We start from the raw sequence: 44,573 nt of genomic DNA on the forward strand, positions 1-44,573 counted from the left end.
GGAGCGGGTTTACCCGCGAATACGGTGGTGGCGGCAACGGTGAACGGCGGGTGGAAATTGGCCAGCAGGCCCGGCCTCTTCGCGGGTAAACCCGCTCCTACGGGAGGTTCACAGCCGGCAAATCAGTAAAGATTAGGCTCCATCTCCAACTCAACCCCAAACCGCTCGAAGATATCCGCCTGAATCTTGCGCGCGAGCGCATGCATCTGCGCCCCGCTCGCCTGGCCATAGTTGACCAGCACCAGCGACTGCAAGCGATGTACGCCAGCATCACCCTCACGATGACCCTTCCAGCCCGCCTGCTCAATCAACCAGCCCGCCGCCAGTTTCACCTGGCCATCCGCTTGGGGGTAAGCCACAACCGCGGGATACTGCGCACGAATTCGCTCAACCAGATCAGCCGTTACCACCGGGTTCTTGAAGAAGCTCCCGGCATTGCCAAGCTCTGCCGGATCTGGCAGCTTCTCGCGGCGAATGCTGCAGATTGCATCACTGATCGCTTGCGCGGTCAGCTCGATCACCCCCTGCTCAGACAGGCGTTGGCGCACCGGGCCGTAATCCAGATGAGCGTGCAGGGTGCGGGTCAAGGCAAAGCGCACACGCAGGATCAACCAGCGGCCGGGGTTGCGCTTGAAAAGGCTGTCGCGATAGGCGAAAGCACATTCTGCCAAACCGAAGTCACGCAGCTCGCCCGTCTCACGGTCCAGGGCTGTCAACCCGGCGAATACGTCCTTGATCTCCACCCCGTATGCGCCCACGTTCTGCATCGGCGCAGCACCGACGGTGCCGGGGATCAGGCTGAGGTTCTCCAGCCCGCAATAGCCCTGCGCCAGCGCCCACTGCACAAACGCGTGCCACGGCTCACCGGCCTCGGCTTCGACCACGATACACTCGCCATCGTCACTGAGCACACGCCGACCGCGGCTGGCCATGTGCAGCACCAGTGCATCGATATCACGGGTCAGCAGCAGGTTGCTGCCACCCCCGATCACCAGTACCGGCAAGCCTCTTTGCTGTGCCTGGCCCAGCGCCTGACGCACCTGCTGGTCGTCCTGCACCTGGCTGAAATAGCGCGCCTTCACGTCGATGCCGAAGGTATTGTAAGGCTTGAGCGATACCTGCTCCTGCCACTGCACTGTCATAGACGCCCCTTGATTTCCAGTACCAGCGCCTGGCAAGCCGCTTCCACCAGATCCAGCACCTGCTCGAAGCCATCGGCGCCACCGTAGTAAGGGTCTGGCACTTCATCCAGTGCTGCACCGTAGCGGCGCAGGAACAGGTCGAGTTCACCCTCTGCCGTGGACGGGCGCAGGGCCCGCAGATCGCGCAGGTTGTGCTCATCCATGGCCAACACCAGGTCGTATTCGGCGAAGTGCGATGCCTTGACCTGTTGGGCGCGTTGCTGCGACAGATCATAACCACGCGCCAGCGCCGCCTTGCAGGTGCGGCTGTCTGGGGCCTTGCCGACATGCCAATCGCCGGTGCCGGCAGAAGCCACCTGCACCTTGTCGGCGAGCCCGGCGGCCTGCAATTGATAGCGCAGCACGCCTTCGGCAGTGGGCGAGCGGCAGATATTGCCCAGGCACACGAACAGGACGCGCATCAGGCCTCCAGCAAGCGCCTTACGCGCTCCAGATCCTCAGGGGTATCGACACCCACGGCAGGTGCCTCGATGGCGTCCTCGATGTGAATGCGCACGCCGTGCCACAGGGCACGCAGCTGCTCCAGCGCTTCAGCCTGCTCAAGCCAGCATGGGCCCCAGCTGACGAAGTCGTGCAGGAAGCCGACACGGTAGGCGTACATGCCAATATGGCGGCGATATGGCACCCCTACCGGCAGCACGTTGCGGGCCTTGGCAAAGGTATCGCGGGCCCAGGGCAGCGGCGCTCGGCTGAACGTCAGGGCCAGGCCGTTCTTGTCACTCACCACCTTGACCGCGTTAGGGTTGAACACGGTTTCCGGCTCATGGATCGGCTCGGCCAAGGTGGCGATGCCCGCTTCCGGATGCGCAGCCAGGTTGGCCGCCACCTGATCGATGATCACCGGCGGGATCAGCGGCTCGTCGCCCTGCACGTTGACCACGATGGCGTCAGCCGGCAAACCGAGATACGCGGCCACTTCGGCCAGACGGTCAGTGCCCGATTCATGATCGGCACGGGTCATCAGCACTTCGGCGCCGAAGGCCTGGCAGGCTTCGAGGATGCTGGTGTCGTCGGTGGCGATGACCACACGGCTGGCACCGCTCTTGCGGGCCTGCTCCCACACATGTTGCACCATCGGCTTGCCGGCAATCAGCAGCAGCGGTTTGCCTGGCAGGCGGGTGGAGCGCAGCCGGGCGGGGATTACAACCGTAAATTCAAGGCTCATTTGTCAAGACGCTCGTCGTCGGTCAGGGTGCGTGCCTCGCTTTCCAGCATGACCGGGATACCGTCGCGAATCGGGTAGGCCAGGCCAGCGCCCTTGCTGATCAGCTCGGTCTTGTCGGCGCTCAGCTTGAGCGGGCCCTTGGTGATCGGGCAGGCCAGGATATCGAGCAGTTTGGTGTCCATTGGAGGCTTCCTTTAGGCCAGGTGGCCGGAAATTGAAAACGGGCTCAGGGTTTGCGCAACAAGCGTTGCAACTGGTTGTCGAACCAGGCGCTGAAAGCCGGCGTAGGCTGCGCTTCGACGGCCAGGTACCACCAGTCGTCAGCGGCAAAGGCCCGGCATTTCACCGCGTCCTTCTCGGTCATGACCAGCGGTAGTGGCGGGCTGAAAGCCAGGCTCCGGGCACTGAACTGCGCATGGTCGGCGAAGGGATGCGGCACCGGCTGCCAGTTTAGCCCCAGCAGGGTGTTGAAGAAACGTTGCGGGTTGCCGATACCGGCCACCGCATGCAGGCGCTGGCCGGCGGGGAAATGGTCGAGCGCACGGCGCTCGCCAGTGCGCACGTTGACCAGGGCGGACGGCTGCAGACGGAAACCAAAACCATCGGTGCGGTCTTCGCTGGCGCCGTTGAACAGCACCGCGTCAGCCTCACGCAAGCGGTCGGCCGGCTCACGCAACGGCCCCGCCGGCAGGCAGCGGCCATTGCCCAGGCCGCGGGCAGCGTCGATCAGCACCAGTTCCAGGTCACGGGCCAGGCGGTAATGCTGCATACCGTCGTCGCACAGGATCAGGTCGAGGGGTTCGCTTGCCAGCAATGCCTGCACGGCACGGGAGCGATCGGGGTCGATCATCAGTGGCACGCCAGTGCGTTGCACGATCAGCAGCGGCTCGTCGCCCGCCTGATCGGCCGCCTGATCGGCCTGCACCCGCCAGGGCAGCTGTGGCGGCTTGGCACCATAACCGCGGCTGACCACACCCACCTTCAGCCCCTGCTGGCGACAGTGTTCGATCAGCCAGAGGATCATCGGCGTCTTGCCGGTGCCACCGACGGTGATGTTGCCCACCACAATGACCGGTACCGGTGCCCGGTAGCTGGCACTGTCACCCCTTAGAAAACGTGCCCGCTTGCGCGTGACCACGCGGCGATACAAGGCCTCCAGCGGACGCAGCAGCGCCAGCGCCGGATGCCCGGCATACCAGGCAGCGAGCAAACGGTCGGCGAACGCCATCAAGGCGTGCCCTGGGCCGCCTCGACGGTGGTCATGCGCAACTGGCTGAAACCGAGCTTGCCGGCAGCATCCATTGCGGTGACCACAGCCTGGTGCGGGGTCTTGCCGTCGGCGCTAATGGCCAGCGGCAGCGTGTTGTCGCCGCCCGACTCGCGCTCTATGGCCTCGCTCAGGGTGGCCAGGTCGCTTTTGGGCAGCAGGTGGTTGTTCACCGAATACACGCCTTCGGCGCTGATGGTGATTTCTACCAGCTTGCCCGGGTCGGCCGGCGCCGGCTCGGCGCTGGTGGCTTCGGGCAGCTCGACGCGAAGTTGCGTTTCGCGGGTGAAGGTAGTGGTAACCACGAAGAACAGAAGCAGGACGAACACCACGTCGATCAGCGACGCCAGGTTGATGTCGACGTTCTCCCGCTGGCGATTGCGCCGGAACTTCACGCCTTGCCTCCGGCCACTTCCACTTCACGGTCACCCTGGATCACTTCCACCAACTTGATCGCCTCCTGCTCCATGCCGATCACCAGTTCATCGATGCGGCGCAGCAGGAAGCGGTGGAAGAACACCGCCGGGATACCGACCATCAGGCCAGCCGCAGTGGTGACCAGGGCCTTGGAGATGCCACTGGCCAGCACGGCGGCGTTGGCGGTCATCTGCGAGCCCATGAAGGCGCTGAAAATGTCGATCATGCCCAGCACGGTGCCCAGCAGGCCGAGCAGAGGCGCCATGGCGGCGATGGTGCCGAGGGTGCTGATGTAGCGCTCCAGTTCATGGATGACGCGCGAGGCGGCCTCCTCGATGCACTCTTTCATGATCTCCCGACCGTGACGCGAATTGGCCAGGCCCGCCGCGAGGATTTCACCCAGTGGCGAATCGGCACGCAGGGCCTTGAGCTTGTCACTGGTCAGTTGCTTGTCCTTGATCCACATCCATACCTGGCCCAGCAGGTGCGGCGGGGTGACGCGACTGGCGCGCAAGGTCCACAGGCGTTCGACGACGATAGCCATGGCAGCGATGGAGCTCAGAATGATCGGCAGCATCATCCAACCACCGGACTTGACCAATTCCCACACAATAAACGCCCCTTCGGAAAAAGGCCGCCACTCTACCATAGGCGCGCCGAGGGCTCATCTGCCGGAGGTCAGGGAATTGGGCTGTCGGGCTAGCGGGTCGGCCCTATGAGCCGTGCAGTACCTGTGGGAGCGGGTTTACCCGCGAAGGGGCAGATCAGCCACCACCCACATCACGCCAGAATCGCCGCTGTCGGCGCACACCCTCAACCTCCCCATGCCGCCCCAGCACCAACCGCAATGCCCCCTCCACTGCCGTATCATGCATCACCACTCCATGCCGCCCATACCGCTCGACCACCTGCACGTGCGGATGCCCGAAGCTGTTGTTGCGCCCCCGCGAAATCAATACCCCGCGCGGTGCGGTAGCCCGGACGAACGCCTCGGTGGACGAACTGCGGCTGCCATGATGCGGCGCCTGCAGCCAGTCGATACGCGGCACTTCAGTGTCCGCCAGCCAGGCCCTTTCGGCAGCAGCCTCGATATCCCCTGCCAGCAGCAAGCGCTCACCCTGCGCTTCGACCAACAAGACACAGGAACGGTCATTACTGCTCTCCCCGTCCACCCAGCGCCACAGCGAAAAGCGCACGCCATCCCAATCCCATTGCTCGCCACTGACACAAGGCTGCAACGGAACATCAACCAGCGCTTCCCCACCGATTATCCGCTTGATCGGCAAACCACGCTGGATGGCTCCGGCCCCGCCCGAATGATCGGCATGCGCATGGCTGATCACCATCACGTCAAGGCCGCCCACCCCCAGCTTGCGCAAGGTTGGCAGCACCACGCGTTCCCCCAAGTCGCTTTCCCCCCTGGCCGGCCCGGCATCGTAGAGGAGGCTGTGATGCCGCGTACGCAAAAACACCGCCAGCCCCTGGCCAACATCCAGCTGCCAGACCTCGACCTGGCCAAACGGCACCGGCTCCCTGGGCACCCACAGCGCCAGCAGCATCACCCCTCCCAACCCGCGCAGCGGCACACCACGGGGCAGCAAAATCAACAGCGCACCCAGACATACCAGCAGCCAGGCCCACAACGGCAGGGCCGGCGGCACCCATGCCGGGCGCTGCTGCGCCACCAGCGCCAGCCCGCGGAACAGCACATCCAGCAGGCCACCTGCCAGCCAGAGCAACGCCTCGCCAACGCCCGCCAGCGGCAACATCAGCGTGCCCAGCAACGCCAACGGCAAGACCGCCAGGCTGACCCACGGCACCGCCACAAGGTTGGCCAGCGGCGCACTGAGGCTCACCGGCAAGCCGGTGGCCAGCAACACCGGCAGCAAGCCGACGGCGATCACCCATTGCGCACGCGTCCAGGCCTGCCAGGGCCGCCAACCACCCAACCGGGCACTGAAGCAGTAGATGAGCGTGGCCACGGCGGCGAACGACAGCCAGAACCCAGGCAGCAACGCCGCCAGTGGCTCGAAGACAAGCACAGCGACCAGTGCAACCAGCAACGGAAAAAAAACGCCAAGGTGGCGAAAGCGCAGACGCCAGAGCAGCACCACGGCTAGCATCAGGCAGGCCCGCTGCACTGGCACCCCACCGCCAGCCAGCCACCCGTAGGCCAGCGCTGCGGCCATGGCCAGGCCGCAGGCCCAGGGTAACCACGGTAGCCTTGCCGGCCATAGCCCCCAACGCGCCAGCCCGGCAACCAGGCCATAGAGCAAACCGGCGACCAGGCCGATGTGCTGGCCGGAAATCACCAGCAGGTGCACCGTGCCGGTGGCCTGCAACGTCTGCCAGTCCTCCCGGGCCAGGCCCGCACCATCGCCAAGCACCAGGGCCACCAGCGCTGCCTGTCGGCCATTGGCTTCGACCATCAGCAAGCGCTGACGCAGCGCATCGCGCCAACCACCGGCGACTGGCGCCAGCAACTGCCCCGCCTTGACCGTACCCGTAGCGCCCACCCGTCGCGCCAGCAACTGCGCTTCACGGTCGGGCCCATGCGGGTTCAGCAGCCCGTCCGGGCGCTGCAAGGTCACCGCCAGCCGCCACTGCTCGCCCGCCCGCAGCGGCGGCCCGTCGAACCAGCTCAGTTGCAAGCGCTGAGGCAGTTCGGCCCGCCGCGAGCGTGGCGCTTCCAGTTCGAAACGCACGCCTTGTGCTGTGCGGGCCGGCAAACCCGCCACCCGCCCTTCCAGCCACAAGGTGCGCCCCTCCAGGCCGGCAGCCAGACGATCATCAAGGGCCTGCTGAGCAGACCCGCACGCCCAACACAAGCCCAGCAGAAACCAACCCAGTGGCCAGACGCGGGTAAACAGGCTGCCGACAGCGCAGGCTGCCAGGGTTATCAACCATCCGACCGATGGCAATGCAGGAAGAAAGCCCAGGCACAACAGCCCGAGCGCGAGCGCAAACATCCCTGTGCGCATGAGGTAGAGCTCCAGAAGGCGAATCACCTCCTGAGGCATAGCCCAATTGCCGGCAACGCTTGCTCAACAATTGTCACAAACTCTAAACGAGTCGGAGCAGGATTAAGGGCATACTGCCAGGGTCAACGCTCCGGGAGCCTACATGCCGCGCCGACTTTTCAAACGCTACATGCCGGACCCGACCAGCATTCGGGAACACAAGTCCTTACGCTTTTTCGGCAAGTTGCTGCACGATCCCAACCTCTGGCACCTGAACCGCCATTCGGTGGCCAGAGCCATGGGTGTGGGCCTGTTCGCGGCGCTTATTCCCATCCCGATGCAAATGCTGCTGGCGGCGGCCTTGGCGATCCCGGTGCGCGGCAACCTGCCGGTCGCCGTCAGCCTGGTGTGGCTGACCAACCCGTTGACCATGCCGCCGGTGTTCTTCGTCACCTACATGACCGGGGCCTGGCTGATGCAGGTGCCGCCGCGCACCCTGCCCGACGAACTGACCTTCCAGTGGATCACCGACCAGCTGTCGACGCTGTGGCAACCCTTCCTGCTCGGCTCGGTGGTGTGCGGCGTGGTGCTGGGCATCCTTGCCTACTTCTCCACCATGTTCTACTGGCGCTGGTGGGTGGGCCGGCAGTGGCGTCGTCGCCAATGCCGGTGCAAGGCTTCAGGCCCGCATGCCGCGGCCGCTGACCAGCAAGCGAACGCAAACAACGTAGAGCACCGCAGTAGCCACCAGCATGAAGGTGATCGCCGTGCCAATGCTGATATCCGACACCCCTAGAATGCCGTAGCGGAACGAGTTGACCATGTGCAGCACCGGGTTGGCCAACGACACGGTCTGCCAGAACGGCGGCAGCAGGTTGATCGAGTAGAACACCCCGCCCAGGTAGGTCAGCGGCGTCAGCACGAAGGTCGGGATGATCGAGATGTCGTCGAAGTTGCGCGCAAACACTGCGTTGACGAACCCAAGCAGCGAAAAGATGGTGGCCGTCAGCAGCACAACCACCACGGTCACGCCCAGGTGGTGCACCTGCAGGTCGGTGAAGAACATCGACAGGATGGTCACGATCACACCCACCGCCAAACCACGCAGCACCCCACCCAGCACATAGCCGACGAGAATGGTGTGCGGCGACACCGGCGACACCATCAGTTCTTCGATCGAGCGCTGGAACTTGCTGCCGAAAAAGCTCGACACCACGTTGCCGTAGGAGTTGGTGATCACCGACATCATGATCAGCCCCGGCACGATGTACTGCATGTAGGTGAAGCCACCCATGTCGCCGATCTGCCGGCCAATCAGGTTACCGAAGATGACGAAGTACAGGACCATGGTGATCGCTGGCGGCAGCAACGTTTGCGGCCAGATGCGCAGAAAGCGCCGCACTTCGCGGTAGACGATGGTGTTCAGGGCGACCCAGTTGGTGCGCAGTTCCACACTCATACGGCCACCTTCGACAGGTTTTTTTCCACCAGGGACACGAACAGCTCCTCGAGTCGGTTGGTCTTGTTGCGCAGGCTCTGCACTTCGATGTTCTGCAGCGCCAGCTGGCCGAACAGCGCGGTGATGCCGATGTCCTTCTCCACCTGCACTTCCAGGGTATGCGGGGTCAGCAGCCGGCACGGGTAGCCCTGCAGTACCGGCGCCGCGGCCAGGTCCTGCTTGAGGTCGAGCACGAAGGTTTCGACATGCAGCTTGCCCAGCAACTGGCGCATGCTGGTGTTCTCGACGATGGTGCCATGGTCGATGATGCCGATGTTACGGCACAGCTGTTCAGCCTCTTCCAGGTAGTGGGTGGTGAGGATGATGGTGATGCCCTTCTGGTTCAGCTCGGTGAGGAAGCTCCACATCGAGCGGCGCAGCTCGATATCCACCCCGGCGGTAGGTTCGTCCAGGATCAGCAGCCGCGGTTCGTGGATCAATGCACGGGCAATCATCAGACGCCGCTTCATGCCGCCGGACAACGAACGCGACTGCACATCACGTTTGTCCCACAAGCCCAGCTGGGTCAGGTACTGCTCGGCGCGCTCCTTGGCCAGCTTGGGCGGGATGCCGTAGTACCCGGCCTGGGTGACGACGATGTCGAAGGTCTTTTCGAACTGGTTGAAGTTGAACTCTTGCGGCACCACGCCCAGGCAACGCTTGAGCGCGGAGGGCTCGCGGTCCAGGTCGTGACCGAACACGTTCACTGTGCCGCTGGTCTTGTTCACCAGGGTCGAGAGAATGCCGATGGTGGTGGATTTACCGGCACCGTTGGGGCCGAGCAAGGCGAAGAAGTCGCCTTCGGCAACATCGAGGTCGATGCCTTTGAGGGCCTGAAAGCCATTGCCGTAGGTCTTGGTCAGCTGTCGGATGGACAGGGCGGAACTCATAGCGGGTCACTTACCGAAGAAAAAGGTGCAGGACACGCCAGGTAAAGTCACTGGCGCAGTGAGTGCAGCCATGGTGCTAGGCCAGGCTGCACAAGTACAGTCACATCTATTGATAATGACTATCGAAGCGGGTTCAAGTGAGCGCGGTCATCACTGCGGCCTGGTAGGCCGGGCGTTGCTTCAGGCGTTCATACCAGGCTTGAAGGTGGTACATGGCCGGGCGCTCGATGGGCAGTTCGAACCAGGCATAGATGAAGCTACCCAGTGGGATGTCGCCCATGCCGATCTGGTCACCGGACAGGTACGGCTGATTGGCCAGGGTTTCGTCGGCAATAGCCAGTAATTGCGCGCACTGCTTGTGCGCGGCGTTGATTGCCACCCAGTCGCGCTGGTCTTCCGGCGTGCGCAGCAGGCCCCAGAACAGCGGGCGGAAGGGTGCGGCGAAGGACGATGTGGTCCAGTCCATCCACTTGTCGGCCAGGGCGCGCTGGCGTGGGTCTGCCAGATACCAGCCCTGCTCCGTGCCATACTCCGCGCACAGGTAGCGAACGATGGTGTTGGACTCCCACAAAGTCAGGTCGCCGTCTTCGAGCATCGGCACCAGGCCGTTGGGGTTGCGGGCGCGGTAGTGCGGCTCGTTGACCACGCCGAAGGCGCCGCCGGCGTCGATGGATTCGAAGTCCAGGCCCAACTCGTGGGCGATCCACAGCGCCTTGCGCACATTGCTCGAATTCTTGCGGCCCCAGATCTTCAGCATGGCAACATCCTTTTGAATGCGGAGGTGGCACAGTCTACTCCAGACCTTCACCGCCTGTACTGGCCTCTTCGCGGGCAAGCCCGCTCCCACAGGATCACCACCGTCTTCACGTCACCGGTATTCCTGCATGGGTTTTACCTGCAAATAGGCCGAGCCTGCCAGCCAATCCCCGGTCATTCACCGTCGCAGCCGCCACCACATTCATCAATCGGTGGCATCGCCACGTTCCGTTGTAGGAGCGGGTTCACCCGCGAAAGGGCCGGACCTGCCGGCCAATATCCCAGATCATTCACCATCGCATTCGCGGGCAAGCCCGCTCCTACATCGATCGGGGGGGCTTGCCACATACCGTTGTAGGAGGGAATGGAACGGTACAGGCGAACAAATGAACTGAAACTCCCACCGCCACACCCTGTCACTGTTCTGAACATGCCGTTCACAGCATTGCGTCTAAGCTGTCTGGGACGGCTCAAGCCCTTGGTTCCAAGGAGGACCGATTATGTTGCTGTTGTGGTTGGTGGTGCTGGTGATCGGCGCGGCGTACCTCACGCACCGGCGCCTGGCGCCCTTGCAGATTCTCGGCATCATGGCGGCCTATGTGCTGTTGATGGGCATTTTCAGCAGTGCCCCCGGCTGGCTGCTGGCGCTGATCTGGGTGGTGCTTGCCCTGAAGATCGCCCTGGTTGCGCTGCCGCAGTGGCGACGCAAAGTCTTTACCGCCCCGGTATTCCGCTGGTTCCAGCGCACCCTGCCGCCCATGTCGCAGACTGAGCGCGAAGCCATCGACGCCGGCACCGTGTGGTGGGACGGCGAACTGTTCAGTGGCCGCCCCGACTGGCGCACCTTGCTGGCCTACCCCGCACCGAAGCTGACTGAAGAAGAGCAGGCCTTCATCGATGGCCCTACCGAAGCGCTGTGCGCCATGGTCAGCGACTGGCAGATTGGCCAGGACCTGGACCTTCCGCCCGAAGCCTGGGCACATATCAAGCAACATGGCTTTTTCGCCCTGATCATCCCCAAGGAATACGGCGGCAAGGGCTTCTCCGCCTACGCCCACTCCCAGGTGGCGATGAAACTGGCCACCCGCAGCGGTGACCTGGCCTCCACGGTAATGGTGCCCAACTCCCTCGGCCCTGCCGAACTGCTGCTGCACTACGGCACCGACGAACAACGCAACCACTACCTGCCGCGCCTGGCCCGTGGCGAGGAAATCCCCTGTTTCGCACTCACCGGCCCACTGGCCGGCTCCGACGCTGGCGCCATGCCCGACACCGGCATCATCTGCAAAGGCCAGTGGCAAGGCGAAGAAGTGATCGGCCTGCGCCTGAACTGGGAAAAGCGCTACATCACCCTCGGCCCGGTCGCCACCCTGCTGGGCCTGGCATTCAAGGCCTACGACCCGGACCACCTGCTGGGCGATGAGGAAGCACTGGGCATCAGCCTGGCGCTGATCCCCACCGATATCCCCGGGGTGGAAATCGGTAAACGCCACCTGCCACTGGGCGCTGCGTTCATGAACGGCCCCAACAGCGGCAAGGACGTGTTCGTCCCGCTGGACTTCCTCATTGGCGGCCAAGCGATGCTTGGCAAAGGCTGGATGATGCTGATGAACTGCCTGTCGGTGGGCCGCTCCATCTCCCTGCCAGCCGTGGGCACCGGTGCCGCCAAGTACACCAGCCTGGTGACCGGCCAGTACGCCAATATCCGCGAGCAGTTCAACGTGCCACTGGCGGCCTTCGAAGGCATCCAGGAATCACTGGCACGCATCGGTGGCAACGCTTGGCTGATGGACAGTGCCCGCCTGCTGACCGCCAAGGCCGTGGACCTGGGCGAGAAACCCTCGGTGCTGTCGGCGATCCTCAAGTACCACCTGACCGAGCGTGGCCGCGAATGCATCCAGCACGCCATGGACGTGCACGGTGGCAAGGGCATTATCATGGGCCCGAACAACTACCTGGGCCGTAATTGGCAAGGGGCGCCGATCTTCATCACGGTCGAAGGCGCCAACATCCTTTCGCGCAACCTGATGATCTTCGGCCAGGGCGCCATTCGCTGCCATCCGTTCGTGCTCAAGGAAATGGCATTGGCCGGGCGTGAAGACCACGATCAGGCGCTTCAGGAATTCGATGACCTGCTGATGAAACACATCCTGTTCGCCGCCGGCAATGCGGCCAGCACTTTGGTGTTCAACCTGGGGCTGGGGCTTTTCGAGAAAGTACCGGGGGACACGCTGAGCCAAGGCTACTTCCGGGCCCTCAACCGCCAGGCCGCCGCCTTTGCCCTGCTGGCGGACCTGTCGATGATGCTGCTCGGCGGCGCGCTAAAGCGCCGGGAACGCCTGAGTGCCCGGCTGGGCGATGTACTCAGTTACCTGTACCTGTCAAGTGCCGCGCTCAAGCGCTACCACGATCTCGGTTCGCCCGAGCACATGCAGCCCCTGCTGCGCTGGGCGATGGAAGAAAGCCTGGGCCAGGCGGAGCACGCGCTGGACCGGTTGCTCGACAACTTCCCCAACCGCTTCGTCGGCTGCGCGCTACGGGTGCTGGTATTCCCCTTCGGCCGCCGGCACACCGGGCCGAGCGATGAACTGGACGCCGAGGTGGCAGCGCTGATCGGGCGCAGCAAAGGCGACCCTGCGCTGGAAGAGCTGCTTGCCGGTTGCTTCAGGCCGCAAGCCGACGGCGACCCGGTGGCAGCACTGCAACGGGCCTGCGACCTGCTGGAGGAGGCGACGCCGCTGCACAACACGCTGCATCGGGCAATCAAGGAAGGCAAGGTACAGCCAGCGCCCGGGCAGTCGGTGATCGATGCGGCAGTCGACAGTGGTGTACTTCAGCCTGATCAGGCGCAACACCTGCATGCTGCCGAGCAGGCGCGCCGTGCGGTGATCGACGTGGATGCCTTCGACAAGGCACAGCTGCTACCGGAGCAAGGCAAGGTACGCTGAGACAGGGGCCGTTTTGCGGCCCCTTCCCCAACCGGCGTATACTCCGCGCCCCGTTTCAACCACCTCGAGGACCACCCCAATGGCTAACCCCCACCTGGAATATCACCTGCAACTGCTGAACCACCTGCGCACCATATTGGTGGCCCTGGGTGAAGCCGAGCAGGTGCCGGAGGAAAGCCACGCCCTGTTCCTCGAACGCTTCGACGAACTGCTGACCCTACTGCCGCAAAACCCACTGGAAAGCCAATACCTGGGCCAGGACCTGACATGCCAGGTGATTCAGCGCTACCCGCAAATCGCCCACCTGGTGCCACGGGACCTGCTGTGGTTCTTCGGCGGCGACTGCCTGCACTACATGCCCGATGAAGAACTGTCCGTTTACCAGCAACTGGAGGAGCGCCGCTACGAGGCAGAGCAGAATGACGAACCCTTCGACTGGCATGCTGAAAAACAGCTATTGAGCCCAACCGGCCCAGCCTCCCGTCACTGATCTTTCCATGCACCCGGCGCTCTAGCCGGGTGGTTGTCGACATTTCAACACGCTGGTCGCACTCCGCCCTACATCCGCTTCGCCCCCCCGCCCGTACGCTGTCGCTCGTTTCAAGGATGCCCTGGCAACCCTGAAACGCTGCGTGCCTTCACGCAGCCAGCCAACCTATCAACGTATGGATTGAACCATGAACAAGATCTTCATGACGCTAGCCTTGGGCCTGGCAAGTACCACGGCTTTTGCCGATGAAAGAGGCCAGATCCTTTTCAAAGGGCATATCAACGGCGGCGGTACTTGCCCGATCGAGATTGTCATACCGGGCTCGGGCGCAATTGGCGCCGTTGAGCTTGGAAACTACGCGGTGAAATACTTCGACACCAACACCGTCACCCCCGACATCCCATTCGCGTTACGCGTTGATGCAGATGTAGGCACCTGCAATATTCCAAGTCCTTACAAAACCCAAGTCACATTCAACTCTCACCACGGCGATGCAGGCCCTGGAAATGCTTACTATGCCATTCGCAGCGGCGGTGGATTAGCGCAGGGCCTGGCGTTGGCCATCAAGGATGATATGTTGGGAAATGTCGCTCCGCGAACGCCATCCAAGGAGTACGACATTGCATCCACAGGCGTAACAGACCTCAAGTTCTACGCTTCGTACTTGAAGACCGGCACAGTGACCGATGGTGATGCCAACGCAGATGTGAACTTCAGTATCACGCTGCCTTGATGCCCTGCCAGGTGCCTTCGCGCACCTGGATCCCACTGTCACTCAAAATCGGTCATTTTCCATGCTCCCCGTCACCCGCACTTCGACGATGCTGGGCGGTTGCCTGCTGCTTCTGGCCAGCTTGCTGAACAGCGCCCAGGCCGCCCTTACCATCAGCAGCACGCGCATCATCTACGAAAGCAGTCAGCGCAGCGCTTCGGTGGTAGTTGCCAACCCCAGCCAGCGCCCCTTCGCCGCCCAGACCTGGGTCAATACCCAGGCCGATGACACCACCACGGCCGTACCGCTCATGACCGCCCCGGCCTTGTTCAGGCTGGCTGCAGGCAAGGACCAGTCGGTTCAGATCAGCGGCCTGCCAAACGACCTGCCCCAGGACCGCGAATCGTTGTTCTTTTTCAACCTGCAAGAAATTCCCCAGGCCATCGACGGTAAACAGAACACCCTGAACATTGCCCTGCGCACGCGGATTAAATTGTTCTACCGCCCGACGCAGGTTCAAGGTAATCCGGAGCACAGGCTCAAGGAGCTACGCCTGGTCAGAACCCTGCGCGACGGCCGCCCACACCTGACTTTGCACAACCCCACGCCCTATCACTACACCTTCAACCGGCTGGACCTGGTCAAGGGCAAGCAACAGGAAGCCCTGCCGGGTGTAGACATGGTGCCCCCCATGTCCGAGCTCAGCTACCTGCTGCCCCCCAGCCTGGAAGGCCCCGGCTTGCAGGCCATCGTAGCGGTGATCAATGACTACGGCGGCATCAGCAAACCGCTGACGCTTCCGGTGCACGACACCCCCTGACCTCCGGCCACTCCTGAAGGAACCACAATGATCCTGCAACCCCACGGGTGCAGGCGTATTCGCCTGCGCCACGTTTGCCCAATGGTTCTCTGCCTGGCGTCCGGCAAGGTGCTGGCAACACCCACACCACCGGTAGGCGCCGAGTTCGAGGCAAGCTTTCTGTACCTGTCCCCTGGGCAGCCCAGGACGAACGCCGCTCAGGCCCTGCACGCGCTGTCCGAACAGCAAGAGTTGCCGCCCGGGCGCTATCCCGTGCAAGTGCTGGTCAACCTGAGCCCCGCCGGCGTGCATGAACTTGCGTTCGAGCCGCCAGCCGGGGATGGGCAATTGCAGCCGTGCCTGCCCCCCGGCCTGATGGCCGAACTGGGGCTGCGACTGGATGCCATTTCTGACCCCACCACACTTGAAAACGCCTGCCTCGACCTGCCCAGGCTGGTGCCGGGCGCACGCGTCGACTTCGATGCCAGCCTATTGCAACTGGCTATTTCCATACCGCAAATCGCACTGCAGCGCGATATGGCAGGCCAGGTAGACCCGGCGCGCTGGGAAGATGGCATACCGGCCGCCTTCGTCAGTTACCAGGCGGCCACGCAGCAAAGCCAAAGCCGCGGACGCGGCAGCCAGAACAGCCAGGATTTGTTCCTGAACAGCGGCATCAACCTCGCCGGCTGGCGTTTGCGCAGCAACCAGTCCTGGCGCCGCGACGAGCAGGGCCGGCAAACCTGGGACCGTTCCTACACCTACGCCCAGCACGACCTGCCAGGCAGTTGGGGCAACATCACGCTGGGCGAAACCTTCACCAGCAGCGACATATTCCGCAGCGTGCCAGTCACCGGCGTGCGTCTTGCCTCCGATTTCGACATGCTGCCTGACGCGATGCGCAGTTATGCCCCCACCCTGCGCGGCGTGGCGCAATCGCGCGCCAAACTCGAAGTGTGGCAGAACGGCTACCCGATCTACTCAACGTATGTCAGCCCTGGCCCGTACGCTATCGACGACCTGAACGTGGGCGCCACGGGCGAGCTGGAGGTGGTACTGACCGAAGCCGATGGCCAGGTGCGGCGGTTCATCCAGCCCTATGCCAGCATTACCAACCTGCTTCGTCCCGGGGTCTGGCGCTACAGCACCACGCTGGGCCGCTACAACCCGGCCCAAAGCCAAGATGACCCGCTGCTGTGGCAAGGAACAATGGCCTTGGGCATGGTCTGGAATGCCACCCTGTATGGCGGCTTGATGGCCAGCCAAGGCTACACCGCCGGCGCCATCGGCATCGCACGGGACCTGGGGACAATTGGGGCGATTTCCTTCGATATCACCCATGCACGCAGCGATATCGCCCCCATGGAACATCATTCCCTGCAAGGCATGAGCTATGGCGCCAGATACAGCAAAGCCTTCAACAACGGCACACACTTGCGCTTTGCCGGGTATCGCTATTCCACCCAAGGCTATCGAGACTTCGACGAGTGGGTCAGCCAGCGCAGCAGCGACCGATTGTTCCTGGGCAGCCGGCGTAGCCGAATAGAGGGCTCGATCAACCAGCGTGTGGGCGAGCGCAGCACACTCAGCCTTACGCTTTCGCAGCAGGATTACTGGCAACGCAGCGATAGCCAGCGTCAGTTCCAACTCAATTTCAACACCTCGCACAACGGCGTCAGCTACAACCTCTACGGGTCGCAATCACTGACGCAAAACAGTTCGGGCAGTGACCGTCAGTTTGGCCTGAGCGTATCCCTGCCGCTGGAGTTCGGCCGCAGCAGCAGTTTAAGCCTTGACTTGCAAAGCTCTGCCCACGGTACTTCGCAGCGGGCAGCGTTGAACGGCCAAGTGGACCGCGTAAGCTACAATGCCACAGTCGCATCCAGCGAACAGCGGCAACAAAGCGCCGGCCTTTCCGTGGCCTACCAGGCACCTCAGGCAACCCTCGGCGCCGGCCTCTCGGTATCGGATGACTACAGCAGCCTGTCGCTGAATATGAGTGGCGCGGCATTGCTGCACGCTGATGGTTTGGAATTCGGGCCCTACCTGGGCGAAACCATTGGTCTGCTGCATGTCCCCGATACCGCTGACGTGGGGTTACAGAGCCACGGCGCCGTGCGCACCAACACCAAAGGTTATGCCCTGGTTCCCCATTTGCGTCCCTACCGGCTGAACCAGCTCGTGCTCGACACCGACCGGCTGAACCCGGAGGTCGAGATCAGCAACGGCATCGCCAATGCCATACCTCGCCGCGGCGCAGTCATCAAAACCCAGTTCCAGGCCCGTCGCGCCAACCGTGTGGTGCTGACCCTTGCCACCAAAGACCAGCAGCCTTTGCCCTTTGGCAGCCAGCTCCACGACGCCAATGAAAACGTGTTGGGCATGATCGGCCCGGCAGGCCGCGTGATGGTGTCTGTTGCCGACGGCCTGCAGCGCCTCGAAGCGCGCTGGGGCGAAGCGTCCGAAAACCGCTGCAGCTTCGCGCTGGACCCGCAGACCATTGCTCAACAGCAAGGCTATCGCGTGCTATCGCTGACATGTGAATGACTTCACCCGCGCCTTTCTCGCCATGCAACTCGTGCCCAGAACGGCCGCTCAACACCAGGAACTGCGAATGAAACGCCTCATGCCTTGGGCGCTGCCCATAGCGCTGCTCAGCAGCTATCAAGCCCACGCCGCCGACCGCTGCAATTGGACCGTCGGCAGCCAGCCAATGACCATAACGCGCATACTCAGCGGCGTGATGCATGTCCCTGCGAACGCCGAGCCAGGCAGCGCCATCGGCACACCCAACCTGTCCTCGTATACCCAGTCCATGCCACGCTCGGAACTGCTCTGCTTCAACGATGGCGACGTACTCTGGCGTTTCGACATGAACGCCAGGGATGTATTTCCCGACCCGCTCCCCCCCGTTGAAGGTGAGCCCTCCGATGGCTATATCCTGAAAACCAACATCGACGGGGTCGGCGCGCGCATCCGGCTACGGGCACCTTTCAACGGCGCAGTCCCCACTTTCTTCATGCCAGAGGGTGGCCCACACAACCCTTTCATCCCGATGCGGTCGACCATGCAGGCCAACAACCAGCTTGGGGGCTTCAAGCTCAGCGGTATCACGAGCGAGGTCACCCTGGTCAAAACGGGGGATATTGCCCCCGGCCAGCATACGATAGACACCGAACTGTTCACCGGGCATTTCGATGCCACAGGCTTGGGCCTGGTACTGCGCTATCGGTTACAGGCCCAGGTGTTGCAAACCCAATGCGCCCTCATCGGCGACCCGATAAGCGACACCCCCGTAGAGCTGCAGACATGGGACAAATCACATTTCGTCGGCAAAGGCACCACAACAGCGACCGTGCCGTTTTCAATTACCCTGAGCAACTGCAAGACAGACCCGGGGGGACTGACCATGGCAACCATCGAACTCGAACCCACCAAGGGGTCGACCCCCGTACCGGGGCTGGACGGCGTATTCACGCTCACCACTGACTCCACAGCGGAAGGGGTTGGCATCCAGGTGCTGAAAGATGACGGTACCCCCCTACCGCTGCAACGGGAAGAGCACCTCCAACCGATCCAGGAAAACACCACCGTGCTGAATTTTGGCGCACGCTTCTACCAGACTGACGAGGCCAGCGCAGTCGTTGCCGGCGACGCGTTCGGCGCTTTGAACTTCACCCTTCGCTACCGTTGAACCGAGCGGACAAAAAGGCGCCCAACGTCCATTAAGGACTTGGGCGCCGGATTGATCCAGGTTCAGGTTGCAGTATCAAGCCTCACTCTCGGTCGAACTCAGAATATTCTGCGGGTCATAACCGTACAGGCACTCCCCTTTTTCAGGGTCTGTCACCTTGATCAGACGGTTGAGCGCATCATATTCCAGAATACGACCAGCTTCGTCGTGTGTCAGGTTGCCATTTTCATCGTAAAAAAGCTCTGTATGAGTGGGCTCAAGATCGTCGACTCTGTTTTCAATGCCTGAAAGCTGAGCAGGATCCGCAGGGTTTGTGAAATGGTAGATCGCCAGATTACGCCCACCGCCGTCATATTGCGTCACAACCTGACGAATGTTATCCACCGCGTCAAAGCCAAACACCTGGCGGGCTATCTTCTTGCCATGAGGGTCAATTGGGCACAGGTCGCCCTCGCAGGTATAATCGACCAGCCGACCGCGCAAATCATACCTGTACGTTTCTTTACGCAGCACGGTGGGCGGTGTCGCAGGGCCTTCTGCAAGAACGCGTTCAATGATGCGGTCAAATTCGTCATATTCCTGGGTAAGTACTTGCTCGGGCCCTTGGCTGAAGGTGAACGTTCGCGAACGCTCGCGCTCCAGGTCATCATATTCCAACGTCGTTTTAAGCGTATTGACCGGGTCGCTTGATGCATCAGTGGTTGCATAGCTCGCTGTACGCCCCAGGTCGTCGTATGCGAATTGGCTCGACAGGTCTCCCAGTGTGGTGGTATCAAGCCGACCCACATTGTCGTATTCATTGATCTGGGTCTGGCTCAGCACATCCCGGTACGATTCCATTCGCCCCCTGTAGCTATAGCCATACTCCATTTCGTATTCACCACGCGTTTCAACGCGTACTTCACCCGTGCTGTAGTACGTGCGCGAAATCGATTGCCCTTGGGCCTCGACACAGCTTTCCAGGCGTGCGTTCTGCTTGTCGAACACATAATTGGCTTCTTTGCCCCCCAGTTTTCGTAGCACAGGTTCTTCTGTCAGGTAGGGACGATAATCGTATTCGATAACACCCAATGGCGTGCTTACCTTGTTGGGTTTGAGCTCACCCGTCTTGTATTCATATTCCTGTAAACGGCCACCGGTTTTCGACCAATCCATCAGGTCCAGGCCGTTGAAGTGTTGCTCACCCAGCAGCTCAAGGTCATTCACCCGAATGGTGATGGGTAAATCCTTGTCGGTGTGTGCCGCAAAGGTTCTGTAAACAACCTCATCCTTACGTAGTTCATGAGCCAGCAGGCGATCGAAACCATCGTAGGTGAATTTTTCTCTCTGCTTTTGCTCCGCGTTACCCAGCCCTGACTCTTCCTGATGTTTGCGACCCAATCCATCGTATTGGGTCAGCGTCTCGCTCTTGAGTACGGTTTCCTGTTCATCAGTCGGCTTCTCCTTCACCCACCGTCGAACCTGCACAGGCAACTCAAAGCGGTTCAGCTGGGTTTCAGTGACCCCGGTCTTGGCGCCGTTTTCCAGTTCGTTCCCCTCAGCGTCCAGCACCTTCTGCCGCCACTCGCGTTTGATCGGGCCGGTTTCTCCATCGCCGATCGGGTTGGTTTGCGCGAACTCGCCTACGCCATCAGGGCCGACGACACATAGTTGCTCACCCCAGGCATCGTACTTGTAGCCGCTTTTCAAAGGCAGGTCACGGCCCTTGAGCCAGTCAATTTCAGTCTCTTCCAGCAACCTGCCCCATGCGTCGAACCGGGCCGTGTAGATGGGTTTGGTACCCCCTTTGGGCAGACCATTGTCCGGGTCTTCCCGTTCTTCCCTGATCGTGCGATGGGCACCATCGAAATAGGCCACAGTCATCACACCCTTCACATCGTATTGTGTCTGGGTGGCCTGAACGCCCTCGTCGTTGCTCAGTTGATATTCGTAGCGTTTAAACGCCTCTTCTTCCTTGCCCGGGCTGACAATCTCCCGCTCGACGCGCAGCAGTGCGTCCCATACGGTCATGATTTCCGTATTGGTTTCATCACGGCTGAGCACCGTTTCTCCCGATGCCAGGGAGCGCTGCACTCTGATTTCCTTGTTGGTGCCGTCGTAGCCAGTCAGTAGCTGCTTGTCCTGCAGCACTTTCATGGTGCCCTTGACCAAGGGGCCCCGACCCTCGGCAGCATCCCAGCTGAGTGTTTCGAAGGTGTAAGTATGCGCCATCAGGGTGTCGAGCGTGTCCGGTTCGTTCGGTTCACCCTTTTTCGGGTTCGGGTAGCGCGTTTGCTGGCTCTTGAGGCGACCATGTTGCAATGGTTTATCAGCCTCATTGCCCGTTTCATCCTTAGCCTGCTCAAAAGCATGGTGTGTAGCTTTTGTTTCATTGCCACTGGTATAGGTTTCGACCTGCACTTCCAGCCAGTTCTGTTGCTGGGTATGCGGTTGGGCACTGGTCAGCGTTGGCAACTGCTGATAGGTGTAATGCGTGGTGCGAACCGCAGCACTGCCGGGATAGCCGGCTGCCGGCTTCTGGATTTTTTCCTTCAGGTAGGTAACGAAGCCTTCTGCATGGCCTGGGAAGCCCGGCTCTTCTGCCTCATACCAAGTGTAAGTCTCTTCAATACCAGTGACGGCCCTATGCGTCTTCAGGTTGCCGTGATCGTCGTAGGTGCTGGCTTCCGCCAACGTGAACCTGGCGGACGGGTCGTCCTTCAACCACCAGGACGTATCGATGCTGTGGACCAATTGACAATACTTTGGCTGCTCCTTGAACAGGGCGCCAGGCTTGAGGTTATACCCCGTCTGGACTTCCTTGATCTGGTTGCCGATAACTTCGGTTTCGTCGGCATTCAGCGCCTCACCTACATAGGTCGTTTCCCTGGTAAGCAGGTGGAACTTGTTGAACTCGCGGACGGTGCTGCGTACGGGCTTTTCATCAACCCAGAGTGTCTCTGTGGTGGCATAGTCATAGTCGATAACCTGGCGGAACAGATTGTCCAGGCCATCGTTTACCCAGGTCAGCGGTGCATTGCCACCCAGGAAGTTGTAACCGTTGCTGGAATAGGTATAACGCGTGTCGATCGAAGGTTGCTCATGGCCTGGGTGCTGCACATGCCGTGTAACCCTTGGCAGGGGGTCCAGGCCCGAACCGATCGGGAACTGGTGGCCGCCATCACCATAGGTGAGTTCATCCTTACCGTCCGAAGGGGTGTAGACCGTGCTGATGCAATAGATATCTCTGATGCGGCTATACGTAAAGCCCCACCTCGGCGGTTTTTCGATGCGCAGCCCGGCGCGGTCCACCGGGTTGTCGATGGGCAGTTCGATGCGGTCCACCCGGTTGCCGGTACCCAACACCAGGGTATAGGTGGCGATACCCGTGTCTGTCGGCATCGTCAACTGCACATTGTCATTGCGAACGACTTCCAACAAGGTGACATCGCGCATGTCGGTAATCTTGGTCAACATCGGAAAACCGTTATGGGTGCCGTATTCCAGGTTCAGCCAATGGCCCTGGCGACTGAAGATGCGGGTCGGCACTGCCCTGACGTACGGGCTCGAACCTTTTCGCTCGAGCACTTCCACCACGCCGGAGCGGTGCACCACCCGCCAGCGGTCTTCAGCGTCCTCATAAAGGTGGAACGTGTCGATCTTTTTCTCCGACATCGTCAACTGGTTGGTAGCGCCGGCACGGCCGTCGGCTTTGAACGTTTCGCCATTGGCCAGGGAAATGATCCGGCGGTTCTGGGCAGGGTCGAATTCGGTGGTGCGCAGGTTCCAGCCTGTACCAAAACCACTGTCGGCAAGGCTGAGCGGGCTATAGCGCAACGTCACGTCAAACTCGGGCCCCGACTGGTCGTTGCCCGAAATGCTGCGAAGCTTGGCGGTGAAAGTGTACAAGCCCGTGCGTGAATCGACGCCGCCCGTCAAGTGGCTCATGAAGTTGAAGGCGTTGGAATGCACCGAACGTTCATCGGACATCATCGTTCTCCTTGGAGTAGCTCGGGATTAGAGGTCGATATACACGCAAGAGAGTTTACCGCCCACTTGCTGACCAGCTTCATATTCTTTTTTATCAAGAAGAATACCGCTTGTAATAATAGACTTTTCTGGGGCTGGCGCTAAATCTGCAATCTTTCGCCAGGCGGTCGTTGTCGGCTGTATATATGTTCTAATTTTGAACCACCACGACTTTTTGGGGCAATGTTCCTCGGAGTACAGTGTAATCAATGTACCCGACGGGGCGTTCTCAACTCGATACCAATACATATCGTCGTTTTTACAACCATTTTTCGGAAAATTATATTCAATTCCACCCGGTTCGATTTCGATTGAGCAGGTGTTTCCAGAATCAACCTCATCCTTACCACCCGCAAAATACACTTGTGCCGTGCTTTTCGCCTCAGAAGGATTGTCAAGTGCATAAACACCTGTCACCACTGACAACAAAACCGAGAGCATACCAACGCGCCACGCAGACTGGCAGAGTTTCATGATTACACTCCTTTCAATATATTTAACAGGCCGCCCGCGCAGCAGGCGGCCCATCCGCTCAAACTGGCGTGAACAAAGTATGGTCGATGTAGTTTCGATGACCGAGCGTAGTGGGGCCTCTGTAGGCGAAGCGCCGATAATGGGCATTACCCTGTCGATCCCGTAGCAAAACCACCAGGGATCTCGAAAGTTGATCACGCGTAGCGTTTTCTCCCCCGACGTAGTCGAAATCCATCACCCGATGATTAGTGATTACCAAGGTACCCTGTTCAAAAACATCGTCAAATACTGTTTTTTTCAGTTCCTCTCGGTTGGCCATGAGCTTTGACAAGTTCTCATCAAAGTCGATAGGGACGCTATTAGCCTCCCCTGAATTCCATTTAGCGGCGTCCTTGGCTTCGCTGTCCCGGAAGATAGAACCGGTAAAACTGAACATTACCTCGTTTTTGTTTTCGGACTCCCAACGAATCATGGAAGTGCTGATATGGGGGTCCGATGCGTTCCGCGCCAGAAACTCGATGGTTTCGAAGCTGCTGTTAATCAACTTGAGTATCCAGTAATCCTGCGTTACCAAATTATAATCGAACGCCGGGTCACCGGGTTCGTTCGGGAGACCCGTACTACCTTCTACACGCACGCGCGTCCAGGAATAGTTTTGTTCCCCGAAGACAGGAGGTGATTTGGGCGTTATTTCAATCGTGGCCCCCACGCTGCCGCTGTTATCATCGGATTGATAGGGCCCCCCCGCGTCGGCTAAGAACATACTGTAGAAGGTGGTCGCCTGCCCTGCCCGCGCCTTGGTATGAAGGTAGAGATCCTGCCGGGTTATCGCTTCTTCGTTTCTGGCAGGAAGCGCCTCGGCCAATTGCGAATACACCAAATCAAAACGGTTAGCCACACGACGGATACCCCAAACTCTCTTGTCGGCTGCATCCAAGCCGCCACTGGGGTTGTTGTGATCAGGCAGCGAAGCCACTTCCTGTTTATCTTGCTTGATGGTCAAGCCGATGGTGGCGCGTTCGTCTGCAGTCAATTTATAGTACTGGCCATCCACAGGCTCGGTTTCGATAACTACCTGCAGCCGTAAAGACTGGAACCCGTTCCTCAGCAGTTCGCCCTTGGCACCTTGCTCGGTCCCTCCCGGTACGGTGATGGTATAGCTCTTCAACCTGATCCAGGTGCCCTCTTCCACCAATTGCGCTTCGCCAAATTCGAGCAAGCTGTAGCCTGACGCCAGCACCACGCCATTCTCCACCAACTCGCAGGTCACGACACTGGCGCCCTGTTCTTCACCTGAAGGGGCGATATAGTTACCTTCGCCATCCAGGGTACCCGGGCCGATCAGTTTCCAGCGCCGACGTGCGTCTGGCAGTAATTCCGGGTCTCGCTCTATCAGCGGCACGACCTCACCTGGCTTCAGGCCGGTTGCACGTACAGGGTCGATGACCATCGATTGCAAACCATTGAGCATGACCAGTGTCGACATACGCTGCTGGCTGCCTGTGGCTTGCACTTGCTGGACAGTCAGCTGGCGCCGGCTGGCCGCCTTTTCGGCGGTATAGGAATTTCGGTGGCCGTGGGTCTGCGCAAGCTGACCGCGCGGATCTCCGAGCAGCGACCACTCGATATTGCCCCCCGGCATGGCCGCGCTCAGTGCAATCGGCGTGCGCGCGGCAAACACACCCACCCGCGGCGCGATCTGAACCTGCTCGAACTGCACGATCAGTTGGGTGGTCACGCGATGCGTTTCTTTACCATCGTCAGAATCAAGCTCGGCTGTAATAAAGATTGTCAGGCTGTGATGGCCAATATCCTCAAGCCCAACAGCCTGGTAAAGACCATCAGGGCCGATTTCACCATCGCCCACCGCCAAATGGCTCTGGCGGCTGCGGGCATACCATTGGCTGGCTTGCACCTCCTCCCCTGCCTGATCGCGCAGGGTAAACTTGACTGATCCGCCCGCAGGCACGGTAGTGGTGGGCGAGTCGATGGTATATAACGGGGGTACAGCGACAATGCTGCCAAACACTGCGAGGTCGTGCGGGGTATGCCGTTCGCGCTCCTCGAACTTGTGCAACGTCCCGAACAGTATCGATGCCAGAACATCCAGATTGTCGTCACTCACATGGCCTAGCAGGGCTTTGTCCACAACGATGGTCGCCGAATAAAGCTCGCTTCCGTCTTCGTCCAGGTCATCGGGAATCAGGTAGGGAAACGACTTTGGTATCTGGCCTGGCTGCGTATTTGCCCGCAACTGAATGAAGGTGAGTACCGCACCGTCGCCATAATTGTCCGCCCCCAAGACTTTGGCGCCTGGCGCCGGCTGGGTCAGGATAGTGAAGTTGACGGGCGACAAAGCCGAGTAGCCTGAGAAGTCAATCATGCCCAATTCGAACTGGCCTTGGTGCGCGGGTAACCGTTTGAACCAATCCAGCATGGCGGCAGTGATCAGGCCATTGAGGTGCTCGTCTTCACCCCCCAGGTTGCAGCTGAAACTGGACGCCTCCGCCAGGTCCAGCGTGACCCTCCCGCGCCGGTCGATCTCGCCGGTCACCAGCTTGAGGTCGACGTTCATCATCAGCGAATAACCCATGGACGCATCGATGATGAAGCGCGTCTGCAGGTTTTCTGCCAATGGCGATTGACGCCTGTAGACCCCGGCCAGGATAGGGAAGGTCAGCTGTGCTGTGGAGTTCTCCAGCGACGCATTGGCAAATGAAAGCAGCGGCGGGCCAAATTCGATCCCGCGCAACACGCTTTGTGTGCGGATATGGTCTTCATGGTCGACGTCTGCATTGAACAGCGGAACGAAACTCAACGCACTAAAACGCTGTTTGTATTGCTCGAGCAGCACCTCGTTAAGGCGCGCGCGGCTGAACGCCGCAACGGCCCCCCAACCTTCGGTAATGGGACGCTTGTCCATCCGCTGCAACACATAGGAAATGGGGTTTGACATGTCATTCTCCTGTCAGTGAACGCGAGTGGGTCATACCGAGCGCGTCTTCGATGCCAGCATCTGTTGGCACAAGGCAGTAAAGCGGTCGGGCTGCGAGGGCATGATCAGGTGCCCTTCAAAGCGCCCGTACCCCTCTGATTCATGGGAGGCAATCACCACAATGCCGGGGGATTGCGGCCCACTCTGCGCGGGCACGTACAGGCCGGTGTCAGGGTCGATTTGCCCCGTCCCCACTGCCAGGCGCCACTGTGCGGCCACCGGGTCTTTGTTCGAACCTACGTAAGCCTCAAATTGCATGCTGCCATCGCGCTTTGGTGCAGTGGCCAACTTCACCCTGAGCATGGGCTGCCGCAGGGTAACCAGCACATGTACGGCCTGCTTGCCGGCGGGCTCTTCGAGCTCCACCTCAAACGATTCCACCCAATAGGTTTGTTCTTCGTTCGAATCGGCTGCCTTGGCCATGTAGCGGCAACGACGCCCCTGGTCTTCTTCCAACTTCTCGCCGCTGTACTCAGGGTCAGGATTGACCATCGTCCATTTCAGCGGTTTGGTTTCGAGGGACGCTTCGTCCAGCACCCCTGCATTCAAAAGGCGCTGTGTGCCGGCTTGCATCACGGTGATGAATGGGTTGACCGTCAGTGGCTGGCGCAGCACCGTAACGACGGCAACGCTTCTCTGGCCCGCCTCGTTGGAGGCGATCACCAGCACTTGCCCCGAGCGCCTCTGCAAGGTGTGCGCAGGAGGTGCCCGGAATTTGCCATCGACGAAGCTGCCAGGGTCGGAAGGCCCGCCAGGGAGGGTTTCCAATGTCCAGGTCAGCGCCTCGTTGTGCGGGTTATCCACTATGAATTCATGGAAGCCGCCCGCGAGCACATTCACATCGTCATCGCGAATGCGAAACGCAGCATCGTGGCTCAGCGAACCCGAAGCCAACAGCGCACCGGGAAACGCCAGGTCGGCAGGGTTGAACTTTATGGTATGGCCACCCCCGATTGTCAGCGCTTCCATCCACTGCTCCGGGGCTGCAGGGTTGAGTTTTTTTGCAATCGCCAGCAGGATTGCCCGCTTCACCGCGTAGGCCGCAAAGTCCCCTGCCTGCAAGCGCAGTTCCTCGTATTCATCACCCTCGGGAAGGCCGCGCCGGGCATGGGCTTCCAGTGCTTCCGGCCAGGGGGAGAAAAACTGCCCTTCCAGCAAGCCCTGATCGTTTTCAATGTTGGGTAGCAAATAAAAACGGTGTCGCAGCGACAGGGCAAAATCCGCATTGAACTCCGAAGGTACCTCTTCACCCTTGGCTAGGCAGCTGAAGTCAATCGTGGCCTCGCCATGCCACTGCAAGGTGATCAGGTCCAGCTCGAAAGTGGCTGTAACCCCACCTGCCGCGCCTATCTGGAAGGGCTTGGCGGCAAAGATATATCCTTGGGACTCATAATTCGTAGGCGGTATCTGCAAGATGCCCGCTTCAGCAACCACCTCGACAAGCCGCCCGTCTTCACTGCGGTAGCTGAAACGCCCCCCGTCCAACAGCTGGGTGAAACCAGCGAGGAAGGCATTACGGTGTAGCACACGTGCACTGAGCAACTGCACCGCATCTTCTGGCTCAGGCGGGTCTGGCAGCAGACGTGGGAAATCGCCATTGATATTGGGCAAGTCCCCCGCACTGCCATACTGCGAAGACGCAAACACGACCAAGGTGTCGCCCTTGTCCTGGGCATCCGCCTGTGTGGCAAGCTGGGCAACCCTCAATTCAAGCTCCGGTTGCCCCTGCAACCCCTTGACCAGCGGGTACTCAAGTTTTTCGGCTTCTACTGGCAATTGCTGACGCAACCAGTCACCCGCCAACAGTTGTTCGCTGTCGTGCTCACTCACTGCAAGGCGCATGTCTTCGCCTTTGGACACATCCAGCACCAATGCGCCATTCTTGAAATCTGCGCTGGCTTGTTGTTTAAGCTCAAGGCCTTGTAGCGCATCATGCTCGGATAGGCTGAGGACTTTATTGCCGCCTTCGGTCATGACCAGGGTTCCACCATGCAAGTTGGCCACCATTTCCAACCGGGTGCTCTCGTAACTCGCGCGATTAATGTCCACTTGTGGCCCTGACAACTGGTACCCTGCAAAGTGGTAAACGATATCGCTCATGTCGATTTCAAGCTGGCCAGATAAATCTGTAATTTCGTGTCCCTGGCTTAGATGGGTGGCATGGGTTTGCCGAAGCGCGGTATTGCCTGCGGTCAGGCACACGCCCGTAATACTGTCCCATTTCATCAGGTCCGGGTTATCGACCAACCAATCACCCAGCAATGACGGTTTGTTCATGCTCATGACGAATCTTCCTTTATACTTTGGGCAGTTGGAAAGCACCTACGCCGCGCACAGCATCCTCCAGCCTCGCCGGGGGCAAAGTTTGCACTACATACTGGTGAGAAACGCCGTAATAAACCGTATCATGCGTTGCTGATATCACAGCAAATGGATCACTGCTGGACGCATCATGGGTATAGATACCGGTATTGGGGTCGATGACACCTGAGCCGTACACTACTTTCCATTGGGCTTGAGCCGGAGTTAATTCAACGTTACCCACCTTGGCTTTCAATTGCACAGTGCCAGCCGCAACATCCACTTCACGCGTAATTTTCATTGGCAGCCCCGCATTGCCTTCGGTGATTACCAATGCGACGCGCGCGGTCTCCCCATCAGTGGAATCACTCAGCGTAATTTTATCGAGCGCGAAAGAGGCAAGCTCGTCAGGGTAGCCATCCAGGGGGGGCATCACTGCAGGGGGGGTATAAACTGCAGTCTTACCGTCGGCGGCCAACTGGCCATATTGAGGCGGCTCCCACTTCAAGTTCGTTACATCACCCAGGTAGCCGGCTCGCAAGTTGACCGTGGGGGGCGTGCTGTTGACCTGTGTCACATAGAGGAGCGGACTGATGTGCAAACCCGACCTCAAGACAGTCATCAGTGCCGAACTGCTGAAGTCGGTGTCTATGTGCCGCGCATTGACACGCAGCCGTACAAAGTCGCCATCGAAATCCGAGGCAGCCGGCGGTGTGTACAAGCCGGTATGTTCATCGATCGAACCAATCTGCCCGTTGGAAACAGAATCCAGTACAGGCTCGCACGTCCAGCGAATAAGGCCGGGGTGCGCCGGGACCGTGTTGAACTGCAAGGGCGCGCTTCCCGCCACCAGGGTATGTTGCATGGGATCGATGGCGAACGCGGTTACGGTCGGATTGACAGCGCCAAAGAAGACGAGATCACCAGGAGCGTAAAGAGACTGGCTGATAAGGGCATTGCCAAAATTAAGCTTGATGGTGTTATCGACCAATTCACGGAGGGGGCTGGTAAATTCAAAATTTGTCTCAAACGCTTCACGCAGGAGCACCTCAACACTTGGGGTTTCTACACCCTCAACCGCGCTGAATACAGCGTGCAGAAAACTGTGAATCTGAACAATCATGAACGAAAGATAAAACATCATGAGATTAACAATAATCCAGTAATCTTGATCAACTGGTGGCACCTCGGGAAATTTAATATTTCCAATCACAGGCGCCGGCGCATGAATCTCCTCCAGATTCAAAGCAACAAACTTCAAGGCAACACCTGAACTATCAAGCTCATATGAACAAATAAACTTATAGCTGAAATCATCCTGAGTGCGCCGGTAAAACTCAGAAGTATCTACCCAATCTTTATCCAACGTCCTGCCAATCATCCCTGTGTCATCATCAAGAGATATCGGCTCAATGGCCATTACACCTGTAACGTGCCACTCGATCTCTACCTCATCATCATTGATCGAAACTTTAAAAACCTTATCAAGCTTAATTACAACCTCATCCATGAAGACCTTAAAGGTCACGTTCAGTGTTCGCCCGAGCATATCTGGGTCTGTGGTGAATTTATGCTCTAGCGTCTGCGCTGCAATGCTCATCTCTCCACTTTTAGCCACAGCCCCTACTAGCCTGCCCTCTTCGTCGTGAACAACGTCAAACTCGACGCCACGCACGACCGTTTTCAGGGATTCGACCAACTGTGCCAACATGATTCGCGAGGGTTCAACCAACACCGTCGCGTCATAGGACATGTCATTGGGAAGGAGGTAGCGAAAATCATTTCCAGGGATGTTCCCTTCTTCATCCCCTTCAAAGCGCACCATGGCCAGTACCGCGCCTTCGTCATCGTCTGGGTCGCGCTTGCGTGCCTGCGTGCGCAAGGCAAACGATTTGGCGCGCAGTAACGGATCACCACCTGCTTCTATCTGGCCAAGCGTAAACACACGTTCTGGGGCCTCCAGCCCGTCAAACTTTTGCTTGAACCACTCACCCACCAGCCGTTGCTCACCGGGGTCGTCTGATACGTTAATGCTGAAGTCGGAGCTTTCTTTCAAGTCAAGTCGCACGCGCCCCTCTTCACCTACCACGCCGGGCACGTTGGCCAGTAGCAGTTTCAGGTTAAGTTCCGGCCCCAGCAGCGGACTGGTTTCGCGTATTTCCCGAACTTCCCACTCCCCGGCTGCGTTACGCAAACCCAACTGTGTTCCCGACATGACCTGTGTGGTCAAGCGCGCGGTGGAATCGTTGGCGTCCCCGCCCAGGAAGCCCAATCGCGGCCAATCCAGGGTAAATTGGTTTAGTGCAAAACGCCGGTCCGGGCCATTCTCGATACTCCCGGTCAAGGGCTTGAGGTAAGAGTCTGTTTTGAACCGACGAATGTAAACCTGCAGCAGCAGACGATTCAGCTTTTCCCTGTCCATGAAAGAAATCATGCCCCACTTCAGGCTGCGCTTTTCCTCTAGCAGCCACGCATACAATTGTTCAAAGCTATATTCAGCCATGGTTCTATCCTCACAAAAATAACAAATCAGTGACATTCACCGATCACGAGTCATCTAACCAACACTTGCCGCAAGACCTGGAATTCAAGGCACTACCTTGAACTCGGCAGTCCGGCCTTGAACAAAGCTTGTACCCTCATCGAAACTGACTTTTACGTACACATGGAAATGAGTATTCTCCTCAAGCTTCAACAGATACTCCTTGCTCAGGCTCATTCGCAACCAACCCTCATTCCATTCATCCGCAGAGACTGGCTTGTCATCGCGTATCACTTCTTCTGGCAAGGAGGGCTCGCCCGGCTTTGACTTCCCCGTAACATAAACGCGTACAATCTGGCCCTGCGCGAAGAAAAGCCAGCTATTACTGTTCAACGTAAACGTTACACTATCGATAACCTGCGACACTGGAATGTCCGAGGTCGCAAAGTCCGGGCACTGAACCGCTCGAAAAGCATCGGATGTCAGTGGTTGAATTTTCAAGCCATAGGCAGGTGAGCGTTGCTCGCCATCATCAGCATCTTTAACGGTATAAAACACTTTGACCCGCTTGCCAAAATTGGCAGGTATCACAGCACGGGGAATCTGGAACTCCCAGGGATTACCGACAGTGGGTTTATCGGTTTGGTACTTACCTGTAGTACCAAACCCCTCCCAGTACATGGTTATCTTGCCATCATTGGTTTCCGACTCCTGCGGCACTCGGATTTTTGTCCCCAACGTCAAAAGACTCGGGCTGATGAAAGCGAATGAAACCATCTCTGGATCAACTTCCTCGCCCGGCTCAGGTTCTTGCTGTGTAGCATCCGGGTTGAACGGAGGCTTAAGAACCAACGGCTTCTTCAAGACAAAATCCAAGGGTGTGGAGTCGGCTGCCCCGCCCACCCTGGCCCATTGCCAAGTCAGCTTTACCGCTTCACCGATGTGTTCTTGCAACCATTGCGCCGGCACAAGAAAACGCAAGCGCTTGCTATCCAGAATTGAACGGTCTATACGCAGCATGTGTCGGCTAACCTTCTTGCTCACAGCCGTAAGCAGCAGTTCATCACCGTGTCGAATGCCGTAATCATCCACTTCAACCGGTAAGCCGTCCCCATACTTGGCCGGGTCGAGCCAGCCGCCACTGTGCCCCGGTATTACCGGGGGGGGCAAACTTGGCGACTGCCCCGCGTTTTCCTTGATGGTGAAGCGCTGGACCGGAGACTGGCTTATTCCACCGTTTTTATAGTTGACGGTATAGCTCAGCTCGCACCACCCACCGGCTATTAAAAACTTGATTTCGTCAATTATCCAAACCAATGGCTCGTCAGAGCCCTCACCCAGCTCTTTGGTGTAATTTTCGGAATTACCAAATTCGTCTTTCCATGAAAGCACAACGTTATCACCCGCCGTCATGAAGGGATAATGGGTGGTAACAACACGGCCATCTCCCTTCAAGCGTTCAAGGTCAATTACAAGACCGTCACTGTCCATAAAGTGCGGCGGCGGCAACATCAGAGCAGGCTCAACTTGCTTGTTGATATAAAAAAACAGCCGGCCGGATGACTCTTCCAGGGCCGGGCCTGGCATGACGTTACCCCGAATATCGGTTCGCGCGTATGAATAGAACGCATAGCCCTTGTCCAGGCCTTGCAGCAGGCCATTATCTATTTCAATCAAGAAACTGCCATCAGGCTCCAGATCAGTCACAGGCAGCGGGTTTGGGTCACGGTCGTGAATTTCCCCCAGTGCACCACACCCGAAAAAGCGCGGAGCGACGAAATGCCCCAGGTCTATTCCTGGGTACTTGATGTACGTTTTCAGCGCTTCAGCCCCTAAGTCATCAAGACTCAGCGAATCACCCTTCAATAACGGAATCTCGGGGCGCGGCAGCGCCGCAGTTGAAGCCATTAAGCCCTCGGATTGCTCGCCATGCCGCTTGCGAAGTTTCATTCGCTAATCCCCACCCTATTAATTGCTTTGATCAGCACTGGTTTTAACTGCTGATCTCGATGGGGATTTTTTACACCTTGGCCCGCCTTGCCGAAACTAGCACTTTTAACAGGTGGCAACTGTTATGCCGTTTGCTAGTGTCCGTGCTTATGCATCCCGTACCTCACCCCTGGAGCGCTCTTCATCATGGCCACTGAATCCAGTATCAATTCCAATGCCTTCAATTTTTTCAATCACATGCAGAGCGGTGTTGACTCGCGAACGGGCCTTTATTCCTTTCAAATCGCCCTCTCCGCGTTTTACGGCAGTGACCTGTTGGCGCCTGAAATCGAATTGAACCTACGCTACAGCCAACTGAACACGCAGGACCGCGGCTTTGGCAGGGGCTGGAGCCTGCCCACCACCGAGTTCGACCCTGCCCAGAAACGCAGGATCATTTCCCTGGCCAATGGCGAAACGTTCAAAGCCGACGGCCGTGTTGGCGCTACCAACCAGTTGACGATGTCGGAGAAAAAGATCGACACGTTCCACCTTTATGAGGACGCTGAAGACCGCTGGCGGGTGGTGCACCGCTCCGGCATGGTGGAAGTGCTCGAGCGAAAAGGTTCAAGCACGAATGGCAGGGCGGTGCCGACCCGCATCTTCAGCCGCCAGGGGCATTGGCTGAACCTGGAATACGGCACCCATAACGGCTTCCCGATGTTGACCAAGATCACCGACATGCGCGGCGTCACGCTGCTGGAGGCCGTTCGTAACGGTGATGTGCAGCTGAGGATGCCAACTGACACGGGTAACGCCACCTATACCATGGTGTTGGGCACCAACAACCGGGTAACCCGCATCGAACTGCCCACCGACAACCAGGCGAGCTGGCGTTTTTCCTATATCAGCGTCAGGAATGTCGATTGCATCAGCACGGTGTACACCCCTGCGGGCGGTTTCGAAGAACTGAAATACGATGATTACGGCCACCAGTTCCCGATCGGTTCGGGCCTGGACCCCCTGCCAAGGGTTACACAGCATGTGCAGCACCCAGGCAATAAGCAACCCCCGATCGACACGCGTTACACCTATTCCAGCAACGGTCACAACTTCCTGGGTGGCAATGCACCACTGGAGTGGATAGACGATGGCCTGGACAACCTGTTCCGCAAGGAAATCGACTATGACTATGCCACCACAGAGACACTCTGGGTGGATGAAAGGCCCGTACGCAGCACCGTCCGAGAGTTCAACAAGTTTCACCTGAACACCCGTGAAGCTGTGTATCGGGGCACCAAGCTGAACGCCGACAACACTGAAGTCATCGGCAATTTCATTGAAGAGAAAATCACGACATATAACCTGAAGCCCGGGCGCTTCGAGGAGCAAGTGAACGCCTGTCAGTACCCGATCAAAATCGAAACCCGTTGGCGGCTGCGCGATAGCGGCCGTCAACGCGTGGAAACCATCAGGGTCGAGTACGACGATCACGGAAATGTGTTGATGCAGCAAGCAGCGACCGGCGTCGTGGAGACAAACCGTTGGTACCGGAATGGGGATGCGGGTTACCCAGGCAATGCTGAAAACTTTGTGTGCGACCTACACACCAAAACCGTGACACCGGCGGCTGGGCACGGTGGAAACGCCCAGACACTGGTCACGACGCATACGTACAAACAAATCAAAGTACTGGCCAGCAGCAGCGAAGCGACCGGGCAGGAAAGCTGGTGTGCCCTTCATAGCGAAACACTGAGCCACAACGATCGCACACTGAAAGTCACAGCCTATGACTATCACGAGCAGGAAAATGAAGAAGTGCAACTGGCAGAGCCATTGCAACATGGTCGCCTGCAAAAGCGCACCACGGGCTTCCCGAACCCCGCCTTTGGCGAGCCGGGCCAGCCTGAAATGCTGGAAAGCACTGTTGACTATGCCTACCAGTTCGAGACGCTCGATTGGGACAAGATGCACGACGAGCGCTTGCATGATTTGGCTCCAATTACCGTGCTGAAAACGGTGCATGACACCGTGGGGCATGACCAGGCCAGCATGCAGACCAGCGAAGGGCACTCACTGTTCTCTGGCGAACTGGTGCTGAGCAACGACGAGGACAGGGTAGAGAGACGCATCGTCACCGACAAACTGCACCGCAAGATCTTTGAAGTCGTGGCAGGGGGTGGCGCCAGCGAAGCCGTGCGCAGTAATGAGTATGCGCTTTGTGCCGAAGAGGGTGAGCAGGCGAGCCAGCGCTATACCTCACCTACATCCGTGATCACTGAAACGCGGTTCGATGGTTTGGGCCGCGTGCACCAGGTGCTGGCGAGCCATATAGACCCGACAAGGCCCAACGCTTTGTTCCAGGTCCAGGAACTGGTGCACGACGCCTGGGGACGCGAAATTGAAGACAGGCAGTACGACTGGCTGGAGGGCAAACCCTTCCCTGCCGACGTGCCGTACCTGGCCCAGCGATACCTGTACGACAACTGGGAAGGGCGCAGTGTGGTGATCCGCCACGACAACGTTCAGGAACACACGCTTTTCGACCCCACCGTGGAAGATGAAAACAGGAATGTGTGCAAGACCACATGGTTGCAGGTGGCGCAGCAAACGGAGAAAAGCGAGAAGGTCAGGACCTGGAGCAACGCGTTCGAGAAGGCGGTACGGATAGAACGCCTGAGCCCTGTCGATGTGATCGAGGCGGAACAGGTGATGCACTACGACGGCCTTGGCCGGTGCGTGAGCAAATTCGATGAACGCCAGTATGAGACAACATTCGAATACGACCCGTTCGGCCGCTTGAGTGCCAGCACGCGGCCAACCGAAACGCGTATCGAGCATCGTTATGCCCACCACACGGACGCCGAATGGTCGACCAGTATCACCGCCTTTTCCAACCGCGAGTCCGACCCTCCCTTCGAGGTGGGCAGCCAGTGCTATAACGGGGTGGGCAAGGTGACTTCGCGCACCATTGGCAAGCGCACCGAAGAGTTGCGGTACAAACCCGGCCAATCGAAACCAGCGGCCATGATCACCGGCGCGCGCGATACCATCAGCTACGAGTACAACCTGGCGCTCTCCCCTCTTCCTACCCATATGCGCGTGAATGCTGACGAAAAAGGCGACGAGTACATCTATGACCCGATCACAGCCAGGATGAAGGAGTCGCGCGGTGCCAACGGCAAACGGGTCTATCACTACAATGCGCATGATCAGTTGACCGGCGAAACCCTCGAAACGGCAGGCGATGTGCCGCGCACGGCCGAGTATGTCCGCACCTTCCACAACCGCCTGACATCGAGCAAAGATGCCGGGGGCATGACTGCCGTCCATGAATACGACGAGAAAGGGCTCATCACGGCGACACGCCAAGGCAACCTGCTGGCATGCTTCGGCTACAACGGCCTGGGCAGGCTGATATCCGTAACCAGCACCGACACAGTTAACAACAGCACACTGACCACATCTCTTGAGTACGACGACCATGGGCGTGAAAACAAGCGCACCCAGCAGCTAGACACAAGGCCTTTGCCTACGTTGACTCAGGTGTGGGGCAAGGACAATTTGCTCCAAAGCCGCGTATTGCACGACGGGCCCGGGCCTGATGATGATGTTGTGCTCGGGGAAGCATTCCGCTACGACCGGCTGGGGCGACTGAGCATGGTCGAATACAGCGGCCGCGAGATCCCCAAAGACGAGGCAGGCCGCACCCCCCGCCAACAGGCGTTCGATTACGACAGCATTGACAATATTCGTGTTTGCTTCACCCGCTTTGATGACGGCACCAGTGAGAGTGCGACGTATGAATACAACAAAGACGACCGTTTCCTGCTGAAATCGTTGACGCTCTCCACGAGCGGCAGTACGCCAGAAACCGTCACATTCTTCCATGATGCCAATGGTAACCTGACGGTCGACCAGCATGGCCGCGTGCTGGAGTACGACGAAGAAAGCCAGTTGTTGCAAATCAGAGGCCAAAGCCAATATCAATACGACGGTGAAGGGCAACTACTGACCAGCCAGACAGCCAGTGGCTCGCCAAGGCAACTGTGGTTCGACGAGAACCGACTGAGTCTGGCCATCCAGGACGGCAACTACACACGATTTAGCTTCCATGCCGATATACCACTGGCCCAGCAAAGCGATGCCCCCGCCAGAACATTGTTGCTGCAAACCGATTCCAGCCACAGTGTCATCGCCGAATGCGAAGCTGGCGCGGTTCGCGACATACGCTACAGCGCCTATGGTCAGCGGCACGTCACGGTGCCTGTCCACAGTAACTTGGGCTTCAACGGTGAGGCACTGGATGAAGGCAGTGACTGGTACCTGCTGGGGCGGGGCATGCGTGCCTATAATCCGGGGCTTAGGCGCTTCAACAGCCCCGATCCGCGCAGCGTGTTCGACACCGGTGAACTGAACCCCTACACCTACTGCCTGAACAACCCGATTGCCCTGCGCGACCCCAGCGGCTTGACTGCCACGGGCGACGGTGGCAGACCGCGGCGCCCTGACGAAGATGACCCTAACTGGCTGGGGCGCAGGAAGCCTGGTGGCGGCACATTGAACTGGATCATGTTGGGCCTTGGGGTAGCGCTTACCGTTGCAGCAGTATTTACCGCAGGTGCGTCACTGGCTGCGGTAGGGGCACTCGGCCCTGCCGCGGAAGCCGGGATGAGCGCTGCGACCATGGCCGTCAGAGCAGGTACCGCCGGTTTCGTGCAAAGATTATTGGTCAAGGTTGCAGCTACCACCATTAAAGGAACGCTCACGAACACCCTCTTTGCAGGGCTGTCCCTTGGCGGTACCGCAGCGCAGGCAGTTTCAGTCATCAACAACGATGAGGCGGCGGGAACGGCGGCAATGATTCTGGGTATAACAGCTGCCTCTGTAGCAGTTGGCAAAGTAGCATTCTCTGTGGGCAAGTTGGCTTTCTCTGGCAGCAAAGCGGTTAGTACAACGCCAACGGGTGCAGTGTCGGAAGTAGTTAACAATGCGGAGGACATTAGTGGTGCAGCTGCTGGCAGCGGCGAAGGGCCAAGTTTTTTATTAAGGAGTTTCATGGGAAGAAACTTTGGCTACGATCGCTTTATTTTTAGTGGTCTCTTTTGACTGAGCAATACAATCCACTCGTACTTGTTTAAAGCTGAAACAGCTCATTGTCAAACCACTGGCAGATACCACCTAAAAGCCCGCTCAACAAGTGCCTGCAGCCCGCCCCTGGGCTGCAGCATATAAACTGAGCCGGCTTTTTATTTACTTATTATCGACCCACCTAGCATTTTTACCAGTATCCACAACTTCCACTCCACGCTAGCCTTCTCTCACCAACAACCGGTAGCAGGCCAACCCGGCCCCTCCTTATCGTGATGTGTATGGGAGCACTTCGCATGAGCAATGACTCGGCACGTCTACTTGCAGCAAAAGCACGTCTTGACTATCAAAAACAGCGTATTGCCAGGTTGGCGACGCAGCAGGTCGATGCCCTGGCGCCCCCTGAAGTCCAAGGGATAGTCGACCTAGCGGACGGGACCTTGAACAAGGACGTCCTCGATGCAGACCTTGATGTGCTCATACAGGCATGGCTAAACCTGCCCGACCCAATCCTGGGTGACAAGGACACATTGCAACTGGAAATGGCTATCGTTGACGGGCCAGGTGTCGGTGACTTTCTGGAAGTTGGCGCCAGCGCCCAATACGATAAGGACAGTGTATTCCCTACGACGCTGCAGATCCCCAAAGCTGATTACCCCCGTGATGGCAAGCGCCAACTGCGCTATAGAATCGACAGGTACAATACACCTACGCCAGAATACTCTCCCGCAATCGATCTGATTTTCGATAAAACACCACCGTGGGATGCTGTTGAACCTGAACCAGCGGCACTCAATGGAAACGTGGTGACAGACGCTTTTTTCAGCACCAACCCAAACGGCCTGACAGTAACATTACCGCCTTATACTGATCAGGACGAAAAGGATACTTACGCACTTTATTACTCTGACACCGTTCCGGTTGAGGGGCAAATACCGCCCCCCATTGGTCATGGCACACTACCCGCGAACCGGGAACTGCTGATAACCAAGACCGACATAGAAAGCCTGAGTGACGGTCACTTCTACATTGTTTATATCCTGTTGGATAAAGCTACCAACCGCAGCCGCATCTCCAAGATCGCAGAGGTTTATGTAAACCTTGGGTCATTACCCACCGCGCTGCAAGCGCCGGTAGTACCCCTCGCCCAAGGTGATGGCATGATCGACCTGGCCGATGCGCAGGCAGGCGTCACGGTTGAAGTCGACTATACCAACTACCGGAGAAGCGACATTGTCGAGGTCACCTGGGGCGCCTCCAAACCTTTCACCGAAGAGATTGGCTCGCGTAATCTGCCGTTTTACATCAGTGTACCGCCCGATCGCCTGCGTGAAGCCTATGGCGCCGCAGATACCGAACTAGAGACCGACGTCAGTTATCGTGTACTGCGCCATGGTGTTCCCTATGGCCCAGAAAGCACCACACTGAAGGTTGATTTCTCTGTCGCAGGCCCCGACCGCCCCGACCCCGACCCCACTTGGCCAGACCCCATCAACAGCAAACTCGACGCCCCTGCGGTCTGGGGCAAGAACTCTCAACAGGAAAACGTGCTGGATCGGAGTGATACCGGCGAGGCGGCAACGTTCAAGGTCAAACGTCATGACGATGCCAAAGATACTGACATCATGGAATTCTATTGGGCCGGCACGCTGGTCACCGAGGCTAGGTATGATGTCGATTTAAGCCACCCTGCAGATATCGAGCGGCCGCTTCCCTGGACCTACATACTTAATGCCAGCAATAACCCCACGCTACCGGTGCACTACACCATCCGCAAAGCGACCGGGGTAGGTAACGAGCAAAATTCGCCTACTGCAGTGGTCAATGCCAACGCCGTTGTCATCGAGCCGGACGCTCCCGAGTTTCAACGTCTGTACAATAATAGATTCCTCAACTGTGAATCCCTTTGGGAAGATCCACTGAACCCAACTGGCGACCCTGCGTTCAAGGTGTTCGTGCCACCACTGAACCAGTACCTGCCCAATGGCGGTGAGGTAACCCTGACATGGACTGGATGGGGTGGCTACACCGGGGATAATGAGATCCCGGCAGCCAGATTGACCGAGCCCCGCACAATCAACGCAGCAGAAGCGGCTGCGGGCTTTTATTGGGAAGTCAAACCCTACAATCCCCACATCCTCAGTATCTATGACCCCACTGGTTTTGGCGCGGATGGTCGCGGCCGCGTGCAGTACAGCTTCCAGCACGGGGGAGAAACCGTCACATCGAAAACAGCCGAAGCTGTGGTCAGCCTGGGCACTGCTGGAACAGGCACCTGTGCGGTTCCATGAACGGGGCGCCCAAGGACGGGCTGGCAAGGTAGCCCGCGCTCATAGATAGGAAAAGCCGCGAGCTTAATCAGGCTTTTCCTACAGGAAATATCCGCTAAATCCATAGACTTCGGCGCCAATGGCCAGCCTGCAACAGGCGCTGGCCGGTTCCGACTTGGACAAGACACAGGTATTCGTATGTCAGCATTCTCCCCCTTGCCCCTACGCCAGGTTCTGCGCGCAGCCACATTGGCCCCTGCGCTCCTGCTCAGCCCGGACAGCTGGGCCCAGACACCGATCAAGAATGACACAACGATCGATGGCAGCGCAGCACTTGACAACTACACGGTAATGGACGGCGCCACCCTCACGGCCAACGGCGCCATTACTCGTGACATCAGGGTGCTGGAGGGCTCAAGGCTGGTGCTCAATGGTAGCCAGGTAAACGCCACTGGCAACGCCGCAGGCCTGCGCATCAGCGCGGCCGGGGCCACTATCAGCAACAGCCGCGTGACATCTGCCTTCCAGGGCCTGTCCATAGGCAGCGACGCACGGGTTGACGCGTTTGACAGCACCATCAGCGGCGGCGCGGTGGGCGCGGTCATCAACAATAGCCTGTTGACGCTGTCAGCCAGCCAAGTCACTGGCACCAACACCAACAGTGCCGGGATCAACCTGTTCGATGGCAACCTGCAGGCCACTGCAGGCAGCCGCATCGTCGGCGACCAGGATGGCCTCCGCGTGCGTGGCGACAGCGGCCAGCCCGCCGGAACCAGCACAGTGGTACTGGATGCCAGCCACGTAGAGGGCCTGAACGGTTCTGCCATTGCCGTCGCTACGGCGGGGAACGCACCGGCGAGTGCCAGGATCGAGGTATTGAACGGCTCCACCCTCAAGGCCGGTAATGGCACACTGGTGGAAGTCGGCGCCGTCGGCACCGCCGATATCCTGGTCAGCGCCAGCGCCCTGGAGGGCGATATCGTCGTCGCCGAAGGCGGCAGCGGCAAGCTGACCTTGGCCAACCAGGCAACCCTCAAAGGCCGCCTGCACAACCTTGACCTGCTGGCCTTGAACAGCGGTGGCCAATGGACCATGACTGGCGACGCACAGCTCAAGGACTTGGCGCTGGACGGCGGCGCAGTGGCGTTTGGTGATGATGGCGAGTTCTACACCTTGCAGGTGGCCAACCTGGAAGGTAGCGGCACCTTCATCATGAACGCCGACTTTGCCGACGGCAAAAGCGACCTGCTCGAGGTGACGGGTGCCGCCACCGGCAACCATGAGATCCGCGTGACCAGCACAGGCAAAGACCCGCTGGCCGACACCGAACTGCATCTGGTGCATACCGCCGCAGGCGATGCGAGCTTCTCGCTGGCGGGCGGCCCGGTTGACCTGGGCACCTTCGCCTATGGCCTGACCCAGCGCGGTAATGACTGGTACCTGGACGCCTCGATGCGCTCGCTCAGCAATGGCACCAAGACCATCCTGGCACTGGCCAATACCGCCCCTACCGTCTGGTATGGCGAACTTACCACCTTGCGCAGCCGCATGGGTGAGGTACGCCGTAACGACGGCGCATCGGGTGGCTGGATGCGCAGCTATGGCAACCAGTTCAACGCTTCTACCTCCGGCTTCGGCTACAAGCAGCAGCAACAAGGGCTGTCGTTCGGTGCCGACGGTCGCCTGCCAATCGGCGATGGCAACTGGCTGATCGGGGTCACAGCGGGCTACAGCAACTCAGACCTCAACTTGCAGGGCGGCAGCTCGGGCAAGGTCGACAGTTACCACATGGGGGCCTACACCACTTGGCTCGACTCGCAAAACGGCTACTACTTCGATGGCGTTGTAAAAGTCAACCGCTACCAGAACCGTGCCGATGTGCAGTTGAGTGATGGCAGCAAGACCAAAGGCGACTACAGCAATCACGGCATCGGGGTGTCACTGGAGGCCGGTCGGCATATCAAGCTGGAGGATGGTTACTTCATCGAGCCTTATGCCCAACTGGCAGCCATGGCCATCGAAGGTCAGTCGTATCACCTGGCCAATGGCTTGCAGGCCAGCGGTGACGACACCCGCTCGCTGCAGGGCAAGCTGGGTACAACTGCCGGGCGCACCTTCGACTACGGCCAGGGCCGCATGATTCAGCCTTATGTACGGGTTGCCGGGGCTCACGAGTTCGTCAACAACAACCGCGTGAAGGTGAACGGCAACAGCCTCGACAATGACCTGGCGGGCTCGCGCGCCGAACTGGGCGCCGGTGTGGTGGCAGCCTGGGACCAGCAATGGCAGGTACATGCGGAGTTCGACTATGCCAACGGCGAGCAGCTCGAACAGCCTTGGGGGGTGAGCGTGGGCGTCCGTTACAACTGGTGATTGCAGCACCCTGCGGCGCAGTCCGGCGCACGCAGGGCACAAATCAGCACTCAATGCTTGTCCTTGACAGGAGACCAAGCCATGCCATTGATTACCCTGATCCGTTCACTCTGGTCCTCGCTCAAGGGGCGGACCACTCAGGCAGACCCACTCGATCCACCCGAGATCGCGGCGCTGCTACCAGACCTTGAGGGTGGCGAAACCCATTTACTGCGTTTCAGCGCAACGCATCAGCCGCTTGAAGTCAGGTTCAAGATGTGGAAGAACTCCAATCCCGCAATGGGTGAGGAAACGCTGACGCTGTACTGGGACGATACAGCAGTCGCTCAAAAGTCATGGACAGCGCCGGTGCCCGAGGACGACCTGTTCCTCCACGTACCGCAACACCTGTTGCTCAGCGAGGGGAGACATACCCTGTTTCATCATGTAAAGCTCTACAGCGGCAACCCTTCGTCTTCACTACCCTTTCACATCACCATCGACCGAACGCCCCCTCAACTACCGGCGGACAACATGCTGGTGTTCGACCCTGAGGTAGTCCAAAACGGTGTCACCGACGCCTATCTGGTGGAGCACAATGAAGAACTGGAGGCCACTGTGCCCCTTTATTCAGGTATCCGTGTGGGTGATGTGCTGACCTGGTATTGGTCCACCTCCCCCTCCGGCATGCACCAGGCGGGGAGCAGGCCCGTAACACAGGGAGACATCAACAAACCGCTGAAGGTGATCATCCCAGGCAAGCACATCCGTGATATGGCTGACGGCCTACGCTATGCGCGGTACACGGTTCAGGATTATTTGGGCACGCCAGAACTACAGTCGCAAATTGTGCTGCTGGACGCCAAACCCACTCCGTTACCCGTGAACTTCTCCACACCCTACCTGAAGGAAACGGGCAGTACGGGAAGCAGCAGCACGCTGGACCCGGTTCGGGCCTCGAATGGCGCAACCATCATCATAAAAGCGGGTAACCCCTTCGAGCCCGCTGACAGCGTGAGGGTATACTGGGCAAACCCAGGGGAACACGGCGCCTATGACGCCCCCGTCGAGGTGGCTACCGGCGACATTGCCTGCCCCATCCCCAGAACCAACGTTGCGGCACGCATGGGCAGTAGCCTTGCGCTGTATTACACGGTAACCCGTCGCGGCACAACTCATACATCCGGGCTTCACACGCTGACGGTACGAACCCCCACCAATCTGCCCGCGCCTCAGTGTGAGGCGATCCAGAGTGGTGAGCTGAGCCTGAGTGGGATGGGAGACCAAGCCACCTTTACCCTCAACACGTGGCCACTCAGGGATACCAGTCAGTTCGTCAGGCTGCACATCACCGGCAAGCGTAACGATGGAGGCGACGCTCCTGTCGTGGTCACAGACGCGACCCCGGTAACGTCGGCAACAGGGATCATGACGGTAGGTTCGGTAACCCCGGCAGCGCTGAGCGTGTTCACGGTCTCTTATCAGATCGACATCCTGTGCTATTTCAGCGTGGACAACAAACTCACCTGGATCCCGTTCCCTTACGTACCCGTGACACTGGTGGGTTGACAAAAACCACTCCCTCTGCTGATCAAGGAAACCGGCTTCGACAAGGAACCACGCCCTCAAAGCCCCCGCAGGCTTTGCACTGTCGTCTGTGCGAAGGGCGCCTAGCAGTGGCACATTGAATTTCAAGGCTGATGATGGATTCGGGCGAACTGCGCTGAAACGAAAAAAGACGCCGAAGCGTCTGTTTTCGAGGATTTACAGAATCTCATGGAACTCTGTAGATCTTGATTTGGAGCGGGAAACGAGACTCGAACTCGCGACCCCGACCTTGGCAAGGTCGTGCTCTACCAACTGAGCTATTCCC

At 59.0% G+C, this 44,573-nt stretch carries 28 protein-coding genes; 11 read left to right on the top strand and 17 right to left on the bottom strand.

The window, feature by feature from the left end:
* Positions 1–122: 122 nt before the first annotated feature.
* The 8 genes from murB to QYE47_RS22800 form a co-directional block, all read right to left on the bottom strand.
* Positions 123–1,142, bottom strand: a complete 1,020-nt coding sequence (murB, locus tag QYE47_RS22765; RefSeq protein ID WP_014591933.1) for a UDP-N-acetylmuramate dehydrogenase — start codon at positions 1,140–1,142, stop codon at positions 123–125.
* Positions 1,139–1,603 (bottom strand): low molecular weight protein-tyrosine-phosphatase, encoded by a 465-nt coding sequence (locus QYE47_RS22770; protein WP_014591934.1) that lies wholly within the window; start codon positions 1,601–1,603, stop codon positions 1,139–1,141. Before QYE47_RS22770 ends, murB begins: the two co-directional genes overlap by 4 nt.
* Positions 1,603–2,367, bottom strand: a complete 765-nt coding sequence (kdsB, locus tag QYE47_RS22775) for a 3-deoxy-manno-octulosonate cytidylyltransferase (RefSeq protein ID WP_014591935.1) — start codon at positions 2,365–2,367, stop codon at positions 1,603–1,605. The genes QYE47_RS22770 and kdsB overlap by 1 nt, the downstream gene beginning before the upstream one ends.
* A complete protein-coding gene (locus QYE47_RS22780) occupies positions 2,364–2,549 on the bottom strand; it encodes a Trm112 family protein (RefSeq protein ID WP_003247142.1) in 186 nt (61 codons plus the stop codon). Before QYE47_RS22780 ends, kdsB begins: the two co-directional genes overlap by 4 nt.
* A 44-nt stretch (positions 2,550–2,593) precedes the next feature.
* The gene (gene lpxK, locus QYE47_RS22785) at positions 2,594–3,595 is read right to left on the bottom strand and encodes a tetraacyldisaccharide 4'-kinase (RefSeq protein WP_014591936.1); all 1,002 of its coding nucleotides are present in this window, start codon (positions 3,593–3,595) and stop codon (positions 2,594–2,596) included.
* A complete protein-coding gene (locus QYE47_RS22790; RefSeq protein ID WP_014591937.1) occupies positions 3,595–4,029 on the bottom strand; it encodes a biopolymer transporter ExbD in 435 nt (144 codons plus the stop codon). Before QYE47_RS22790 ends, lpxK begins: the two co-directional genes overlap by 1 nt.
* The gene (locus QYE47_RS22795) at positions 4,026–4,661 is read right to left on the bottom strand and encodes a MotA/TolQ/ExbB proton channel family protein (protein ID WP_026031862.1); all 636 of its coding nucleotides are present in this window, start codon (positions 4,659–4,661) and stop codon (positions 4,026–4,028) included. Before QYE47_RS22795 ends, QYE47_RS22790 begins: the two co-directional genes overlap by 4 nt.
* A 154-nt stretch (positions 4,662–4,815) precedes the next feature.
* Positions 4,816–7,032 carry a DNA internalization-related competence protein ComEC/Rec2 gene (locus QYE47_RS22800; RefSeq protein ID WP_041167186.1) on the bottom strand — a complete coding sequence of 739 codons (2,217 nt, stop codon included), beginning with the start codon at positions 7,030–7,032 and terminating at the stop codon, positions 4,816–4,818.
* 142 nt (positions 7,033–7,174) lie between these two features.
* Between QYE47_RS22800 and QYE47_RS22805 the strand changes: the two genes are divergently transcribed.
* Entirely contained in the window at positions 7,175–7,807 is a 633-nt protein-coding gene (locus QYE47_RS22805) for a DUF2062 domain-containing protein (RefSeq protein ID WP_019437414.1), read from the top strand.
* Here the strand turns inward: QYE47_RS22805 and QYE47_RS22810 are convergent.
* The 3 genes from QYE47_RS22810 to QYE47_RS22820 all read right to left on the bottom strand — a co-directional run bounded on the left by QYE47_RS22810 (position 7,691) and on the right by QYE47_RS22820 (position 10,156).
* Positions 7,691–8,470, bottom strand: a complete 780-nt coding sequence (locus tag QYE47_RS22810; protein WP_003247128.1) for an ABC transporter permease — start codon at positions 8,468–8,470, stop codon at positions 7,691–7,693. The two genes, QYE47_RS22805 and QYE47_RS22810, sit on opposite strands and share 117 nt — an antisense overlap.
* Positions 8,467–9,399 (bottom strand): ABC transporter ATP-binding protein, encoded by a 933-nt coding sequence (locus QYE47_RS22815; RefSeq protein ID WP_010952922.1) that lies wholly within the window; start codon positions 9,397–9,399, stop codon positions 8,467–8,469. Before QYE47_RS22815 ends, QYE47_RS22810 begins: the two co-directional genes overlap by 4 nt.
* Positions 9,400–9,532: 133 nt before the next feature.
* Complete coding sequence (locus QYE47_RS22820; protein ID WP_014591940.1) at positions 9,533–10,156, bottom strand: glutathione S-transferase; 624 nt, start codon at positions 10,154–10,156, stop codon at positions 9,533–9,535.
* A 499-nt stretch (positions 10,157–10,655) separates the two neighbouring features.
* On the opposite strand from QYE47_RS22820, the gene QYE47_RS22825 reads away from it, so the two are divergent.
* From QYE47_RS22825 to QYE47_RS22850, 6 genes are all read left to right on the top strand, one after another.
* Positions 10,656–13,103, top strand: a complete 2,448-nt coding sequence (locus tag QYE47_RS22825; RefSeq protein WP_014591941.1) for an acyl-CoA dehydrogenase — start codon at positions 10,656–10,658, stop codon at positions 13,101–13,103.
* 79 nt (positions 13,104–13,182) lie between these two features.
* Complete coding sequence (locus QYE47_RS22830) at positions 13,183–13,593, top strand: PA2817 family protein (RefSeq protein ID WP_014591942.1); 411 nt, start codon at positions 13,183–13,185, stop codon at positions 13,591–13,593.
* 187 nt (positions 13,594–13,780) lie between these two features.
* Complete coding sequence (locus QYE47_RS22835) at positions 13,781–14,326, top strand: fimbrial protein (protein ID WP_019437416.1); 546 nt, start codon at positions 13,781–13,783, stop codon at positions 14,324–14,326.
* A 61-nt stretch (positions 14,327–14,387) separates the two neighbouring features.
* Positions 14,388–15,125 (top strand): molecular chaperone, encoded by a 738-nt coding sequence (locus QYE47_RS22840; RefSeq protein ID WP_019437417.1) that lies wholly within the window; start codon positions 14,388–14,390, stop codon positions 15,123–15,125.
* A gap of 27 nt (positions 15,126–15,152) precedes the next feature.
* Positions 15,153–17,651 carry a fimbria/pilus outer membrane usher protein gene (locus QYE47_RS22845; RefSeq protein WP_070384185.1) on the top strand — a complete coding sequence of 833 codons (2,499 nt, stop codon included), beginning with the start codon at positions 15,153–15,155 and terminating at the stop codon, positions 17,649–17,651.
* Entirely contained in the window at positions 17,644–18,798 is a 1,155-nt protein-coding gene (locus QYE47_RS22850; protein WP_172830934.1) for a fimbrial protein, read from the top strand. Before QYE47_RS22845 ends, QYE47_RS22850 begins: the two co-directional genes overlap by 8 nt.
* Positions 18,799–18,873: 75 nt before the next feature.
* On the opposite strand, the gene QYE47_RS22855 is transcribed toward QYE47_RS22850, so the two are convergent.
* From QYE47_RS22855 to QYE47_RS22880, 6 genes are all read right to left on the bottom strand, one after another.
* Positions 18,874–22,767, bottom strand: coding sequence for an RHS repeat domain-containing protein (locus tag QYE47_RS22855; RefSeq protein WP_070384186.1), 3,894 nt, complete (start codon positions 22,765–22,767; stop codon positions 18,874–18,876).
* Positions 22,768–22,794: 27 nt separating this feature from the next.
* Positions 22,795–23,280, bottom strand: a complete 486-nt coding sequence (locus tag QYE47_RS22860; protein ID WP_301159133.1) for a hypothetical protein — start codon at positions 23,278–23,280, stop codon at positions 22,795–22,797.
* A gap of 58 nt (positions 23,281–23,338) precedes the next feature.
* A complete protein-coding gene (locus tag QYE47_RS22865; protein WP_070384188.1) occupies positions 23,339–26,236 on the bottom strand; it encodes a hypothetical protein in 2,898 nt (965 codons plus the stop codon).
* Positions 26,237–26,266: 30 nt separating this feature from the next.
* A complete protein-coding gene (locus QYE47_RS22870) occupies positions 26,267–28,522 on the bottom strand; it encodes a hypothetical protein (RefSeq protein WP_301159134.1) in 2,256 nt (751 codons plus the stop codon).
* Between the two features lie 49 nt (positions 28,523–28,571).
* Positions 28,572–31,079 carry a hypothetical protein gene (locus tag QYE47_RS22875; RefSeq protein WP_019437424.1) on the bottom strand — a complete coding sequence of 836 codons (2,508 nt, stop codon included), beginning with the start codon at positions 31,077–31,079 and terminating at the stop codon, positions 28,572–28,574.
* An 84-nt stretch (positions 31,080–31,163) separates the two neighbouring features.
* Positions 31,164–33,008 (bottom strand): hypothetical protein, encoded by a 1,845-nt coding sequence (locus QYE47_RS22880; protein ID WP_070384190.1) that lies wholly within the window; start codon positions 33,006–33,008, stop codon positions 31,164–31,166.
* Between the two features lie 186 nt (positions 33,009–33,194).
* Between QYE47_RS22880 and QYE47_RS22885 the strand changes: the two genes are divergently transcribed.
* From QYE47_RS22885 to QYE47_RS22900, 4 genes are all read left to right on the top strand, one after another.
* A complete protein-coding gene (locus QYE47_RS22885) occupies positions 33,195–38,096 on the top strand; it encodes an RHS repeat-associated core domain-containing protein (protein ID WP_070384191.1) in 4,902 nt (1,633 codons plus the stop codon).
* Between the two features lie 278 nt (positions 38,097–38,374).
* On the top strand, positions 38,375–40,369 hold the full coding sequence (locus QYE47_RS22890; RefSeq protein WP_019437427.1) for a hypothetical protein: 1,995 nt from the start codon (positions 38,375–38,377) through the stop codon (positions 40,367–40,369).
* A 177-nt stretch (positions 40,370–40,546) separates the two neighbouring features.
* A complete protein-coding gene (locus QYE47_RS22895) occupies positions 40,547–42,721 on the top strand; it encodes an autotransporter outer membrane beta-barrel domain-containing protein (RefSeq protein WP_019437428.1) in 2,175 nt (724 codons plus the stop codon).
* Positions 42,722–42,802: 81 nt separating this feature from the next.
* Positions 42,803–44,269, top strand: coding sequence for a hypothetical protein (locus tag QYE47_RS22900; RefSeq protein WP_019437429.1), 1,467 nt, complete (start codon positions 42,803–42,805; stop codon positions 44,267–44,269).
* Positions 44,270–44,573 lie beyond the last annotated feature (304 nt).

Source organism: Pseudomonas sp. 2,4-D (assembly GCF_030418155.1).
Lineage (GTDB): Bacteria > Pseudomonadota > Gammaproteobacteria > Pseudomonadales > Pseudomonadaceae > Aquipseudomonas > Aquipseudomonas alloputida.

Coding starts and splice junctions, on each gene's coding strand:
- murB (WP_014591933.1), bottom strand. CDS start 1,142: ATGACAGTGCAGTGGCAGGAGCAGGTATCGCTCAAGCCTTACAATACC.
- QYE47_RS22770 (WP_014591934.1), bottom strand. CDS start 1,603: ATGCGCGTCCTGTTCGTGTGCCTGGGCAATATCTGCCGCTCGCCCACT.
- kdsB (WP_014591935.1), bottom strand. CDS start 2,367: ATGAGCCTTGAATTTACGGTTGTAATCCCCGCCCGGCTGCGCTCCACC.
- QYE47_RS22780 (WP_003247142.1), bottom strand. CDS start 2,549: ATGGACACCAAACTGCTCGATATCCTGGCCTGCCCGATCACCAAGGGC.
- lpxK (WP_014591936.1), bottom strand. CDS start 3,595: ATGGCGTTCGCCGACCGTTTGCTCGCTGCCTGGTATGCCGGGCATCCG.
- QYE47_RS22800 (WP_041167186.1), bottom strand. CDS start 7,032: ATGCGCACAGGGATGTTTGCGCTCGCGCTCGGGCTGTTGTGCCTGGGC.
- QYE47_RS22805 (WP_019437414.1), top strand. CDS start 7,175: ATGCCGCGCCGACTTTTCAAACGCTACATGCCGGACCCGACCAGCATT.
- QYE47_RS22810 (WP_003247128.1), bottom strand. CDS start 8,470: ATGAGTGTGGAACTGCGCACCAACTGGGTCGCCCTGAACACCATCGTC.
- QYE47_RS22815 (WP_010952922.1), bottom strand. CDS start 9,399: ATGAGTTCCGCCCTGTCCATCCGACAGCTGACCAAGACCTACGGCAAT.
- QYE47_RS22820 (WP_014591940.1), bottom strand. CDS start 10,156: ATGCTGAAGATCTGGGGCCGCAAGAATTCGAGCAATGTGCGCAAGGCG.
- QYE47_RS22825 (WP_014591941.1), top strand. CDS start 10,656: ATGTTGCTGTTGTGGTTGGTGGTGCTGGTGATCGGCGCGGCGTACCTC.
- QYE47_RS22830 (WP_014591942.1), top strand. CDS start 13,183: ATGGCTAACCCCCACCTGGAATATCACCTGCAACTGCTGAACCACCTG.
- QYE47_RS22835 (WP_019437416.1), top strand. CDS start 13,781: ATGAACAAGATCTTCATGACGCTAGCCTTGGGCCTGGCAAGTACCACG.
- QYE47_RS22840 (WP_019437417.1), top strand. CDS start 14,388: ATGCTCCCCGTCACCCGCACTTCGACGATGCTGGGCGGTTGCCTGCTG.
- QYE47_RS22845 (WP_070384185.1), top strand. CDS start 15,153: ATGATCCTGCAACCCCACGGGTGCAGGCGTATTCGCCTGCGCCACGTT.
- QYE47_RS22855 (WP_070384186.1), bottom strand. CDS start 22,767: ATGTCCGATGAACGTTCGGTGCATTCCAACGCCTTCAACTTCATGAGC.
- QYE47_RS22860 (WP_301159133.1), bottom strand. CDS start 23,280: ATGAAACTCTGCCAGTCTGCGTGGCGCGTTGGTATGCTCTCGGTTTTG.
- QYE47_RS22865 (WP_070384188.1), bottom strand. CDS start 26,236: ATGTCAAACCCCATTTCCTATGTGTTGCAGCGGATGGACAAGCGTCCC.
- QYE47_RS22875 (WP_019437424.1), bottom strand. CDS start 31,079: ATGGCTGAATATAGCTTTGAACAATTGTATGCGTGGCTGCTAGAGGAA.
- QYE47_RS22880 (WP_070384190.1), bottom strand. CDS start 33,008: ATGAAACTTCGCAAGCGGCATGGCGAGCAATCCGAGGGCTTAATGGCT.
- QYE47_RS22885 (WP_070384191.1), top strand. CDS start 33,195: ATGGCCACTGAATCCAGTATCAATTCCAATGCCTTCAATTTTTTCAAT.
- QYE47_RS22890 (WP_019437427.1), top strand. CDS start 38,375: ATGAGCAATGACTCGGCACGTCTACTTGCAGCAAAAGCACGTCTTGAC.
- QYE47_RS22895 (WP_019437428.1), top strand. CDS start 40,547: ATGTCAGCATTCTCCCCCTTGCCCCTACGCCAGGTTCTGCGCGCAGCC.
- QYE47_RS22900 (WP_019437429.1), top strand. CDS start 42,803: ATGCCATTGATTACCCTGATCCGTTCACTCTGGTCCTCGCTCAAGGGG.